At 66.9% G+C, this 54,260-nt stretch carries 57 protein-coding genes and 1 pseudogene (1 of these 58 running past the window's edge); 23 read left to right on the forward strand and 35 right to left on the reverse strand.

Annotation, left to right across the window (positions count from 1 at the left end):
- Together BLW05_RS28370 and BLW05_RS28375 are read right to left on the reverse strand one after the other, a co-directional pair.
- A pseudogene (locus BLW05_RS28370) lies at positions 1–188 on the reverse strand (cytochrome-c peroxidase); the annotation flags it as partial.
- Positions 185–1,117, reverse strand: coding sequence for a DUF6502 family protein (locus BLW05_RS28375; protein ID WP_256330539.1), 933 nt, complete (start codon positions 1,115–1,117; stop codon positions 185–187). The pseudogene BLW05_RS28370 and the gene BLW05_RS28375, both read right to left, overlap by 4 nt.
- 152 nt (positions 1,118–1,269) lie before the next feature.
- Here BLW05_RS28375 and BLW05_RS28380 point away from each other — a divergent pair, with 152 nt between their 5' ends.
- Positions 1,270–1,701, forward strand: coding sequence for a hypothetical protein (locus tag BLW05_RS28380; RefSeq protein ID WP_143044953.1), 432 nt, complete (start codon positions 1,270–1,272; stop codon positions 1,699–1,701).
- 21 nt (positions 1,702–1,722) lie between these two features.
- On the opposite strand, the gene BLW05_RS28385 is transcribed toward BLW05_RS28380, so the two are convergent.
- A complete protein-coding gene (locus BLW05_RS28385) occupies positions 1,723–3,534 on the reverse strand; it encodes a tetratricopeptide repeat protein (protein WP_093166928.1) in 1,812 nt (603 codons plus the stop codon).
- Between the two features lie 326 nt (positions 3,535–3,860).
- Between BLW05_RS28385 and BLW05_RS28390 the strand changes: the two genes are divergently transcribed.
- The 3 genes from BLW05_RS28390 to BLW05_RS28400 are packed head-to-tail and all read left to right on the forward strand — an operon-like array spanning position 3,861 to position 6,129.
- A complete protein-coding gene (locus BLW05_RS28390; RefSeq protein ID WP_093166930.1) occupies positions 3,861–4,247 on the forward strand; it encodes a tripartite tricarboxylate transporter TctB family protein in 387 nt (128 codons plus the stop codon).
- Between the two features lie 2 nt (positions 4,248–4,249).
- Positions 4,250–5,779, forward strand: coding sequence for a tripartite tricarboxylate transporter permease (locus BLW05_RS28395; protein WP_093166932.1), 1,530 nt, complete (start codon positions 4,250–4,252; stop codon positions 5,777–5,779).
- An 11-nt stretch (positions 5,780–5,790) separates the two neighbouring features.
- Positions 5,791–6,129: a hypothetical protein gene (locus BLW05_RS28400; RefSeq protein ID WP_093166934.1), complete on the forward strand. Its 339-nt coding sequence runs from the start codon at positions 5,791–5,793 to the stop codon at positions 6,127–6,129.
- Between the two features lie 4 nt (positions 6,130–6,133).
- Here BLW05_RS28400 and BLW05_RS28405 read toward each other — a convergent pair whose 3' ends face one another.
- From BLW05_RS28405 to BLW05_RS28445, 9 genes are all read right to left on the reverse strand, one after another.
- Positions 6,134–6,835, reverse strand: coding sequence for an ABC transporter ATP-binding protein (locus tag BLW05_RS28405; RefSeq protein ID WP_093166936.1), 702 nt, complete (start codon positions 6,833–6,835; stop codon positions 6,134–6,136).
- 1 nt (position 6,836) lies between these two features.
- A complete protein-coding gene (locus BLW05_RS28410; protein ID WP_093166938.1) occupies positions 6,837–7,583 on the reverse strand; it encodes an ABC transporter ATP-binding protein in 747 nt (248 codons plus the stop codon).
- Positions 7,580–8,530, reverse strand: a complete 951-nt coding sequence (locus BLW05_RS28415) for a branched-chain amino acid ABC transporter permease (protein ID WP_093166940.1) — start codon at positions 8,528–8,530, stop codon at positions 7,580–7,582. Before BLW05_RS28415 ends, BLW05_RS28410 begins: the two co-directional genes overlap by 4 nt.
- A 2-nt stretch (positions 8,531–8,532) precedes the next feature.
- A complete protein-coding gene (locus BLW05_RS28420; RefSeq protein ID WP_093166941.1) occupies positions 8,533–9,405 on the reverse strand; it encodes a branched-chain amino acid ABC transporter permease in 873 nt (290 codons plus the stop codon).
- A gap of 140 nt (positions 9,406–9,545) precedes the next feature.
- Complete coding sequence (locus BLW05_RS28425; RefSeq protein WP_093166943.1) at positions 9,546–10,712, reverse strand: ABC transporter substrate-binding protein; 1,167 nt, start codon at positions 10,710–10,712, stop codon at positions 9,546–9,548.
- Between the two features lie 111 nt (positions 10,713–10,823).
- Positions 10,824–11,642, reverse strand: coding sequence for an alpha/beta fold hydrolase (locus BLW05_RS28430; protein ID WP_093166945.1), 819 nt, complete (start codon positions 11,640–11,642; stop codon positions 10,824–10,826).
- Complete coding sequence (locus BLW05_RS28435) at positions 11,642–13,189, reverse strand: benzoate-CoA ligase family protein (RefSeq protein ID WP_093166946.1); 1,548 nt, start codon at positions 13,187–13,189, stop codon at positions 11,642–11,644. The genes BLW05_RS28430 and BLW05_RS28435 overlap by 1 nt, the downstream gene beginning before the upstream one ends.
- Before the next feature lie 35 nt (positions 13,190–13,224).
- Positions 13,225–14,784, reverse strand: a complete 1,560-nt coding sequence (locus BLW05_RS28440) for a 3,4-dehydroadipyl-CoA semialdehyde dehydrogenase (protein WP_093166948.1) — start codon at positions 14,782–14,784, stop codon at positions 13,225–13,227.
- A complete protein-coding gene (locus tag BLW05_RS28445) occupies positions 14,781–15,245 on the reverse strand; it encodes a 4-hydroxylaminobenzoate lyase (protein ID WP_093166950.1) in 465 nt (154 codons plus the stop codon). Before BLW05_RS28445 ends, BLW05_RS28440 begins: the two co-directional genes overlap by 4 nt.
- Before the next feature lie 178 nt (positions 15,246–15,423).
- On the opposite strand from BLW05_RS28445, the gene BLW05_RS28450 reads away from it, so the two are divergent.
- The 5 genes from BLW05_RS28450 to BLW05_RS28470 all read left to right on the forward strand — a co-directional run bounded on the left by BLW05_RS28450 (position 15,424) and on the right by BLW05_RS28470 (position 21,500).
- The gene (locus tag BLW05_RS28450; RefSeq protein ID WP_093166952.1) at positions 15,424–16,356 is read left to right on the forward strand and encodes a helix-turn-helix transcriptional regulator; all 933 of its coding nucleotides are present in this window, start codon (positions 15,424–15,426) and stop codon (positions 16,354–16,356) included.
- Between the two features lie 142 nt (positions 16,357–16,498).
- Positions 16,499–18,169 (forward strand): 2,3-epoxybenzoyl-CoA dihydrolase, encoded by a 1,671-nt coding sequence (gene boxC / locus BLW05_RS28455; RefSeq protein ID WP_093166954.1) that lies wholly within the window; start codon positions 16,499–16,501, stop codon positions 18,167–18,169.
- A gap of 34 nt (positions 18,170–18,203) precedes the next feature.
- The gene (gene boxB, locus BLW05_RS28460) at positions 18,204–19,631 is read left to right on the forward strand and encodes a benzoyl-CoA 2,3-epoxidase subunit BoxB (RefSeq protein ID WP_093166955.1); all 1,428 of its coding nucleotides are present in this window, start codon (positions 18,204–18,206) and stop codon (positions 19,629–19,631) included.
- A 135-nt stretch (positions 19,632–19,766) separates the two neighbouring features.
- A complete protein-coding gene (gene boxA / locus BLW05_RS28465; RefSeq protein WP_093166957.1) occupies positions 19,767–21,047 on the forward strand; it encodes a benzoyl-CoA 2,3-epoxidase subunit BoxA in 1,281 nt (426 codons plus the stop codon).
- Positions 21,048–21,050: 3 nt separating this feature from the next.
- Positions 21,051–21,500 (forward strand): MaoC family dehydratase, encoded by a 450-nt coding sequence (locus BLW05_RS28470; protein ID WP_093166959.1) that lies wholly within the window; start codon positions 21,051–21,053, stop codon positions 21,498–21,500.
- A 139-nt stretch (positions 21,501–21,639) separates the two neighbouring features.
- Here the strand turns inward: BLW05_RS28470 and BLW05_RS28475 are convergent, their stop codons facing one another.
- Positions 21,640–22,455, reverse strand: a complete 816-nt coding sequence (locus BLW05_RS28475; RefSeq protein ID WP_177142844.1) for a class I SAM-dependent methyltransferase — start codon at positions 22,453–22,455, stop codon at positions 21,640–21,642.
- Between the two features lie 116 nt (positions 22,456–22,571).
- On the opposite strand from BLW05_RS28475, the gene BLW05_RS28480 reads away from it, so the two are divergent.
- The gene (locus BLW05_RS28480) at positions 22,572–22,985 is read left to right on the forward strand and encodes a DUF1801 domain-containing protein (RefSeq protein ID WP_093166964.1); all 414 of its coding nucleotides are present in this window, start codon (positions 22,572–22,574) and stop codon (positions 22,983–22,985) included.
- Positions 22,986–23,002: 17 nt separating this feature from the next.
- On the opposite strand, the gene BLW05_RS28485 is transcribed toward BLW05_RS28480, so the two are convergent.
- Positions 23,003–24,043, reverse strand: a complete 1,041-nt coding sequence (locus tag BLW05_RS28485) for an MBL fold metallo-hydrolase (RefSeq protein ID WP_093166966.1) — start codon at positions 24,041–24,043, stop codon at positions 23,003–23,005.
- Positions 24,044–24,051: 8 nt separating this feature from the next.
- Positions 24,052–24,711, reverse strand: a complete 660-nt coding sequence (locus tag BLW05_RS28490) for a peroxiredoxin (RefSeq protein WP_093166969.1) — start codon at positions 24,709–24,711, stop codon at positions 24,052–24,054.
- Positions 24,712–24,893: 182 nt separating this feature from the next.
- On the opposite strand from BLW05_RS28490, the gene BLW05_RS28495 reads away from it, so the two are divergent.
- The 3 genes from BLW05_RS28495 (at position 24,894) to BLW05_RS28505 (ending at position 28,390) form a co-directional block, all read left to right on the forward strand.
- Positions 24,894–26,921 carry an acetoacetate--CoA ligase gene (locus BLW05_RS28495; protein ID WP_093166971.1) on the forward strand — a complete coding sequence of 676 codons (2,028 nt, stop codon included), beginning with the start codon at positions 24,894–24,896 and terminating at the stop codon, positions 26,919–26,921.
- Positions 26,918–27,349 carry a YbaY family lipoprotein gene (locus BLW05_RS28500; RefSeq protein WP_093166973.1) on the forward strand — a complete coding sequence of 144 codons (432 nt, stop codon included), beginning with the start codon at positions 26,918–26,920 and terminating at the stop codon, positions 27,347–27,349. Before BLW05_RS28495 ends, BLW05_RS28500 begins: the two co-directional genes overlap by 4 nt.
- A 66-nt stretch (positions 27,350–27,415) precedes the next feature.
- Positions 27,416–28,390 carry a Bug family tripartite tricarboxylate transporter substrate binding protein gene (locus tag BLW05_RS28505; RefSeq protein ID WP_093166975.1) on the forward strand — a complete coding sequence of 325 codons (975 nt, stop codon included), beginning with the start codon at positions 27,416–27,418 and terminating at the stop codon, positions 28,388–28,390.
- A gap of 39 nt (positions 28,391–28,429) precedes the next feature.
- Here BLW05_RS28505 and BLW05_RS28510 read toward each other — a convergent pair whose 3' ends face one another.
- Positions 28,430–28,831: a phage holin family protein gene (locus BLW05_RS28510; protein ID WP_093166977.1), complete on the reverse strand. Its 402-nt coding sequence runs from the start codon at positions 28,829–28,831 to the stop codon at positions 28,430–28,432.
- 115 nt (positions 28,832–28,946) lie between these two features.
- Between BLW05_RS28510 and BLW05_RS28515 the strand changes: the two genes are divergently transcribed.
- Positions 28,947–29,453, forward strand: a complete 507-nt coding sequence (locus tag BLW05_RS28515; protein ID WP_093166979.1) for a MerR family transcriptional regulator — start codon at positions 28,947–28,949, stop codon at positions 29,451–29,453.
- Positions 29,450–31,000: an MFS transporter gene (locus BLW05_RS28520; RefSeq protein ID WP_093166981.1), complete on the forward strand. Its 1,551-nt coding sequence runs from the start codon at positions 29,450–29,452 to the stop codon at positions 30,998–31,000. Before BLW05_RS28515 ends, BLW05_RS28520 begins: the two co-directional genes overlap by 4 nt.
- A gap of 8 nt (positions 31,001–31,008) precedes the next feature.
- Here BLW05_RS28520 and BLW05_RS28525 read toward each other — a convergent pair whose 3' ends face one another.
- The gene (locus tag BLW05_RS28525) at positions 31,009–31,290 is read right to left on the reverse strand and encodes a hypothetical protein (protein WP_093166983.1); all 282 of its coding nucleotides are present in this window, start codon (positions 31,288–31,290) and stop codon (positions 31,009–31,011) included.
- A 157-nt stretch (positions 31,291–31,447) separates the two neighbouring features.
- Here BLW05_RS28525 and BLW05_RS28530 point away from each other — a divergent pair, with 157 nt between their 5' ends.
- Positions 31,448–32,086, forward strand: coding sequence for a hypothetical protein (locus BLW05_RS28530; RefSeq protein WP_093166985.1), 639 nt, complete (start codon positions 31,448–31,450; stop codon positions 32,084–32,086).
- A 19-nt stretch (positions 32,087–32,105) separates the two neighbouring features.
- Here the strand turns inward: BLW05_RS28530 and BLW05_RS28535 are convergent, their stop codons facing one another.
- Positions 32,106–32,720 carry a hypothetical protein gene (locus BLW05_RS28535; protein WP_177142845.1) on the reverse strand — a complete coding sequence of 205 codons (615 nt, stop codon included), beginning with the start codon at positions 32,718–32,720 and terminating at the stop codon, positions 32,106–32,108.
- A 181-nt stretch (positions 32,721–32,901) separates the two neighbouring features.
- On the opposite strand from BLW05_RS28535, the gene BLW05_RS28540 reads away from it, so the two are divergent.
- Positions 32,902–34,182: a CynX/NimT family MFS transporter gene (locus tag BLW05_RS28540; RefSeq protein ID WP_093166990.1), complete on the forward strand. Its 1,281-nt coding sequence runs from the start codon at positions 32,902–32,904 to the stop codon at positions 34,180–34,182.
- A 15-nt stretch (positions 34,183–34,197) separates the two neighbouring features.
- On the opposite strand, the gene BLW05_RS28545 is transcribed toward BLW05_RS28540, so the two are convergent.
- Positions 34,198–34,509, reverse strand: coding sequence for a hypothetical protein (locus BLW05_RS28545; protein WP_093166992.1), 312 nt, complete (start codon positions 34,507–34,509; stop codon positions 34,198–34,200).
- A 36-nt stretch (positions 34,510–34,545) separates the two neighbouring features.
- Entirely contained in the window at positions 34,546–35,442 is an 897-nt protein-coding gene (locus tag BLW05_RS28550) for a hypothetical protein (protein WP_093166994.1), read from the reverse strand.
- Between the two features lie 127 nt (positions 35,443–35,569).
- On the opposite strand from BLW05_RS28550, the gene BLW05_RS28555 reads away from it, so the two are divergent.
- The gene (locus BLW05_RS28555) at positions 35,570–35,953 is read left to right on the forward strand and encodes a hypothetical protein (protein ID WP_093166996.1); all 384 of its coding nucleotides are present in this window, start codon (positions 35,570–35,572) and stop codon (positions 35,951–35,953) included.
- 14 nt (positions 35,954–35,967) lie between these two features.
- On the opposite strand, the gene BLW05_RS28560 is transcribed toward BLW05_RS28555, so the two are convergent.
- The 8 genes from BLW05_RS28560 to BLW05_RS28595 form a co-directional block, all read right to left on the reverse strand.
- Positions 35,968–36,564 (reverse strand): hypothetical protein, encoded by a 597-nt coding sequence (locus BLW05_RS28560; protein WP_093166998.1) that lies wholly within the window; start codon positions 36,562–36,564, stop codon positions 35,968–35,970.
- Positions 36,565–36,658: 94 nt separating this feature from the next.
- Positions 36,659–36,958: a hypothetical protein gene (locus BLW05_RS28565; protein WP_093167000.1), complete on the reverse strand. Its 300-nt coding sequence runs from the start codon at positions 36,956–36,958 to the stop codon at positions 36,659–36,661.
- A gap of 174 nt (positions 36,959–37,132) precedes the next feature.
- Positions 37,133–37,531, reverse strand: a complete 399-nt coding sequence (locus BLW05_RS28570) for a nuclear transport factor 2 family protein (RefSeq protein ID WP_093167002.1) — start codon at positions 37,529–37,531, stop codon at positions 37,133–37,135.
- A 56-nt stretch (positions 37,532–37,587) separates the two neighbouring features.
- Positions 37,588–39,126: an efflux transporter outer membrane subunit gene (locus BLW05_RS28575; RefSeq protein ID WP_093167004.1), complete on the reverse strand. Its 1,539-nt coding sequence runs from the start codon at positions 39,124–39,126 to the stop codon at positions 37,588–37,590.
- Positions 39,127–39,149: 23 nt separating this feature from the next.
- A complete protein-coding gene (locus BLW05_RS28580; protein WP_093167006.1) occupies positions 39,150–40,280 on the reverse strand; it encodes an ABC transporter permease in 1,131 nt (376 codons plus the stop codon).
- Positions 40,281–40,289: 9 nt separating this feature from the next.
- Positions 40,290–41,453, reverse strand: coding sequence for an ABC transporter permease (locus tag BLW05_RS28585; RefSeq protein WP_093167009.1), 1,164 nt, complete (start codon positions 41,451–41,453; stop codon positions 40,290–40,292).
- Positions 41,450–43,240, reverse strand: coding sequence for an ATP-binding cassette domain-containing protein (locus tag BLW05_RS28590; RefSeq protein ID WP_093167011.1), 1,791 nt, complete (start codon positions 43,238–43,240; stop codon positions 41,450–41,452). The genes BLW05_RS28585 and BLW05_RS28590 overlap by 4 nt, the downstream gene beginning before the upstream one ends.
- Positions 43,240–44,286, reverse strand: a complete 1,047-nt coding sequence (locus tag BLW05_RS28595; RefSeq protein WP_093167013.1) for an HlyD family secretion protein — start codon at positions 44,284–44,286, stop codon at positions 43,240–43,242. The genes BLW05_RS28590 and BLW05_RS28595 overlap by 1 nt, the downstream gene beginning before the upstream one ends.
- 108 nt (positions 44,287–44,394) lie before the next feature.
- Between BLW05_RS28595 and BLW05_RS28600 the strand changes: the two genes are divergently transcribed.
- The gene (locus BLW05_RS28600; protein ID WP_093167016.1) at positions 44,395–45,120 is read left to right on the forward strand and encodes a TetR/AcrR family transcriptional regulator; all 726 of its coding nucleotides are present in this window, start codon (positions 44,395–44,397) and stop codon (positions 45,118–45,120) included.
- Here the strand turns inward: BLW05_RS28600 and BLW05_RS28605 are convergent.
- On the reverse strand, positions 45,014–45,976 hold the full coding sequence (locus BLW05_RS28605; protein WP_093167018.1) for a LysR substrate-binding domain-containing protein: 963 nt from the start codon (positions 45,974–45,976) through the stop codon (positions 45,014–45,016). The two genes, BLW05_RS28600 and BLW05_RS28605, sit on opposite strands and share 107 nt — an antisense overlap.
- Positions 45,977–46,165: 189 nt before the next feature.
- On the opposite strand from BLW05_RS28605, the gene BLW05_RS28610 reads away from it, so the two are divergent.
- From BLW05_RS28610 to treF, 3 genes are read left to right on the forward strand one after another with little or no spacing between them, the layout of a single operon-like run.
- Positions 46,166–47,368 carry an acyl-CoA dehydrogenase gene (locus tag BLW05_RS28610; protein ID WP_093167020.1) on the forward strand — a complete coding sequence of 401 codons (1,203 nt, stop codon included), beginning with the start codon at positions 46,166–46,168 and terminating at the stop codon, positions 47,366–47,368.
- Positions 47,368–48,615, forward strand: coding sequence for a CaiB/BaiF CoA transferase family protein (locus BLW05_RS36600; RefSeq protein WP_093167022.1), 1,248 nt, complete (start codon positions 47,368–47,370; stop codon positions 48,613–48,615). Before BLW05_RS28610 ends, BLW05_RS36600 begins: the two co-directional genes overlap by 1 nt.
- Complete coding sequence (gene treF / locus BLW05_RS28620; protein ID WP_093167024.1) at positions 48,612–50,282, forward strand: alpha,alpha-trehalase TreF; 1,671 nt, start codon at positions 48,612–48,614, stop codon at positions 50,280–50,282. Before BLW05_RS36600 ends, treF begins: the two co-directional genes overlap by 4 nt.
- Here treF and BLW05_RS28625 read toward each other — a convergent pair.
- Positions 50,200–50,433: a DUF1127 domain-containing protein gene (locus BLW05_RS28625; RefSeq protein WP_093167027.1), complete on the reverse strand. Its 234-nt coding sequence runs from the start codon at positions 50,431–50,433 to the stop codon at positions 50,200–50,202. The genes treF and BLW05_RS28625 overlap by 83 nt on opposite strands.
- Positions 50,434–50,521: 88 nt before the next feature.
- Between BLW05_RS28625 and BLW05_RS28630 the strand changes: the two genes are divergently transcribed.
- A complete protein-coding gene (locus tag BLW05_RS28630; protein ID WP_093167030.1) occupies positions 50,522–51,412 on the forward strand; it encodes a LysR family transcriptional regulator in 891 nt (296 codons plus the stop codon).
- Positions 51,413–51,421: 9 nt separating this feature from the next.
- Here BLW05_RS28630 and BLW05_RS28635 read toward each other — a convergent pair whose 3' ends face one another.
- From BLW05_RS28635 to BLW05_RS28655, 5 genes are all read right to left on the reverse strand, one after another.
- A complete protein-coding gene (locus BLW05_RS28635) occupies positions 51,422–52,015 on the reverse strand; it encodes a putative pterin-binding protein (RefSeq protein ID WP_093167033.1) in 594 nt (197 codons plus the stop codon).
- Between the two features lie 22 nt (positions 52,016–52,037).
- On the reverse strand, positions 52,038–52,502 hold the full coding sequence (locus BLW05_RS28640; RefSeq protein ID WP_093167035.1) for a CopD family protein: 465 nt from the start codon (positions 52,500–52,502) through the stop codon (positions 52,038–52,040).
- 31 nt (positions 52,503–52,533) lie between these two features.
- Positions 52,534–53,514 carry a Bug family tripartite tricarboxylate transporter substrate binding protein gene (locus tag BLW05_RS28645; RefSeq protein ID WP_093167037.1) on the reverse strand — a complete coding sequence of 327 codons (981 nt, stop codon included), beginning with the start codon at positions 53,512–53,514 and terminating at the stop codon, positions 52,534–52,536.
- Positions 53,515–53,579: 65 nt separating this feature from the next.
- A complete protein-coding gene (locus BLW05_RS28650; protein ID WP_093167040.1) occupies positions 53,580–53,936 on the reverse strand; it encodes a cupin domain-containing protein in 357 nt (118 codons plus the stop codon).
- 21 nt (positions 53,937–53,957) lie between these two features.
- A protein-coding gene (locus tag BLW05_RS28655) for a quinone oxidoreductase family protein (protein ID WP_371126980.1) crosses the window boundary here: on the reverse strand, positions 53,958–54,260 show its final stretch. It continues 699 nt past the right edge of the window; 303 of the gene's 1,002 nt are visible here — the last part of the coding sequence; the start codon falls outside the window, past its right edge; its stop codon occupies positions 53,958–53,960.

A 54,260-nucleotide genomic window follows, 5' to 3' on the forward strand; every position in this document is an offset into this window, starting at 1 on the left:
GAGGTCGTCCTGTCCAGCAGCGACTGCTGCGCGGTTGCGCTGCCGGGCGCCATGCCTGTTGCGCCCGTAGCGCCTGTGTTGCTTCCGGCGACGATGGCGATGCCACCGCTGCTACCCCCGCCGCCGCACGAAGCGAGCACCGCCATTGCCACCGCCAGACAGACATCGCGCGCAAAGGTCTTCGTCATGGTCGTCCTTCCTTGGGCGGAGCAGATGCATCCGCGACAGCGTCGGAAGCCGGCGCGGGACCCTCTTCATAGTAGGCGTAGATGCCGATGCGCATCCGCGCCGATGCAGACTTCGGCGCTGCGGTGAAAGCATCGGTCAGCTCATGCGTGAGCTCGTGATGCAGCGCATTCCAGCGCACGCGCGCGATCTGGTGAATTCGTTCGCATTCCTGCGGGGCGATCCCCCTCGCGAACACCGAGCGCTCCAGGAACGCACGCTGCCCGCCCAGCGTGTTCGACACCGCCGCGAGCAGGTGGTCGCGCGTGTTGTCGCCGAGAAAGGCCAGCATGCTGCGCATGTCCCGCGCGGGCACGAAGCCGTCGGCATCGAGTTCGGCGAAGCCGTCGCTGCGCTCGGTCACCATGCCGAGCCGCACCAGCTCGTCGAGCACCGCGCGATGGTGCACGTTCCCGCGGGTTGCCTTGTGCGCGACCGCTTCGAACGAGGGGCCCCGCGCGACCGCGTTGATGGGCAGCGTGCGCCGCGAAGGATCGTCCGTGCACATGCGCAGCCACAGCGTCATGGTCTTCGCGGGCGCGGACATCTCGGAATAGGGGAGGTGCTCGACCGTGTCGCGGACGATCGAGGTCACGACCTTGCGATTGAGACCGGTGGTCAGCGAGATCTGGCTGAGGTTCGGCTCGTTGCCGTTGTCACGCCAGGTGCGTTGCGCTTCCTCGACCAGCAGGCTGCGCAGGAGATGGTCGAGCTGTGCATGCTTGACACCCATGCGCACGGCAAGGCGAACCAGCGGACGCATCACGCGCGCGCAGGCCGCAAGAACCCAGTCGAGCTGACCCTCCGCCAGCTGCGCGAGCTTCGCGGAAGGCAGAGCTCTTGCACGGCCCCTGCGGGAGGCGCCGATCGCTCTCACGGCTTCCTTCGTCATTTAGCCCACCATGTTGCGGCACGTTGTTCGCCCCGCACTGGCGACACGTACACGAAGTTCAGTTCCCGTCCGACAGGATTGCTTCGACGCTCATTGGAGAACACACTCTCGAAATGTGATTTTTTCACATCAAAGAAAGCGAGGAAAGCCCTATGCCTTCAATCCCTGCTGTCATCCCTGGTCGTACGCTTGGGCGCCCGTTCCTCATCGCGCACCACGCTTTCGTTGAATTCGGTCCCGCGGGTGCATCGCAAGCCGCATGGGCCACGGAGTTGCCCGATTCCGGGCCGTCGTGTCCGGTCGCATTTGCCGGACTCATCGATCTCGTTCGATCGACAGCCGCCGAAGACTGCGGCGAAATCTGCCAGGAATGCAAGACGCTCAACCGCGCGGGCGCCTGCTACTGCAAGGGCTGCGAACACAAGCTCCCGGCGTACTACGCCTCTGCCAATGCTCGCGCGCCGTTGGTACTCAGGCAACGGCGCGAGCGAACCGGCAACCGCACCCTGGCCTGGGACCTCGCGGCCGTGTGGGTGGTGCTGAGTTCGCTGGTATTGATAACGGCATTCATTCCCGTGCCATGAGGTGCTTCCGGGCCGGGTCGATCAAAGCGCCGCCAGATCCGGCCCGCCGCGCGGCCCGAACCATGCGCGCTCATACGCTTTGCGCGCCGCCTTCTCGGCATTCGCATCACCCTTCTTGCGCTCCACCTCGACAAGGCCCGCGAGCGCCCAGCCGTTGTTGCGCACCCTGACGAGCGAATCCCTGAACGCCTGCTGCGCCTCGTCGAGCTTGCCTTGCCGCAGCTTCACCGCACCGAGCGACTGCCGTACCGGGTAGTACCAGTAGGGCGGCTCGGTGTAGGGGATGGTGTCCTCGATCGCGATCGCGTCGGAATAGAACTTCGCCGCCGCATCGAGATCGCCATTCGCATCGGCAAGCCGACCGGCGGCGACGAGGCCTGCGGTGCGGATGATCTCGCGCGCGGGCAACTGCCACGCCTCGAAGGCCTTGTAGTCGGCGGTGCTTTCGATTTTCTCGATGGCGTCGATTTCCTTCTGCGCGTTGGCCTTGTCCTTCTTGTGCGCGTAGGCAATGGCGCGCGCGTAGTGGTACATCGTCTGCACGACCGCCGCATCGTCCGACGGCGCCGGCAGCTGGAGGATGGTGTCCGGATCGCTGAATCGCGCATGCGCCGCATAGGGCGCGGACTTGATCGGCTGCAGGATCGGGAACATCTTCACCAGCTCCATCGGCACCGCGGCGTCGAGCTTCGAGGCCGATTCGACGGCAGTCTTGCCGTCGCCGCCCATCTGCGCCGACACCAGCACGAAGTGCACGTTGTGCGGGTAGTAGGCGGTCTTGTAGATCGGATCGGATGCAGAGGTCTTGAAGTAGCCCTCGTCCACCTTCGCCGCCTTCTGGTTGAGCGTCATCGACTCGCGGTACAGGCCCACGCGATAGTAGATGTGCGCCGGCATGTGCACGATGTGGCCCGCCCCGGGCATCAGTGCCGCGAGGCGATTGGCATAGGGGAGCGCCTTATCCGGCTGTGTCGATGCCTCCATCGCATGGATGTAGAGGTGGATGGCGCCGGGATGCGTCGGATCGCGCTTGAGCACGGTCTCGAGCGTCCTGACGATGTCCGCGCCCCGGCCCTTCGGCGTCGCGCCACCGGCGTCCCAGTAGTCCCAGGGTTGCGTGTCCATCGCAGCCTCGGCGTAGAGGGTCTGGATGGTGTCGTCGGCGGGAAAGGATTCCGCCACCGCCTTCATCGCATCGGCATAGGCCGCATCGAGCGGAGCGCGGTTCGGCGGCGGGTTGTCGGCATAGCGTTTCTCGAGCGCCCCGATCAGCGCCTGCTCCTTCGCGCTCGCGTTGCCCTTGAGCGCAACCGCCCTGGTCAGCGCGGCCATCGCTGGTGCATTGGCGTCCGGCATCATCGGCACGTTGATGTTGGTGCCCAGCACGAGCGCCTCGCCCCAGAAGCACATCGCGCATTGCGGATCGAGCTTCTGCGCAGCCTGGAAGGCGCGCTGCGCCTCCGCATGGTTGAAGCCGAAGGCCAGCCGCAGTCCCTGATTGAAATAGGCCTGCGCCCTCGGGTTCTTCGTGCTGATGCGGAACCCGAGCGAGCCGAGGTCCTTGTAGAGCGGCACATCGGCCGATACCGTCGGATTCGGCGGCGCCTTTGCGGTTTGCGTTGCCGCGACGCGCACCAGGGCCTTCAGCAAGGCAGGCTGCCCGGTCGCGCCGGGTCCGCAGACATTGCCCGATGGCGAGAGCAGCGGATCGAAGCCGCCTGCTGCCTTGCCGGCGCCGACTTCGTCAGGTAGCAGCAAGCCGGTCGCTGCGAAGATCCAGGCGCACGCCGCAATGGCGCTGCCGCGCGGGGTCGGAGATCGATGCAACGGCATGACATTCCTCCTCGGATCGAGGGCCGATTCGCCCGCCGTTGCGCCGCTTGCAACGCAATGCGCCGGGGTGATCGGCAATGCTTGCTTCGGATCAGGGTCGCAAATTTTGGCACTCGCCAAGGGTCGCCGCAATCGCCTGATACGTAGTTTCACGAACAGTCGCCGTCAGATTCCGCTCAGTTATGCGGCAAGAACATCGAAGCATCCGGAAATTCCCGCCGGATGGAGACAAGTTCCGCACCGGCCGCCGCCGCAACCGCGGGATTCGATGACCCCAACCTGATCGTGCTTACATGAATAGAAATCTTGTCAGAGGCTTGTTCCTCATGGCGATCGCACTGGCCTTCGGGCTGACCGCGCTTCGCTACCCCATCGGACAACTCAGTCATGCGGGGCCCGGCTTCTTCCCCGCGTTGGTCAGCGGCTTGCTGATGATCATTGCCGTGGCGACGGTGGTGCGTTCGTTCTTCGTCGAGAAGGTGCACCTGCCCCTCTTCTTTCGCAACATCCTGATCGTTCTCGGGAGCCTTTGCGGCTTCGCGTTGGTGTCGATGTTCGTGAACATGATCGTGGGCATCGTCTTCCTGGTGTTCGTGTCGACCTTGGCCGGTACCTCCTACTCCTGGTGGCGCAACGTCAAGATTTCCGCCGGCCTGATCGCGATGGCTCTGGCCCTTCAATACCTGCTCGGCCTGAACCTGCCGCTGTTCTGATCATGGAAGCACTCAACAACCTGGCGTTCGGCTTCTCGCACGCCCTCACTCTTCACAACCTGATGTACTGCGCCATCGGGTGCACCGTCGGCACGCTCGTCGGCCTGCTGCCGGGCCTCGGCCCGCTGGCGACCATCAGCCTGCTGCTGCCGCTGACGTACTCGATCCCGACCACCGGCGCGCTGATCATGCTTGCCGGTATCTACTACGGCGCGCAGTACGGCGACAGCGTCAGCGCGATCACGATGAAGATCCCGCACGCGAGCAGTATCGTGGCCTGCATAGACGGCTACCAGATGACGCTCAAGGGGAAGACCGGGGTGGCGCTGTTCACCGCGGGCTTCTCGAGCTTCATCGGCGGCACGGTGGCGATCATCGTGCTGACCTTCCTGGCGCCGGTGCTCGGTGAAGTGGCCTTCCTCTTCGGCCCGGCCGACTACGTCGCGATGATGCTCGTCGGCTTTGTCTGCGTGAGCTTCGTGACCACCGGCAGCCTGCTCAATGGCCTGGCGATGTGCATGATCGGCGTGCTGCTCGGCTGCATCGGCACCGACGTGAACAGCGGCGCGCAGCGCTTCACCATGGACCTTCCCTTCCTCGTGGACGGCGTGGGCGTCGTGAGCATCGCGCTCGGCTGCTTCGGTATTGCCGAAATCACCAAGAACCTCGACGCGCGTGAGGAGCGTTCGCCCTTCAACGGCAAGATCAATCTCATTCCGACCTGGGATGAGTTCAAGCGGATCTGGCCGAGCGCCCTGCGCGGCAGCGCCATCGGCTCCTTCCTGGGCATCCTGCCCGGCGGCGGCCCGACCATCGCGCAGTTCGCGGCGTATGCGATCGACAAGAAGGTCAGCAAGTACAAGCACGAGATCGGCACCGGCTGCATCGAAGGCGTGGCCGGTCAGGCCGCGGCCGACGAAGCCGCAGCGCGCACCAGCTTCATCCCGCTGATGAGCATCGGCATCCCTGAAAACGCCGTGATGGCGCTGATGCTGGCCGCCTTCATCATCAAGGGCATCCAGCCGGGCCCGAACATGATCGCGACCCACCCCGAACTCTTCTGGGGCCTGGTGGCGAGCATGTGGGTCGGCAACGTCTTCCTGCTGGTGCTGAACGTGCCGCTGGTGCGCTACTGGCTGTCGGTGTTCAAGATCCCGTACAACGTGCTGTTCCCCTGCATCCTGTTCTTCTGCGTCATCGGCACCTACAGCGTGAACAACAACCTGGAAGACGTGTTCATCACCGCCGCCTTCGGCCTGATGGGCTACCTCTTCATGCGGCTCGAGCTCGATGCCGCACCGCTGATGCTGGGCTTCATCCTCGGCCCGATGCTCGAAGAGAACTTCCGCCGCGCCATGCTCCTGAGCCGCGGCAGCTTCAACGTCTTCGTCCAGCGTCCGATCAGCGGCACGCTGATGGCATTGATCGCCGTTTTCGTCGTCTGGCAGGTCACCGTGTTCGTTCTGCAAGCCCGCAAGAAGGGCAAGGGCGTCCTTCCGGAATCGACCCACGCGCTGGAACCGCAGGAATAAGCGAAAGCGCCATGTTTGAAGTCAGCGACGAGGTGCGCCGCGTTGCCAGGGAAGAGCTGATGAAAGGGCCGCCGGCGGCGGCCCTTCGGCGTCTCGCGCAACGCTTCGACCTCCAGCGAACCAACCTGGCGTGGGTTGCCGCAGAAGTCTTCGACAACATGTTCGTCCCTGACCTCCAAGCCATCTGGGAGTGGGACCTGGAAGGCCGGGGCGATGGTCATTCCGATGCCGAGCTGGACGCCATGCTCGCGCACCTGAGGATGGACCTGCCCCGCCCCCGCGTGCTGGACACCCTTCCGGGCGACCGCCAGGGCGCGCCGGACCTGATGAAACCCGGCGCGTCGCGTTGACGCGTCAGACGCCGAGGACTTCCTCGAGCACCTCGGGCGAGGCCAGCAGATCGGCCGAAGCCCCTTGCCGCACGATGCGGCCTTTCTCCATCACCACCGCCTGATCGGTGTGCGCGAGCACCTTGCGCCAGTCGCGGTCGACGATCAGCGTGGCGATGCCGGTGGCGCGGATGTCGCTGATCACGCGCCAGATCTCGGCCACGATCAGCGGCGCGAGGCCTTCGGTGGCTTCGTCGAGGATCATCAGGCGCGGATTGGTCATCAGCGCGCGGCCGATGGAAAGCATCTGCTGCTCGCCGCCCGACAACTGCTGGCCGCCGTGCGAGAGCCGCTCGGTCAGGCGCGGGAAGGTCGCCATCACGCGGTCGAAGGTCCAGTCGCGGCGGCCGTCGATGCCGGCGCGCGCGCTCATCACGAGGTTTTCGCGCACCGACAGGTTCGGGAAGATGCCGCGCCCTTCCGGCACATAGCCGATGCCACGGCGTGCCATCTTCTCGGGCGTCCAGCCGGTGACGTTCTGGCCGTCGAGCAGCACCTGCCCGGACGCGGGACGCACATAGCCCATCACCGAGCGGATCAGCGTGGTCTTGCCCATGCCATTGCGGCCGAGCAGGCCGACCGAGGTGGCCGTAGGAATATCGACATCGGCGCCGCGCAGGATGTGGCTGTCGCCGTAGTAGGTGTTGAGGCCCTGGACTTTCAGCATGTCAATGCTCCTCGCCCAGGTATGCGATCCGCACTTCCGGGTTCTGGCGGATCGAGGCCGGATCGCCGGTGGCGATCACCGTGCCGTTCACCATCACCGTGATGCGGTCGGCGATGCGGAAGACCGCATCCATGTCGTGCTCCACGAGCAGGATCGCGTGCGATTGCTTGAGGCGGTCGAGCAGCGCGAGCATGCGTTCGGTTTCTTCCGCGCCCATGCCGGCGAGCGGCTCGTCGAGCAGCAGCACGCGCGGCTTGGTCGCCAGGCACATCGCGACTTCGAGCTGGCGCTTGGCGCCATGGCTCAGCGTGCCGGCGATGCGATCGGCCACGCCGTCGAGGCCGGCGGCGGCGAGCGCTTCGCGCGCGGCGGCGTTGCTCTCCTCGCAGCGCTTCGATGATTGCCAGATCGCCCACGGCTTCGGCGTCGCGGCCTGCGCGGCGAGGCGGCAGTTCTCGAGCACCGTGAATTCCGGAAAGATCGTGGTGCGCTGGTAGCTGCGTCCCACGCCCGCGAGCGCGCGGCGGAACTGCGCGCGGTGGGTGATGTCCTCGCCGTCCAGCGAGATGCGCCCTTCGGAGGCGCCGATTTCGCCCGAGAGCATGTTGATCAGCGTGGACTTGCCAGCGCCGTTGGTGCCGATCACCGCGTGCACTTCGCCGCGCCGGAGATCGAGCGTGACCGCATTGACGGCGACGAGTCCGCCAAAACGACGGGTGAGCGATTCGACTGCGAGCAAGGTCGTCATGCGGCACCCCGCGGTGAGATACGAGCGGCCATGCCGATGATGCCCTTCGGCAGCAACGCGACGAACGCGATGATGGCCAGGCCCAGCGTGAGCTGCCAGTGGTCCGCGAGCGGCCCGACGATCGCATGTGTCGAGAGCAGCTCCTTCAGCAGCGTGAAGGCCACCGCGCCGATCACTGCGCCGCGCAGATGGCCGAGGCCGCCGAGGATGATCATCAGCAGCACCTCGCCGGAGTTGTGCCAGGCCAGCAACTCGGGGTTGACCACGCCGTCGCGCGAAGCCAGCAGAAAACCTGCGAGACCGGCCAGAGCGCCCGCGATCACGAACGCCGCGAGCTTGTAGCCATACACCGGAAAGCCCGCCGCCCGCATGCGCTGTTCATTCACGCGGATGCCCGCGAGCGCCGCGCCGAAGCGCGAGCGGCGGATCAGGGCCAGCAGCGCATAGGTGAACACGAGAGATGCAAGCACGAAGTAGAACTGCACGCGGGCATTCTCTAGATCGAGCGCGCCGAGGGCAGGGCGGATGTACATGTAGATGCCGTCGCTGCCGCCGCCGAGCGCGGTGTCGTGGAACACGAAGAAGGCCATCTGCGCAAACGCGAGCGTGACCATGATGAAGTACACGCCGCGCGTGCGCAGGCTCAATGCGCCGACGACCAGCGCGTAAGCTGCCGCGCAGCCCATCGCGAGCGGCAGCAAGAGCGCGATCGAGCCGCCTTCCTTGCCCGAGCCGAGCACGGTCGCATACGCGCCGATGCCGTAGAACGCGGCATGGCCAAGGCTCACGAGCCCGGTCATGCCTACCAGCAGTTCGAGGCTCAGCGCGAAGATCGACAGGATCATCACCTTCACCACGAGGTCGCTGAGATAGGGGCTCAGCGTCGGGCCGAGCAGGGCCAGCAGCAATGCGCAGGCCACCGGAATGAAGAACGAAGCGCGTTGCATGCTCAGAGCCTTTTCCCCATGAGTCCTTCGGGGCGCCAGATGAGCACGATCGCCATCAGCACGTACACGCCCATGCCGCTGAGTTCCGCGAAGAACACCTTGCCGAAGGTGTCGACGAAACCCACCAGCAATGAGGCGACCAGCGCACCGGTGATGGAACCGATGCCGCCGATCACCACCACCACGAAGCAGATGATCAGCACGCTCGCGCCCATGCCCGGATAGACCGAAGACATCGGCGCCGCGATCATCCCGGCCAGCGCCGCGAGCGCGACGCCCGCAGCGAACACGATGCGATAGAGCCGGCGGATGTCGATGCCCAGCCCGCGCACCATGTCGCGATTGCTCGCGCCGGCGCGGATCATCATCCCGAGTCGTGTGCGATTCACCACGTAGTAGAGCGCCACCGCCAGCACCACGCACGCCGCCGAGGCGAACAGGCGATACCACGGATAGCTCATGAGATCGCCGAGCGCGAAGCTGCCGTCGAGCCATGCGGGCACCTTCACGCCATGCACGTCGTTGCCCACCAGCAGCGAGCGCAACTCCTCGAAGACGAGGATCAGCCCGTAGGTCATCAGCACCTGCTGCAGATGGTCGCGCTGGTAGAGATAGCTGAAGAAGGCCCACTCCAGCACGTAGCCGAAGATCGCCGCGAGCACCACGCCCGCGACCAGCATCACGATGAACTGGTCACCGAACAGCGGCGACAGCGAGAACGCCATGTAGGCGCCGATCATGTAGAAGCTGCCGTGGGCGAGATTGATCACGCCCATGATCCCGAAGATCAGTGTCAGCCCCGATGCCACCAGGAACAGCAGCAGGCCGTACTGCACGGAGTTCAGGCACTGAACCAGAAAGGTACCGATGTCCACGGTGTGCGCTTCTTATTGGAAGGTTGAAAGAGACGTCCCGTTCGGGAAACGCCGCGGAACCGGCTTGGCCGGGCCGCTGGCGTTGCCCCCTGCAAGGGGGTTGGCGTAGCGACACGAAGTGCGCGAAGCCTGGGGGTGGGTCAGAGCTTGCAGCCGCGGGCCGGATCGGCCAGGTTCTTGACCGCGATGTTCACCAGCTTGTTCTCGTTGCCTTCGACCTTGCGCAGGTAGATGTCCTGCACGGGGTTGTGCGCCTTGTTCATCGTGAACGTACCGCGCGGGCTGTCGATCTTGGCCTTCTCCACCGCCGCCGCGAACTCGGCCTTCTTCGAGATGTCGCCCTTCACGGCCGCGAGGCCGATGCCAAGGATCTGCGCCGCGTCGTAGCCCTGCACGGCGTACACATCAGGCTGCAGCTTGAAGCTCTTGGCGTAGGCGGTGCGGAACGCCGTGTCGCGCGGCGTGTTCAGGCCGTCGGCGTAGTGCAGCGTGGTCTGCATGCCTTGCGCGGAATCGCCTTGGGCCTCGAGCGTGCCGTCAGTCAGGAAGCCGGGGCCGACGAGCGGAATGGTCTTGTTCAGGCCCGCAGCCGCATAGTCCTTGACGAACTTGACCGCGCCGCCGCCCGCGAAGAAGGCGTAGACCACGTCGGGCTTGGCCGCCGCGATCTCGGTCAAGAGCGCCTGGAACTCCACGTTCGGGAACGGCACCGTGAGCTGCTTGTCGACCTTGCCGCCGGCCTTCTCGAAGCCTTCCTTGAAGCCCGCCACCGACTCGTCGCCGGCCGCGTACTTCCAGGTGATCGTCATCGCCTTCTTCTTGCCCTGCTTGCCGGCGACCTCGCCCATCGCGTAGGCGGGCTGCCAGTTCGAGAACGAGCTGCGGAAGATGTTCTGTGCGCACATCGGTCCGGTCACCGCGTCGGCGCCGGCATTGGGAACGATCAGCATGGTGCCGCTTTCCTTGGCAGCCTTGGCCATCGCCATCGCGACGCCGGAGTGCACGGTGCCGATGATCACGTCGACGTTGTCGCGCTTGATCAGCTTGTTGACGTTGTCCGTGGCCTTGGCCGGATCGGATTCATCATCGACCTTGACGTACTCGATCTCGCGGCCGGCGAGCTTGCCGCCCTTTTCCTCGACCTGCAGCTTGAAGCCGTTTTCGATCGCGACGCCGAGCGCTGCGTACGTGCCGCTGAACGGAAGCATCAGGCCCACCTTCAGCTTGCCCGTCTGGGCGTGGCCCAACGTGGCGATGCAGGCCAGCGTCAGGGCCGTCAGCGTGGTGCGTGCGATGCGGGTGCTCATGGAAAACTCCTTCGTTGATAAAAGTTGGCGACCGGGGCCATTTCCGAAATCCAGGGACACCCGCGCAGATTGATGCAGGCGTCAATACTTTACAGGTAAACTATTTAGCTCTCAATTGAGAGTTTTCCCTGAGATCTTTTCCGAATGGCGCCCCACGAATGAAACGGTCGCCACTATCGCCGTTTCGGGCTGATCGCGATGCGGGGAATGCCCGCAGTCAGGAATCTCCAGCAACTGCGTCTGCGGCACGTGCAAGGCAATGTCGCGGATCTGGCGCAAGGTCCCGTATTCGTCATCGATGCCTTGCATAGCAAGAACCGGGCAACGGATCGTGCCGAGCTCGTTCTCGATGTTCCATTGCTTGAAGGGCGGATGCAGCCAGATGCGGTTCCAGCCCCAGAAGGCCGAGTCCACATCGTCGTGATAGCGGCCCAGCTTCTTGGGCATGTCGGTCTCGAGGTAGGCGCGGCGCGCGAGCTCGATGTTCGCGACCGTCACGTCCTCCACGAAGATGTGCGGGGCCAGCACCACGAGGCCCGCCACGCGATCGGGAAAGCGCGATGCGTAGAGCAGCGAGATCGAGCCGCCGTCGCTGTGACCGAAGAGCCAGGGCTTCTCGTCGATGCCGATCGCCTCGAAGAAGGCGGGGAGCACCTCGTGCGCCTGGCGGTGCATGAAGTCGACGTCCCACACTTCATCCGGGCCGCGCGGCGTCGAGCGTCCATACGCGGGCCGCGAGAACACCAGCCCGCGAAAGCCGCCGGCTTCGCACAGCTTCTCGGGGAAGTCCTTCCACATCGCGATCGAGCCGAGCCCTTCGTGCAGGAAGACGACCAGCGGTGCATCGGTCCGTTCCGGTGCGATGTGCACGTATTCGACGCGCACATCCCGGCCCCGCCATTGGATGGCGGCGAATTGGCTTTCGCTCATTACTGGGTTTCTCGTTCGCGCAGGCGGAAACGCTGGATCTTGCCCGTCGCGGTCTTCGGCAGTTCGTCGACGAACTCCATGAAGCGCGGGTACTTGTAGGGCGCGAGGCGTTCCTTGACGAAGGCCTTCAGCTCGTCTTCGCTCACCGATTGGCCTTCCTTGCGCACCACGAAAGCCTTGGTCTTCGTGAGGCCATCGGCGTCCTGCTTGCCGATCACCGCGGCTTCAAGCACCGCCGGATGCTGCATCAGCGTGGCCTCGACCTCGAAGGGCGAGACGTAGATGCCGCTGACCTTCAGCATGTCGTCGCTGCGGCCCGCATAGGTGTAGTAGCCGTCGGCATCGCGCGAGTACTTGTCGCCGCTCTTGGTCCAGCCTTCGCGGAAGGTGTCGGCCGTCTTCTCCGGATTGCCCCAGTACATGACGGCGGTGCTTGGCCCCTTGATATAGAGGTCGCCGACTTCGCCCACGGGAACCGGCTTGCCGTCTTCGCCGCGCAGCTCGATCTCGTAGCCTTCCACGGGCCGGCCTGTGGTGCCGTAGCGGATGTCGCCGGGGCGGTTGGAGATGAAGATGTGCAGCATCTCGGTCGAGCCGATGCCGTCGACGATCTCGCAGCCGAAGTGCTGCTTGAAGCGCTGGGCGATCTCGCCCGGCAACGCTTCGCCGGCCGAGGAGCACATGCGCAATGCCACTGCCTCGCGCGCCGGCAGATGGGGTGATGCGAGCATGCCCGCGAAGCCGGTTGGTGCGCCGAAGAACACCGTGGGCTTGTGCGCGCCGGTCCAGCGCCTGAAGGTGGCGTCGGGCGTGGGCCGCTCGGCCATCAGCAATACCGTCGCACCCACCGACAGCGGGAAGGTCAGCGCATTCCCAAGTCCGTAGGCGAAGTACATCTTGGCCGCGGAGAAGCACACGTCGTTCTCCGTCAGGCCCAGCACCGGCTTGCCGTACAGCTCCGCGGTCCACCATGGATTCGCGTGCGTGTGCACCGTGCCCTTGGGCTTGCCGGTGGAGCCCGACGAATAGAGCCAGAACGCATGGTCCTTCGGCGAAGTGGCCGCGGGCGCGGCGAGCGGCTGCTGCGCGGCGATCGCCGAATCGAGATTGCGCGCGTTCTCCGGCAGTGCCGCTGTCGGCTGGGAGACGAACAGTCTGTGCACCTGGTTCGTGCCCTTGGCCATCGCTTCCTGCAACACCGGAAGCAGCGCACCCGACACCATCGCCGCGGTCGCGCCGCTGTGTTCGAGCATGTAGGCGTAGTCATCCGCCGTGAGCAGCGTGTTCACCGCGACCGGCACGGCGCCCGCATAGAGGCTGCCGAGAAAGCACACCGGCCAGTCGCTGCTGTCGAGCATCAGCAGCAGCACGCGGTCTTCGCGTTGCACGCCGTCGGCGAGCAGGGCGGCGGCGAAGCGGCGGGCGCGGTCTTCGAGCTGGCCGTAGCCGAGTGCGCCGCGGTCGTCGACATAGGCCGTCTTCTGCGCGCGGCCGCGATTGAGCGCGAACAGGTGCTCGGCGAAGTTGAAGGTGTCAGGCAGGCTCATCGTGTGTCTCCTTGATTCGTTCCGCGCGAAGGGCGCTATGTCTGTGGCAGGCCGAGCTGCGCGAGCACCGCGGGGCTGGCCTGCACCGCGCTGCGGCGGTGATAGAAGTCCAGCGCGCGCAAGCCGCCCAGCTCCGCGCCTCCGCCCGCGCGGCCGGGGCCGCCATGCAGCGACATCGGCATCACATTGCCGTGGCCGGTGTGGGCCTGTGCGACATCGGGCGTGATGACGTGCACGCGGCCGTGGCTCGCGGCGACCTGCACGGCGGCTTGGCCGAGCGCCGCTTCATCCGCGCCGTAGAGCGAGGTCACGAGTGAGCCCTGGCCGCGATGCGCGAGCGCGATCGCATGGTCGAAATCGCGATAGGGCAGCAGCGTCGCGACCGGGCCGAACACTTCGATGTCATGCACGCGCTGCGCCGCATCCGCGTCGCGCGCGCCGAGCAGCACGGGTCCGATGCAGGCGGCGACGGCGGGGTCGGCATCGACCAGCGCCTTCGTGCTGCCATCATGCAGAACGCTCGCCTGCGTCTTGAGCGCATCGAGCCCCTCGCGCACCGCATTCAGCTGCGCGCGGCTCACCAGCGAGCCCATGCGCACCGTTTCGTTGCGCGGGTTGCCGACCGTGATGCCGGCGAGCTTCGCGCCGATCGCTTCCGCGGCCGCGTCATACGAGGCGGCGGGCACGAGGATGCGGCGGATCGCGGTGCACTTCTGGCCCGACTTGACTGTCATCTCGCGCACCACTTCGCGCACGAGCAGGTTGAAGGCCTCGGAGCCGGGGGCGGCGTCGGGCAGCAGCAGCGCGGAGTTCAGGCTGTCGGCCTCGATGTTCACGCGCACCGAGCGTTGCGCCACGGCCGGATGCGAGCGGATCACCGCGCCGGTGTCGGCCGAACCGGTGAACGACACCACGTCGAAGCTCTCGAGCTGGTCCATCAGCCCGGCGGAGCTGCCGCAGATCACCGACAGCGCCCCCGGGGGCAGCACGCCGGCCTCGACCACGTCGCGCACCATGCGCTGCGTGAGCCAGGCCGTCGCGGTCGCGGGCTTGACGATCACCGGCACGCCGGAGAGCAGGGCGGGCGCGGCCTTCTCCCACAGCCCCCACGATGGGAAATTGAAGGCATTGATGAGCAAGGCCACCCCGTGCGTCGGCACCTGCAGGTGCTGCGACTGGAAGACCGGCTCCTTGCCGAGCTTCACCGCGTCGCCGTCGCGCAGCGCGCGCACGTCGCCGAGCGCATCGCCCCATTTCGCGTACTGACCGATGGTGAAGATCGCGCCGTCGATGTCGACCGCCGAGTCGTTCTTCACCGTGCCGGAGTTCGCGGTGGCGATCTCGTAATAGCTGTCGCGATTCGCCTGCAGCACTTTCACGATGGCGGCGAGCAGGCCGGCGCGCTGGCGATAAGTCAAAGCGCGCAGGGCTGCGCCGCCGGTCTCACGCGCAAAGCGGAAGGCCCCGGGCAGATCCAGCCCGGTCGCATCGACCCTGACCAGTTCGGTGCCGAGCACCGGATCGAACAGCGGCGTTCCGGCGCCGGTGCCGGCCTGCCAGCGGCCGGCAACGTAGTTGGAAAGAAGTTCGGTCATTTGGTGAACTGGATTTGGCCTTCCGGCAATAGATAGAGAACGAGGGCGCGACCTTGCGCCACCGTCGGGAAATGCGCGCTGCCCGGCGGATAGACGCACCAGCCGGCCGGCCGGCCGTCGAAGGTCGCGTCGCCTTCGAGCGGCATGATCAAATCGATCTCCCCGCCGGGGTGCGTGTGATGTGGCCCGGCGATGTCGCGCATGTCGACTACGTCGACCGAGAAGCGGCCGAGCGCGTCCTCGGCCTTGAAGGCCCGCCCGTAGCGGATCCCGCCGCCTTCGCGCTCGCACAGCCAGCCTTCGGCCACGCCGCCGATGCAGGCCTGTTTCAGCGCTTCATAAGTGGGGCTGCCGGCGCCATGGTGAGTGTTGAGCCAGTGGTCGAGGTCGGCGTCGAGTGGCCGACCGGCAATCCGGGTCGCCACATCGGCGACGAGTTGATGAAAGGCTTGCTTGGACATGGGCGCCTCGTGGTTCGTGGGAACAAACTTGACTGCACTTGCTTGCGGCAATTGCCGGCGTGCAGTATCTTGCCTGTGTGCGAACCATAAGCACCCACCATTCGGGTGTCAAGCAATATAGTGCATGAATGGGTGATAACCCTGAGATTCACCCATCGGAAGACAGTGAAAGAACCTCATGAATGAGCGAGCCGATGACGCGGTGCTGACCGCCGACACCGAGGCATCACAGCCGGCCGAAGAGGCCAAGAACCCGCTGCTGGTGGCGCTGGGCGACCGTGTCCGCAACCTGCGCGCGCGAAGGGGGCTCACCCGCAAGGCGGTCGCGCAGGCGGCCAACGTGTCGGAGCGCCACCTCGCCAATCTCGAGTACGGCATTGGCAATGCCTCGATCCTGGTGCTGCAGCAGGTGTCGGGCGCGCTGCAGTGCTCGCTGGCCGAACTCGTCGGCGACATCACCACCAGCTCGCCCGAGTGGCTGCTGATCCGCGAATTGCTGGAGCACCGCAGCGAAGCCGACTTGCGACGCGCCCGCGTCGCGCTCGGCGAACTGCTCGGCACCGCGGCTGGCGACCCGGCACGTCGACGCCGCATTGCGCTGGTCGGATTGCGCGGCGCGGGCAAGTCCACGCTGGGGCAGATGCTGGCGGACGACCTCGACGTGCCCTTCATCGAGCTCAGCCGCGAGATCGAGAAGTTCGCCGGCTGCAGCGTGCGCGAGATCCACGACCTCTACGGCACCAACGCCTACCGCCGCTACGAGCGCCGCGCGCTCGAGGAGACCATCCAGATCTACAGCGAGGTGGTGATCGCCACGCCGGGCGGCATCGTCTCCGACCCGGCCACCTTCAACCAGTTGCTCGCGCACTGCACCACCGTCTGGCTGCAGGCCGCACCCGAGGAGCACATGGGCCGCGTCGCTGCGCAGGGCGACACCCGGCCCATGGCCGCCAGCAAGGAGGCCATGGACGACCTGCGCCGCATCCTCGCCGGCCGCGCGGCCTTCTATTCGAAGGCCGACCTGGCCGTCGACACCAGCGGGCATGGTCTCGCGGAGAGCTTCCAGCTCCTGCGCAACGCCGTGCGCGAAACCATCCACCACGAAGGCTGACCCGCCTCCGGCTCATCCACTGCCTGTAAAAAATTCATTCCAGGGTTGACGCGCCTCAAAACATGCAGCATGATGCATGTCCATGCGATAGGCAAATGCACTATTGTTCCTTGATGCCCCCCCGAACCCCTAGGAGACCGACATGGCCGAAACCGCTGCTCACCCCGCCCGCGTGGACTACCGCACCGATCCCACGCAGTACCGCCACTGGAACCTGAGCGTCGAAGGCTCGGTCGCCCGCCTGTCGCTCGACATCGCGGAAGACGGCGGCATCCGCCCCGGCTACAAGCTCAAGCTCAACAGCTACGACCTCGGCGTGGACATCGAACTGCACGACGCGCTCAACCGCGTGCGCTTCGAGCACCCTGAAGTGCGTTCGGTCATCGTCACCAGCGCCAAGGACCGCATCTTCTGCTCCGGCGCCAACATCTTCATGCTCGGCGTGTCGAGCCACGCCTGGAAGGTGAACTTCTGCAAGTTCACCAACGAGACCCGCAACGGCATCGAGGATTCGTCGAAGCACTCGGGCCTGAAGTTCGTCGCCGCGGTCAACGGCGCCTGCGCCGGCGGCGGCTACGAACTCGCGCTGGCCTGCGACGAGATCATCCTGGTCGACGACCGCTCTTCGTCCGTCTCGCTGCCGGAAGTCCCGCTGCTTGGCGTGCTGCCCGGCACCGGCGGCCTGACCCGTGTCACCGACAAGCGCCATGTGCGCCATGACCTCGCCGACATCTTCTGCACCAGCGTCGAAGGCGTACGCGGCCAGCGCGCCGTTGAATGGCGCCTGGTCGATGCGATCGCCAAGCCCGCGCAATTCGGCGCGGCCGTGCAGGAACGCGCGGCCAAGCTCGGCGAAGGCAGCCACCGTCCGGCCAACGGCAAGGGCGTGCAACTCACCCGCGTCGAGCGAGAGGACGGGCCCGACAGCCTGCGCTATGAATACGTGACCGTCGAGATCGACCGCGCCCGCCGCACCGCGACCTTCACCGTGAAGGCACCGAAGACCGCGCAGCCGACCGACATCGCCGGCATCGAAGCCGCAGGCACCGCCTGGTGGCCGCTCGCGATGGCCCGCCAGCTCGACGATGCCATCCTGTGCATGCGCACCAACGAACTCGACGTCGGCACCTGGCTGCTGAAGACCGAAGGCGATGCGCAGGCCGTGCTGGCCAGCGACGCGACCGTCCTCGCCAACAAGGACCACTGGCTGGTGCGCGAAACCATCGGCCTGCTGCGCCGCACGCTGGCGCGCCTCGACGTGTCGTCGCGCAGCCTCTTCGCGCTGATCGAATCGGGCTCCTGCTTCGCCGGCACGCTGGCCGAGCTGGCCTTTGCGGCCGACCGCGCCTACATGCTCGCGCTGCCCGACGACGCCGAGAAGGCACCGAAGCTCACGCTCAATGAATTCAACTTCGGCTTCTTCCCGCTGGTGAACGACCAGACGCGCCTGCAACGCCGTTTCTATGAAGAGTCCGCGCCGCTCGAAGCCGCCCGCGGCGCCGCCGGCAAGGCGCTTGACGCGGACGAGGCGCTCAAGCTCGGCCTCGTGACGATGGCCCCGGACGACATCGACTGGGACGACGAGATCCGCATCGCGATCGAAGAGCGCGTCGCGATGTCGCCCGATGCTTTGACCGGCCTCGAAGCCAACCTGCGCTTCGCAAGCAAGGAAAACATGGCCACCCGCATCTTCGGCCGGCTGACCGCCTGGCAGAACTGGATCTTCAACCGCCCGAACGCCGTCGGCGAGAAGGGCGCTCTCAAGGTGTATGGCACCGGCCAGAAGGCCGGCTTCGATATGAACCGCGTCTGATCATTCGTCCCACGAACACTCAAGGAAACAAGTCATGAGCACGATCAACTACAGCGAGAAGATTCCGAACAACGTCAACCTGAGCGAAGACCGCACCCTGCAGCGGGCGCTCGAAAGCTGGCAGCCGAACTTCATCAACTGGTGGGACGACGTCGGGCCCGAGGGCTCGACCAACTTCGACGTGTACCTGCGCACGGCAGTGAGCGTCGATCCGAACGGCTGGGCCCAGTTCGGCCACGTGAAGATGCGCGACTACCGCTGGGGCATCTTCCTGAATCCGGGCGATGCGAGCCGCGAGATCCACTTCGGCGACCACAAGGGCGAGAAGGCCTGGCAGGACGTGCCCGGCGAGCACCGCGCCAACCTGCGGCGCATCATCGTCACGCAGGGCGACACCGAGCCGGCGTCGGTCGAGCAGCAGCGCCACCTGGGCCTGACCTGCCCGAGCCAGTACGACCTGCGCAACCTGTTCCAGGTCAACGTCGAGGAAGGCCGTCACCTCTGGGCGATGGTCTACCTGCTGCACAAGTACTTCGGCCGCGATGGCCGCGAGGAAGCCGAGGCGCTGCTGCAGCGCCAGTCCGGCGATCAGGACAACCCGCGCATCCTCGGCGCCTTCAACGAGAAGACGCCCGACTGGCTCGCGTTCTTCATGTTCACCTACTTCACCGACCGCGACGGCAAGTTCCAGCTCTCCGCGCTGGCCGAAAGCGCGTTCGACCCGCTGTCGCGCACGACCAAGTTCATGCTGACGGAAGAAGCGCACCACATGTTCGTCGGCGAAAGCGGCGTCTCGCGCGTGCTGCAGCGCACCGCGCAGGTGATGAACGAGCTCAAGACCGACGATCCGAAGAAGGTGCGCGAAGCCGGCGCGATCGACCTCGGCACCATCCAGCGCTACCTGAACTTCCACTACAGCGTCACCATCGACCTCTTCGGCGCGGACCAGTCGAGCAACGCCGCCATCTTCTACAGCTCGGGCCTCAAGGGCCGCTACGAAGAAGGCAAGCGCACCGACGACCACGTGCTCAAGGGCCAGACCTACAAGGTGCTCGAAGTGGTGAACGGCCAGCTCCTCGAAAAGGAAGTGCCGATGCTCAACGCGCTCAACGAAGTGCTGCGCGACGACTTCATCAAGGACTCGATGGCCGGCGTTGCGCGTTGGAACAAGGTGCTCGAAAAGGCCGGCATCCCGACCCGACTCACCGTGCCGCACAAGGCCTTCAACCGCCAGATCGGCGCACTCGCCGGCATCAAGATGTCGCCCGATGGCCGCGTGGTGAGTGAGGCCGAATGGGCCGCGAAGAAGAGCGAATGGCTGCCCACGCCCGAAGACTTTGCTTTCGTGGCATCGTTGATGGGCCGCGTGGTCGATCCGGGCAAGTTCGCCGGCTGGATCGCCCCTCCGGTGATGGGCATCAACCGCCAGCCGGTTGATTTCGAATACGTCAGATTTGGCTAACCCCCAGGCTGCGCGCACTGCGTGTCGCTTCGCCAACCCCCTTTCAGGGGGCAACACCAGCGGCCCGGCAAAGCCGGTTCCGCGGTGTTCCTGGAATAGGCTGCGGACGGCAGGGAAGAAATAAGGAGACCTACGATGGACATGGCCGTTGACGTGAAAGTGATCAGGCAGCACCTGATCGATCCTGAAATCTGCATCCGCTGCAACACCTGCGAAGCGACCTGCCCGGTCAATGCCATCACCCACGACGATCGCAACTACGTCGTGCGCGCGGATGTGTGCAACAGCTGCATGGCCTGCATCTCGCCGTGCCCGACCGGCTCGATCGACAACTGGCGCACCATGCCGGCCGCGCGGGCTTACTCGATCGAAGAGCAGTTGACGTGGGACGAGCTGCCCGCCGAACTCTCGCCCGAGCAACTCGAGGCCGAAGGCCTGGGTGCCACGGACGAAGTGCAGCTTCAGGCTGCGGCAACTGCCGTGCCGCAGCCGCAGTCCGCACCAGGCGAAGTCGCCTTCAATTCCGCGCAGTACGGCGCCACCACGCCGCCGTGGTCCGCTGCGCATGCGTACACCAACCTCTATCCGCCCAAGAGCCCGACCACCGCGACGGTCGTCGGCAACTTCAACTGCACCGAAGCCGGCTACGAGAACCAGACGCACCACATCGTGCTCGACTTCGGAGCGATGCCGTTCCCGGTGCTCGAAGGACAGTCGATCGCGATCATCCCGCCGGGCGTCGATGCCAACGGCAAGCCGCACTTCGCGCGGCAGTACTCGATCGCGAGCCCGCGCAACGGCGAGCGGCCCGGCTACAACAACGTCTCGCTGACCGTGAAGCGCGTGCTGGAGGACCACCAGGGCAAGCCGGTGCGCGGCGTGTGCAGCAACTACGTCTGCGACCTCAAGGTCGGCGACAAGGTGCAGGTCATCGGGCCCTTCGGCAACTCCTTCCTGATGCCGAACCATCCGAAGTCGCACATCGTGATGATCTGCACCGGCACCGGCAGCGCACCGATGCGCGCGATGACCGAGTGGCGCCGTCGCCTGCGCAAGAGCGGCAAGTTCGAAGGTGGCAAGCTGATGCTGTTCTTCGGCGCGCGCACGCAGCAGGAACTGCCGTACTTCGGCCCGCTGCAGACGCTGCCCAAGGACTTCATCGACATCAACTTCGCGTTCTCGCGCACGACCGGCCAGCCCAAGCGCTACGTGCAGGACGCGATGCGCGAGCGCAAGGCGGATCTCGTCGAGCTGCTCAAGGACGGCCAGAGCCACTTCTACGTGTGTGGCCTCAAGAGCATGGAGGAGGGCGTGGTGCTCGCACTGCGCGATGTCGCGACCGAAGCCGGCCTCGACTGGGACACCGTCGGCGCCTCGCTCAAGCGCGAAGGCCGCCTGCACCTAGAGACGTACTGACGGATGAAGTTCGCCGAGTTCCACGCGGGGCAGGTCATCGAGGCCGGGCCCTATCTCGTGACCGAGGCGGAGCTTCTTCAGTTCGCGAAGGCCTACGACCCCCAGTGGTTCCACACCGACGCGGCGCTTTCGGCCGAAGGTGCGTTCGGCGGCCTCATTGCGAGCGGCTGGCACACGGCGGCGATCGCGATGCGGCTCGTCGCTGACGCGGCACTCGCGGGCTCCGAGTCCTTTGCGTCGCCGGGGCTGCAATACCTCAAGTGGCCCAACCCGGTGCGGCCCGGCGACAGCCTTCGGCTCGTCGCCGAGGTGATCGAAGCGCGCCGCTCTGAAAAGCGCGCGACCCTGGGCATCCTGCGCTGGCGCTGGCAGCTTTTCAACCAGCGCGAGTTGCCTGTGCTCGACCTGGAAGCGACGAGTCTGTTCAGGCTTCCCGAGTCTTCCGGCCGGTGACAGGCCGCGCCGTGTTTCGAGCGCTCAACCCTCGAAGCCCAGCAGCTTGCGCAGGAGCGCAGTGAGCTGTTCGCGTTCGGCCTCGCTCAACCGTGCGCTGGCCGAATCGACATACGACGCCGCGCCCGCGGCGCTTGTGTCAGGGCTTGCGCGCCACTGCCAGCACCGCGGGCATCGGCACTTCGTAGCCGCCTTCGGTTCTGTAGGGCTCCAGCGCATCCAGGATCGCATCGTCGATCGCATCGAGCACCTCGGTGCGTTGCCGCTGCAACGTGCCGCGCATTCGCACCGTGCCGGTCTTCACCGTCAGCAGGATCTGCTCGCCCGAGGCCGCGCGCCAGCTCTGCGGCAGCCGTGTCACCGCCACATCCGCGAAGCCCGCCTCGGCTAAAGCCTTCTCGCTGGTCGCTGCATCCGCGAACTGGAACATCGGCGGGCCGGCCGGGAGGCCGGTCTCCTGCGAGCCGATCGAAGCGACCGCCCCGAGCACGGCGCCGTAGAGCTTCGCCTGCTGCGGCATGTCCCAGACCGTGAACGCGAGTCGGCCGCCGGGCTTGAGCACGCGGAAGGCTTCGCGGAAGAACTGCCCGGGATCGGGAAAGTGCAGCACGCCGTAGTTCGACACGATCGCATCGAAGTGCCCGGCTTCGAACGGCAGGTTGCCGGCATCGGCTTCGACGAAGCTCGCCGCGGGATAGCGTCGCGCGGCGAGCCGCACCTGCTCGGCCGAGAAATCGATCCCGACGACTTCGGCCCCTCGCGCCAGCGCTGCCCCCGCTGCGTAACCCGCGCCGCATGCCGCGTCGAGCACCACGCTGCCTTTGGTCACGTGTGCGGCATCGAGCAGCGGCGCGATCGATTGCGTCGTCAACCCGGAGAGAAGGTCGTCGTAGCCTGCGCACACCGTCGGGTCCGCCCAGCCGGCGTGCTCGAAATCGCGGAAGGCATCGCTCATGCGCTTCCTCCATGGCGAGTGGGTCGATCGCACGATGGTGCGCGGGCCTGCCGGGAGTGTCAATCGCGCGGCTCCTCCGGATAAAGTAGCCGGCTTTGCATCGACAGGAGTCGCGCATGAAGAAGTCGGAATCGATCCAGGGCCCGCCACCATCCCAGCTGATCGACGAGAAGATCGCTGCACTCGGCGACTGGCGCGGCGAGACCCTGGCCCGCATGCGCAAGCTCATCAGGGAGGCGGACCCGGAGGTCGTGGAAACCTGGAAGTGGATGGGCACGCCCGTCTGGGAACACGACGGGATCCTCTGCACCGGCGAGTCCTACAAGTCGGTCGTGAAGCTGACCTTTGCCAAGGGCGCGTCGCTGGACGATCCGGCGAAGCTCTTCAATTCGAGCCTGGACGGCAACGTCCGCCGCGCGATCGATATCCACGAAGGCGAAAAAGTAGATGCCAGCGCGTTCAAGGCGCTCATCCGTGCGGCGATCGCGCTCAACACCACCGCGAAAGCGAAGCTCAAGCGGGCGAAATAGTGGTCCGCTGGCCCGGCTCAGGCCTCCTTGCCGGACTTCAGCGGGTAGCCCGCCTCGCGCCACGCCTTCATGCCACCGTCGAGCGCCACCGCGCGCACGAAGCCCATGGAGCGCAGTGTCGCGGCAGCGAGGGTGGAGATGTAGCCCAGCTCGCAGCACGCGAGGATGCGGCGGGTCGGGTCCGGCAGGTCCTGGTTCACGCGCAGTTCGAGCTGCCCGCGTGGCAACAGGCGCGCGCCGGGGATGTGGCCCGCTTCATAGGCATCGCGCTCGCGCACGTCGAGCACGATCAGGTCGTCCTCGCCGGCTTCCACGCGCGACTTGAGTTCGGCCAGCGACATGAAGGGCACCGCCGCTGTCGCCTCGGCCAGCAGGCTCGCCACTGTCTTGCCGCCGCTCATGTTCGTGCGCAGCGCCTCGGTGATGTGCGTGGGCATCGTGAGGTTGAGGTTGCGCATCATCTCCACGAACTCGGCGCGGTCGCGCTTCTGCAGCCGCGGGTTGGTCGCGATCTCGTCGCCGATGGTCGAGTGGCTGCGCCCCTTGTAGTCGTGCGCCGGGTAGACCTTGAGCGAGGGGTCGAGCTTCAGCACCTTGTTGAAGAGGCTGTCGTAGAGCTGCTCCGGATCGCCACTCGGCAGGTCAGTGCGGCCGGTCGCGCCGATGAGCAGCGTGTCGCCGGTGAAGATCCTGTCGCCCACCAGCAGGCACATCGAATCGGCCGTGTGGCCCGGCGTGTGGATCGCTTGCAGGCGCAGTTTGCCGAGCACCACCATCTCGCCGTCGCCGATGCGCATGTCGACGAAGGGTGCGGGGCTCGCGCGGTGCATCACCACGGGCAGGTCGAGCCGGCGCGCGAGTTCGCGCGTGGCCGAGAAGTGGTCGGCGTGCGTGTGCGTGTCGATCAGGTAGCGCAGCCGCACGCCCTCGCGCGACGCGAGTGCGAGGTAGTGGTCGATCTGGCTCAGCTCCGGATCGATCAGCGCGGCCACGCAGGCCTGGTCGCACCCGATCAGGTACGACTGGCAGCCGCCGGTGGCGATCTGCTCGAAGACCATGAGCCCGATCAGCCCGGCTGCTTCACCACCCGCAGATAGGGCTTCGGCGCCTTCCAGCCGTCGGGGAAGAGCTTCTTCGCGTCGTCGTCCGAGACCGAGCCCGCGATGATCACGTCCTCGCCCTGTTTCCAGTTGACCGGCGTCGCAACCTTGTGCGCGGCGGTGAGCTGCATCGAGTCGAGCACGCGCAGGATCTCGTCGAAGTTGCGGCCGGTGGTCATCGGGTAGGTGAGCATCAGCTTGATCTTCTTGTCCGGGCCGATGATGAACACCGAGCGCACGGTGGCGTTGGTCGCGGCGGTGCGGCCGTCGGACGAGCCCGGCTCCTCGGCCGGCAGCATGTTGTAGAGCTTGGCGACATTCAAGTCGGTGTCGCCGATCATCGGGTACTTGGGCAGATGGCCCTGCGTTTCCTCGATGTCCTTGGCCCACTTGTCGTGCGCGTCCACCGGATCGATGCTCAGGCCGATGAGCTTCGCGTTGCGCTTGGTGAACTCGGGCTCGATCTTCGCCATGTAGCCCAGTTCGGTGGTGCACACCGGCGTGAAGTCCTTGGGATGCGAGAACAGGATCGCCCACTTGTCGCCGATCCAGTCGTGGAACTTGATGGGGCCCTGGGTGGTGTTGGCCGTGAAATCGGGTGCAACATCGTTGATGCGCAGTGACATGTTCGCTCCTTCAAGTTGGTGATGAATTCCGGACCCGCGACCCCGCGAACGGGGTGAGCAAGGAACCCAAAAGTACACCACGTTCCGATGACGCAGGCAAGGCATCGAACCCCCGTCGTCGCCCATGGGCCATGTGCTTTCCCGCATTGAAGGACCGGCCACTCGCGCGCTAGGCTCGCAAAGTGAACAAGACCGCCCAGACACCCGCCCCCTTCATCCCCCGGATCCGCCTCTATCAGGATTGGCTGCGCGACAAGCGCGGCCTGTCCTTCGATTCGTACGACGCGCTGTGGCGCTGGTCGACCACCGACCTGCCCGCGTTCTGGCAGAGCATCTGGGACTTCTTCGGCATGCAGTCGCCCACGCCGCACAGCGTTGTCGTCGACGACACGCACATGCCGGGGACCCGGTGGTTTCCGGGGGCGCAGGTCAACTACGCGCGCGAGGTCTTCCGTCATGCCGATGCAGCGCACGCAGCCGGCATGCTGGCCGTCGTCGCCGAGAACGAACTCGGCGACGTGCGCGAGATCTCCTGGCCCGAACTGCGCCGCCAGGTGGCCTCCGTCGCGTTGAAGCTGAAGGAACTCGGCGTGCAGCGCGGCGACCGTGTCGCGGCCTACATGCCCAACGTGCCCGAGACCCTCGTCGCGTTTCTCGCCTGCTCGAGCATCGGCGCGGTGTGGAGCGTCTGCGCGCCCGACATGGGCACCGCGGCGGTGGTCGACCGCTTCCGCCAGATCGAACCCAAGGTGCTGATCGCGGTCGATGGCATCCACTACGGCGGCAAGCTGCTCGATCGCGGCGCCGTGGTGCAGGAACTGCGCGCCGCATTGCCGAGCGTGCAAAAGCTGCTGCTGGTGCGCACGCACTTCGCTTCCGCGCGCATCGAAGCCGAAGCCGAGTGGAAGGACGCCGCCTCGCGGGGCGACGCCGCGACCGCCGCCTTCGAGCCCGAATGGCTGCCCTTCGACCATCCGATCTGGATCGTCTATTCGAGCGGCACCACCGGCCTGCCCAAGCCGATCGTCCACGGGCAGGGCGGCATCCTCGTCAACATGTACGCCTGCGGCCTGCACCATGACCTCGGCCCGAGCTACAGCGCCAACAATTTCGGCGAGCGTTATCACTGGTACAGCTCGACGGGCTGGGTCATGTGGAACTCGCAGCTCTCCGGGCTGGCTTTCGGCGCGACCATCTGCATCTACGACGGCAACCCGGCAGGCAGCCGCGAGAAACCCGACTGGGGTGTGCTGTGGCGCTTCGTCGCGCGGCACAAGGTGACTTTCTTCGGCGCAGGTGCGGCGTACTTCGCCAACTGCATGAAGGCGGGACTGGTCGCCAGGGACTGTGGCGATCTCTCGCGCGTGCGCGCGCTCGGCAGCACCGGCTCGCCGCTGTCGGAAGACGTGCAGCGCTGGGGCTCCGCGCAGGTGCTCGGGGCCGGCTCGCCGGAAGTCTGGTGGTACAACATTTCGGGGGGTACCGATTTCTGCGGCGCCTTCGTCGGCGGCAACCGCGAACTGCCCGAAGTGCCGGGGCAGATGCAATGCCGATTCCTTGGCGCGGCTGTCGAGGCGTGGAACGAGAACGGCGAGCCGGTCATCGGCGAAGTCGGCGAGCTCGTCTGCACGAAACCCATCCCTTCGATGCCGCTGTACTTCTGGGGCGACGAAGGCAATGCACGCTTGCTGTCGAGCTACTTCGACACCTACCCCGGCGTCTGGCGCCACGGCGACTGGATCCGGATCGGCGAGGACGGCGGCTGCATCATCTACGGCCGCAGCGACGCGACCATCAATCGCCAGGGCCTGCGCATGGGCACCAGCGAGATCTACAGCGCGGTCGAAGGCTTGCCTGAAGTGCTCGACTCGATGGTGGTCGATCTCGAATACCTCGGCCGCGAAAGCTACATGCCGCTCTTCGTCGTGCTGCGCCAGGGCGTGACACTCGACGACGCGATGCGGGCGAAGATCAACAACGCCATCAAGACCTCGCTTTCGCCGCGCTTCGTGCCCAACGAGATCTTCCAGGTCGCGGAGATCCCGCGCACGCTCTCGGGCAAGAAGCAGGAACTGCCGATCAAGAAGCTGCTGCTCGGCCAGCCGATCGAGAAGGTGGTCAACCGCGAGGCGATGGCGAATCCTGGCTGCCTCGACTGGTACGTCGCCTTCGCGTCGGCGCATGCGCAGGCGCAGAATCGGGGCGCATGAACAAGCGCGCCGCACTCCATACCCTTCTTGCCGCCGCCGCGCTGCCGTTGCTCGCGGCCTGCGGGACCGATCCATCGGTGCCGCCGAAGCCCGAATTCGTGCGCGTGACCGGCACCGTCGCGTACCGCGAGCGCATCGCGCTCGATCCGTCCGCCGAGATCGTGGTGCAGCTTCTCGACGCCTCCCGCATGGACGCGCCGGCCGCCGTGCTCGCCGAACAGCGCATCCGCGCCGACGGCAGGCAGGTGCCCATCGGCTTCGAGCTCAGCGTCGACCCGGCGCGCATCGATCCGCGCATGCGCTACAACGTCTCGGCGCGCATCCTCCAGGACGGGAAACTGCTCTTCATCACCGACCGGGCGTACCCGGTGCTCACCTACCGCGAAGGCAACACCGCGAGCCTGATGCTCACGCGCGTGGACCGCTGAGATCGTCGGGCGCACCGGCTACGATCGGGAGCGCCAGTGCATCCATCCTCGCCGACCCCTGATCCCATGAACAACCTCCGCAAACTCACCCGCCGCTCGATCGTTGCCTTCGCGGTACTCGCCATCGGCGCGGGCGCGCAGGCCCAGCCCTCGTCCAAGCCCATCCGCCTCGTGGTGCCCTTCGGTCCCGGCGGCGTCGCCGACCTCACCGCGCGCACCGTGGCGCAGAAGATGTCGGAGTCCATGGGCCAGCCCATCGTCATCGACAACAAGCCCGGCGCGGGCGGCGTGGTCGCGAGCGACACGGTCGCCAAGGCGCCGGCCGACGGACTCACCATGCTGCTGATGTCGAACGGGAACGCGGTCAGCGTGGGCCTCTTCAACAAGTTGCCGTTCGACACGGTGAAGGACTTCGCGCCGGTCTCGATGCTTGGCTATTTCGACATGGCGGTGGTCACTGCGGCGAACTCGAAGTTCAAGACCATGCAGGACCTGCTCGCCTACGCGAAGGCCAATCCCGGCAAGGTCAACATCGGCACCATCAACACGGGCAGCACGCAGCATCTGGCGGCCGAGCTGCTCAAGCGCAGCACCGGCATCGACGTGCAGGTGATTCCCTTCAACGGCTCGCCCGCGTTGATCACCGCGCTGCGCGGCGGTCAGGTCGATGCGGGGGTCGAGATCCTCGCGCCCATCCTCGGCCAGCTCGATGGCAAGGCGTTGCGCGCGATCGCGACCATGGGCGCCAAGCGCTCCTTCGCGCTGCCTGACACGCCGACCGTCGCTGAAAGCGGCGTGCCGGGGTTCAATGTCGCGTCGTGGAACGCGCTCGCTGTGCCTGCCAAGACGCCGCCGGAAGTAGTCGCGCGGCTCAACAAGGAAGCGAACAAGGCGCTCGGCTCGCCGGACGTCAAGGAGCGCCTGCGCACTCTCGGCGTCGAAGCGGCCGGCAGCACGCCGGAGCAGCAGGCGAAGGTGCTCAAGGACGAGATCAAGCGCTGGTCGGACGTGATCCGGCAGGCGGGCATTCCGAAGCAGTGAGCTTCGCGGACGGTTCGCGCACCGTCCGGCCGCATCGGCCTAGAGCCACTTGCCCTCGGAGGGCATCTGGATGCGCGTCTCCGGCGAGCCGCCGTCGATCGTGGCGCTGATGAAAAAGCTCAGGATCGAGATGAAGATGCTCGCGAACAGGGCGGTCCAGAAGCCCGACACCTTGAAGCCCCGCACCAGCGCCGAGACCAGCAGGATCATCAGCGCGTTGATCACCAGCAGGAAGAGCCCGAAGGTCAGCAGCGTGAGCGGCAGCGTGAGGATGATCAGGAGCGGCCGCACGATCGCGTTCGCGAAACCCAGCAGCAGCGCCGCGATGATGATCGAGCCCGCGCCCTCGAACTTGATTCCCTTGAACAGATAGCTCGCCACCCACAGCGACAGGGCGGTGATCGCCCAGGTGATGAGGAACGAGGGGAGGTAGTCGGACATGTCGGTCTTTCTCTTCGTTGGGAATGACCGGCCGATCATATCGGCGCATCCGCCCGACGCCGGGCACTTCGTCCAAACATGTACGTGAACGTACACGTTTTGGTAGAATGGCGGCATGACCGACACCAAGGGTTCCATCACCGTCCGCGAAGCCGCCGAGCGGCTCGGCGTGACGCCGCGCACCCTCAAGTACTACGAGGAGCTCGGCCTGGTTGTTCCCGCGCGCAGCGAGGGTCGCTATCGCCTCTATGAGCCCGGCGACATCGACAAGCTCGCGCGCGTGCTCCGTTTGCGCTCCCTCGGCTTTTCGCTCACGGCCATCACCACCATGCTCCAGCAGCCCTTCGAGGCGCCTGCGGATGGCGGTCGTCCGCGCCTGTCGAACGCCTCGCTCAAGACGCTGAAGGCCACGCTCGCCGCCCAGCTCGAAACGCTGGACAACCGCGTCGAGCAGGTGCGCCGCGAGCTCAAGGAGGCTGCCGCGATGCAGGCGCAACTGCGCCGCGACATCGACTACGTCGAGCGCCGGCTCAACGGCGAATCGCTCGAAGCGATCCTCGATGAGCGCAGGCGTGAAGCACCCGAGCGCAAGGCGGCGCTGCGGAAATCGATGCCGTCATGAGCAGTTCACTGTCAGCCCTGCCGCAGCGCGGACTCGCCGCCGTCGCACTCGCGCCGTGGGTCATCGGCGTCATCACGGGCATCGACTACTTCGACAACGCGCTGTTCGCCTTCTTCGCGAGCTACATCGCGGGCGGCGTGAGCGCGTCCGCCGACGAGCTGGTCTGGGCCTCCAGCGCCTATGCACTTGGCGCGGTGCTCGGCATCCTGCAGCAGCATGCGTGGGTGGAACGGATCGGCTATCGCCGCTATCTCGCGATCTCGATGTTCGCCTTCGCCGCCGGCGGCGTCTTCGCGGCGCTCAGCGACAACTCGGTGCAGCTCATGCTTGCGCGCGGCTTCCAGGGCTACTTCGTCGGGCCGATGCTCGGCGCGTGTCGCATCCTGATCCAGATCGGCATCCCGCTGCAGCGGCGAGCGAAGTCGCTGCGCGTGTTCATGGCCATGATCATCTTCAGCGGTGCGCTCGCGCCCATCATCGGCGCGTGGCTGGTCACGCATTTCGAATGGCGCTCGCTTTTCTTCTGCACTGCGCCGATCGCGGTGCTCACCGGCGCGCTGGCGCTGTGGACGCTGCCCGACATCGGCGACGTCGCGCCGCATCAGCGCACCGAGCCGCACTACGTCGCCTACGTCGTCTTCGCGCTCGCCCAGGCCGCGCTGCAGCTCGTGCTGACCCGCGCCCATTTCGAGCTCTTCTCCGGCTCGCCCACGCTCATCGGCCTCGCGCTGGCCGGCATCGGAGGCCTCGGCTGGTTCGGGTATCACCAGTGGAAGCATCCCGCGCCGCTGGTGCGGCTGCAGGGGCTCCGGGAGGCGAGCTTCCAGGTGGGGCTCGCGCTCTACGTCGTCTACTACTACCTGTCCACCGGCTTCAGCTACCTGCTGCCGCGCATGATGGAAGGCGGCCTCGGCTTCACGGTCGGTGACACCGGCACCTTCACCGGCGCGATGTCGCTCGTGGGCGGGCTGATGATGTTCGTCTACATGAAGTTCTCGTCCCGCGTCACCCGCAAGCGCTGGCTGGTGGTGCCGGGCTTCGTCATTGCGGCCATCGCGGGCTTCTGGCTTGCCCGCATGTCGCCGCAGGCCGGGCGTGCGCAGCTCGTGGTGCCGCTGCTGCTGCGGGGGCTGATGATGCTCTTCGTCATGCTGCCGGTGGCCGGCGTCACCTTCCGCTCCTTCAAGGGCGAGGACTTCGCGCACAGCTACCGGCTCAAGAACCTGCTGCGACAGCTCGCGATCTCATTCGCGACCGCGAGCGTCATTGCGCTCCAGCAGCACCGCGTCGCGCTGCACGAGACGCGGCTCAGCGAATCGGCCAACCTCGGCAATGCCACCTTCGTCCAGTCGCTCGACATGCTCACGCGCGGCTTCCAGGCGGCCGGTCACGCGGCGAGCGAGGCGCACACGATGGCGCTGGCCTCGCTTTCGCGCATGCTCGAGCAACAAGCCACCTTCATGGCCTCGCTCGACGGCTTCCAGGTAATGGCGGTGATCGCGATCGTCGCGGCGATCTATGCCGCGTCGCAGAAGGTGCTGGACTAGAACCCCGTTCAGGCCGGAACGCGCAGGTTCGCCAGCTTCAACTGCAGCTCCTCCGCCACATCATGCGCGCGGTGGGCCATGACGGCGACCGGGTAGCTGCCGAGCCGGATTCGTTCGTAGCTCACGATGGCGAAGCGGAACTCGGTGCCCAGTGCCGCCGCGGCATCGCGCAGGCAATGTGCGATCGACTGCAGCCCCTCGCGCGCATAGCGCCGCGTTCCGTCGCCGATCCCGACGTAGGCGGTGAAGTTCTTTTCTCCGCATTTGGTGATCTCGACTTCAGGCTGCATGTCACTTTCCAGTAGCTTCTTCTTTGGGGACCGTCAGGGCAACCCGCGAAGATACAAACACTGGCCGTGTCGCGCCATCACCGAAAACCGTGATCGGCCTGCGAAAAACGCCGCGCAGCCCCCTGTTTTCCGGCTTCATTCCTGCCGATAGAGCGGAGTGACCACGACTGCCGCCAGCGATGCCAGCTACCGGATCCTCATGCGCGAAGGGTGCAGGATCGTGTACGGCCACATGCCGCTGCCGGAGTTTCTCGCGCTGGTGCGGCAGGCGAGCGATCACGAGGTGCTCCACGCCGGCACCGCCCGCATGCTGGATGCGACCGCCGTCATCGGCCTGCCGGCCGCGCTCGCACGCCTGCGCCGGCGCGAAACCCCGGCGGCGATCGAGCGGGTGCGGGCCCGGCTCGGCCGCGCAGCCCTGCGGCTCGACCCCGACGCGCTGCGCTGGCTGGCTACGGGGGAGCACGGCCCGGCCTGTCTCGCGCTCTTCCTGCTGCTGACCGGTGTGCGTCCCATGCACTACCGCGGCACGCTGCGCGACTTTCCTCGCGATGCCGGCGCCTTCCGGCGCTGCCGTCTGCTGATCGAACAGGTGCCGTCGCTGCGGCAGGCGCTCGCAGTACTGGCCGAGCGTGTTCACGAACCCGGCGTGGCCGAATGGGCAGCGCTCGCCCAGTCATGGGACGACATCTGCGCCCACATGGACTACGAGGCGTCCGACTGGCGCTACAGCGCCGCCGAGGCATCGGGCACCACTGCCGTGCTCGCATGCTTCCGGGAACTGGAGGCGGCCTGAGCCGGCGGCCGCCCGCCGCTCATTCGGCCCTGCGCCCGCCGCCCATCCGTCCGCGCCGCTGCAGGAAGCGCCGCAGCCACGCATTGGCGCGCGGCGTGCGACCGCTGGTGGCGTCGGCATGCGCCATGCGGTCGCTGAAGATCTTCCATTCCGCCGCCAGTGCGGCATTGAGCGAGGCCAGGTTCTGCTGGTTGTACTGCCACGTCGCGGCCACCACGAACTGACCCGAATGCTCGGGCTCCGGTCGCGGCGTGATCACGATGTTTTCCGCGCCGATGCTCTGCAGCAGCGCCGAGCGCGAACCCGCCAGCCGCACGCCGCCGCCATAGCCGTCGATTTCGCGGTTCAGCAGGAAGCTGATCGTGGTCACGTTCGAGAAGTGCTCGGCGATATGCACCGTCACCCCGAGCAGCGACACGCGGCCGAAGTTCAGCCTGTGAAGCCGTCGCGAGGCCTCGTCCGTCGACGGGTTGTAGTGCGCGAGGAGAATGCGCGTGCCGCCGAGGCTCAGCGGCACCGGGTCCACCACGCCCGCAAGGATCTCGCCGAAATGGACGCAGATCGGCTCCCCCGGCACGCATGGCGCGCCGTCCCGTCCCGAGAAACACAGCGCATCGAAGTTCATCGTTGGCACGGCCTCATAGTTATTGTTGCCATGAGCGGCCATTCTGCGGCGAGTGCACACATATCAATCAGCTGAACAGAGCGGTGTTTTCCCGGCTGTGCGCGCGGCTACTGAAGCCCGCAGGCGCGGCGCGGGGACCGTCCGGCTACAGTCCCCTGCGCTTCGCATCCATCCAACAACAATCCAGACAATGCCATCCACAGCCCGGACGTCCGGTCCTCGCGCGGACGTCCGCCCCGGCACCGCCGCTTCTGCTTCCGTCCCTGCATCTCCCGTCCAGGCCGCTCACGCGCAGACGCGCGCCCGCCAGGTGCTGCTGGGCCTGAGCCTGATCCTCATCGCCTTCAACCTGCGCCCGGTGTTCGGCAGCCTCTCGGTGCTGCTGCCCGAAGTCATGAAGGACACCGGCCTCGGCGCCTCCGGTGCGAGCCTGCTCACCACGCTGCCGCTGCTGTGCCTCGGCATCTTCGCGGCGCCTGCACCGGCGCTGGCGCGGCGATTCGGTCCCGAACGCACGTTGCTGGGTGCGCTGGTCCTGATCTGCATCGGCACGCTGCTGCGCGGCACGGGCGACCTCGCGATGCTGTTCATCTCGTCGGCGCTGGCCGGCGCGGGCATTGCGGTCGGCAACGTGCTGCTGCCCGGACTCGTCAAGCGCGACTTCGCCAGCCACGCGGCGATGATGACCGGCTTCTATACCCTTGCCGTGTGCGCCGGCGCGTCGAGCGCCGCCGCCTTCACCGTGCCGCTCGAGCACCTTTTCGGCGGCTCCTGGACCGCGGCGCTCGCCTTCTGGGCGCTGCCCGCCGGCCTGGTCGTGCTGCTCTGGGCGCCCCAGGCGCTCGCCGCGCGCCCGCGGCCGACGGGGCCGGGCGCCCATGTCGGCAGCCTGTGGCGCGACCCGCTCGCGTGGCAGGTCACCGGCTTCATGGGCCTGCAGTCCTCGCTCGCCTACATCGTCATGGGATGGCTCTCGCCGATCCTGCGCGAGCGCGGCCTCGACAGCCAGACCGCCGGCTACGTGCTGGCCGTCTCCATCCTCGTGCAGCTCGGCACCTGCCTCGTCACGCCCTCCCTGGCCGCACGCTGCCGCGACCAGCGCGGGCTGGCGCTCGGACTCACGACGATCATCCTCGTCTCGCTGCTGGCATTCCTCTTCGCGCCGCTCGACAGCGTCTGGCTGTGGACCGTGTTGCTCGGGCTGGGGCAGGGCGGATCCTTCGCGCTCGCGCTCGCCCTGATCGTCATGCGTTCGCCCGATGCCAACGTCACTGCGCAACTGTCGGCCATGGCGCAGGGCTGCGGCTACGTGCTGGCCTCTGCCGGCCCGCTGATCGCCGGACTGCTGCGCGGCTGGACCGGCGGCTTCGAGAGCTCCGCCGCGCTGATGGTCGTCATCGGCATCGGGATGGCCTGGAGCGGCTGGGGCGCGGGGCGGCGGATGACGGTGCTGCGGCCACGCCGCGCCTGAAGGCGCGAAGCCGCCTCAGCCGGGCAGCTCGAACGCTTCCCTGAACGCCGCGCAGAACGCCTCGGTACCGCTGACCGACAACGTCACCGTGTGCCGCGGATCGCCGGGCGCGTCTTCCTGCAGTTCCTGCAGGTCGTAGTCCCAGTCCCCGCCGTCTTCCACCGGGCCGCGCCGCCCGGCGAAGACGCCGTTGGCCCAGCCGAGCACCTTTTCGACCTCCGCGTGCACCGCGGCGATCTGCTCCGGGCGAACGGTGGCCATGGCGTCAAACACGCCGACGCCTTCGGTGTCTTCGCTGTAGTCGAAATCCAGATAGTCCAGGGTCATGCGGCGAAGCTACCCCAAGTCGGAGCCCGCGCGGGGTCACCGCGCCTGCACCGCCGCCAGCCAGAGTTGCGCGCCCTGCTGCGGCGTCGACGTCCATGTCACGTTGTAGCTGCCGGCCGACGAAACCTGCTTGACCGCCACCGCGCACTGCACCAGCGCGCCAGCCGCCAGCACTGAATCGATCACCGCGAATCCGCCGTCGGGCGTGGCCGTCTTGATGCCATCGACGCCCGCATCACCCCACCACCATGCCACCAGCAGCGCCGGGCCGGTCGTCGTGACGCTGGCGCTGGTCAGCGGCTGGCCCGACAGCACCTCGCGCCACTTCACGTCGCGCACCAGGCCGCCGCCGGTGATCTCGACCACCGACAGCGTCACTTCGTCGATCGGGTTCGGCTTGGCGACGGAGACCGTGTGACCGGTCATCCCGCGCGCCTTCTCGCAGGCGAACAGCACCGTGCCCGAGCCGGGATAGAGCGTGTAGGCGTGCGTCGTGTCGAGCTGGACGAACGCATTCCCCGCGTTGTCCGTCGGCGTTGCGCTGGCCGCCTGATCGCCCCGCCCGACGCTGACCAGCAGGGTGCTTCCGCTCGCGCGCGTGGACATCCCCGAAACCGACAGCGCCGGGGCCGACGTATTCAGCCCGTGGAAGTTCAGGCCATGGGCGCCCAGCGCGGGCGCCGCCAGTGCGGACGACGACGTCGGGGGTGGAGGCGGAGAAGCCGATGGAGAGGGCGAAGGCGGCGGTGACGTCGTCGCAGTCCCCGAGGTCGCGACAAATGCAACCCCGCCACCGCTGCTGCCGCCGCCGCAGCCTGCGATCGTGCTGCCGCCGGACGCCGCCCCGACCGCCGCCAGCGCGCACATGCGCTGCAGCAGATCGCGACGCTCGTTTTGCGGCGCATCGGCCGCACTGCCGGGAGATTCGTTCATGGAGGCTCTCCGTTCGCTTCGACCGCCATTCTGGAAGCAAACCCACGGCTCAGTTGTCCGCAAAAACCACCAGTCGCCGAGCGGCGCAGGACCGCGATGCCTGCGCCAGAATGTCCGGACGCCCGCCATGAACCTCGACCCCTTCATCCGCGTCAACGAGCTGCCGTTCAACGCCTCGAAGGAAGACGTGCAGCGCCTGCATGGCGCGCCCCTGAAGACCGGCCGCAACAGCGTCGGCCTGAACGAGCTCGACTACGGATCGGTCATCTACCGCTTCCAGGACTGCGGCCGGCTCGAAGAGGTCACCCTGCAGGCGGCCGTCGTCATCATCGGCGCTCGCTCGGTCGGCTTCGACGCGCTCTCGTTCTTCATCCACGCCGAGGACGAAGGCTGCTTCGAAAAAGCCGGCTTTCTCGTCTCGCCCCGCTTCGGCATCGCCTTCGACCCGAAAGAGCCGTTCTGGGTGACGGCGCTGGCCGCGCACTGCCTCGACGAGTGGCGCCGCCTGTAGCGCACAGTTGCTGACTATCTCGGCCCAGCGAGCACCAACGGAATGAGCGTCTGCTCGTTGCCGTAGCTGATCTCCAGCTTCGCGCTCGCCGTGCCGCGCGGAAGCGCGAACAGCACCGCGCCGTCCTTGGCGGAACGCGCCGGCACCAGCTCGTTGAGATTGCTCTCCGGCGCCGTCGGCACCCCGTCGAGCATCAGGCGAAACGACCGGTCCCAGAAATTCGCGTCGTAGCTGTTGTTGTTCATCATGCGGATCTGGATCCGCAGCGCATCCTTCTCGGCGGTCTGCGGCGACAGCGTTGCCGACAGCAGCGTGAACGTCGCGGTGTCGAGCTTGTATTCGCGCAGCTCGGGCAACGATACCGGATGGCTCGCCGCCGCCAGCGTCGAAGCCGGCGCGGCCGAAGCCGGCGGAGGCCCAGAACTCCCCGCGCCCTGAGACGACTGTTGCTGCTGAGGCGCCGGCGCCGCGGGCGGCTGCGGCGACCCGATCCAGCCCACCTGCTTGAGCGCGACCAGCAGCCCTGCGAAGGCCGTCGTGGCCGCCGTCACGCTGGCGATGATCCCCGGCAGGGTCTGCCACCAGGACTTGACCTTCTCTTCGTCCGCCATGAGGGACCCTTCCTCGTGATGCTGATACACGACGAAGGATTCTCATGCGGCGAATGGCGGCTGTCACTCTGCCGCATGGCGGGTGCGGTCGAGCTCAGAGCGTGCGCCAGATCTCGTCGTGGACCGTTCCGGGCATGAAGCAGTCGACGTACTTGTTGACGATCTCCCAGTACTTCTGGTCGCCGATGAACTTGAGGTTGATCTCGTCATACGCCGCGAGATCCTTGTGCCGGGTCGTCCAGCCGATGCGCTGGGGATTGCCGCCCACCGGCAGCAGCACCTCCACGTCGAGCTTGTAGGCCTCCTTGATGTAGCCCACGATCTCTTTCGAAAACGCCAGCATGCTGGCGTTCTTGCCCGGCGCGATACCGGCGGTGCGGATGAAGGCAATCATCTGGGAACTCCTCCCGCCGAAGAGGAGCGGCGGACTTCGGCACGGGATGTGCCGGGAGACACTCTGCGCCTTGCGCGCGGACCGAGGCTAGGGGTAAGCCTGATTGGAAGTTGGCGAGCCGGTCAGCGACCGGCTCGTGGGTGTGACGGCCGGGGTGGCTTGGCGACGCAACGCCTACTTGGCAGCAGCCTGGCGGGCCGCCGTATCCGCAGTGCCGATCCAGCGGTTGATCTTGCCGCCCTTGAGCGTGAACACATGAACCCACTCGCTGTCGAACGGCGTTCCGTTCGGCAGCGGCTTCACCCGCTCCCAGCCGAGCACCGTCACATGGTCCGGCCCCGCCAGGAATTCACGCGGCTCGAATTGCTGGATGTCGTCGTTCTGCGCCAGCGTGACGAACCAGGCCTCCACCTCCTTCTTGCCGGTGAACTTGCCTCCATACGGAATGCCGGTGCCCGGGCTGGCGTGGAACCGCCAGTCCACGTCATCGGTGAGCAAGGCAAGAATTCCCGGGATGTCGCGGCGTCCGAAAGCGGCGTAGGCCTGCTGGACGATTTCCGATGGGGTGCTCATTGGGCGTCCTCCATGCTGACGGGGAATCTTTCAGTCTAGTCAGGGGATTCTTCAATTCAACCCGTCTTCCCAGCCAGTCGCGACGACCCGCCCATGTCCCCGGCCCCACCCAACGCCTTCGAAACCGCCACCAACCCCAACGCCAACCGACTCGAACTCTCCGTGTAGTCCCTCTGGGCCTGCAGCCAGGTCCGCTCCGCATCGAGCTGCACCAGAAAGTCCGTCAGCCCGTGCTCATACCGCACGCGCGCGAGCTGCAGCGCGTCGCGGCTGCTGCGTTCCTTCACGGCGAGTTGCGCGTTGCGGCTGCGTTCGGCTGTGTAGGCACTCAGCGCGTCGTCGATTTCGTGCCATGCCTTCAGCACGGTCTGCTGGTAGGCCACTGCAGCTTCCTGTTGCTGCAGTTCGCGCAGTTCCACGGTGGCGCGGCGGCGGCCGTTGTCGAAGATGGGCAGTTGCAAGCTCGGCCCGATGGACCACGTGCGGCTGCCCCAGTCGGTAAAGCTGTCGCCGTCGACGGATTCGAAGCCGAACTTCGCGCCGATGGTGACGCGCGGGTACAGGTCGGCCACGGCGACGCCGATGTTGGCGGTGGCGGCATGCAGTTGGGCCTGCGCCATCTGGATGTCGGGCCGGCGCAGCGCCATGTCCGACGGTACGCCGAGCGAAAGGTCGGGCAGAGCCGCTGTCGCCGCGCTGTCGCGCAGCGGCGCCAGTTGCGATTGCAGTGCGCCGGGCCGTTCGCCGAGCAGCAGGGTGATCTGGTTGGTGGCCTGCGCTTCCTGCGTGAGCAACTGGGGCAGGCGCGCGCGCAGGTCGGCGGCTTGCGCGTTCTGGCGCGCGACGTCGAGGTCGGTGGTGAGTCCGCCGTCGGCGCGGGCCTTGACCAGCTGCAGCGTTTCCTCGGACGCCGCGATGTCCTCGCGCGCGAGCCGGATCTGGCGTTGCACCGCGCGCAGCTCGAAGTAGTGGCGCGCGACTTCCGCCTGCACGCTGAGCTGCGCCTGCGCGAGCATGGCTTGCGACGCGGCCATGCCGGCATCGGCGGATTCGATGGAGCGCCTCACGCGGCCCCACAGGTCGAGTTCCCACGAGGCGTCGAAACCGGCCTGGTAGAAGTTGTGCGGCTCGCTCAGGATCTGGAGCAACTGGGCGCTGTTGGCAGGATTGATGGCGCCGATCAGTCGCGAGGTCTCGCCACTCTCGCTCAGCCGCAGCCGCGAAACGCCCGCACTGGCGTTGACCTGGATGCCTTTCTGCGATTCGACGATGCTGCGTTGCGCGCGGCTTTGCGCGAAGCGCAGCGCGGCGGTCTGCAGGTCGGGGTTGGCTTCGAGCGCGCGTGCTTGCAGCGCGTCGAGCACCGGGTCGTTGAACATGCCCCAGTCTTGCGGCGCGGCACTCGCGGTGGGCGCGGTGCGCTCGGCATTGGCGAGTTCGGACGATCCGCCGTGCCAGGCGGCGAAGTCGGCCGGGGCTTCGGTCGTCTGAGGCTTGAAGTCGGGGCCGACGGCGCAGCCGGCGAGCACCGCGACCGCGATCAGCGCGGCAACACCGGCGATGGCGGTGGTGTGGGAACGTGCGGAGGTCTTCATGTCATTCCCTTCGGTGTGCGGGTTCAGACGAGCCGATGTCTAAAGAGCCACGCGGCGAGCGGCAGCGTGATGGCCGCGATGATGAAAAGCGGGATGAGGTTGTGCCAGACGGCGAGCAGGCCCACGCCTTCGAGGTACACGCGCTGCACGAGGTCGATCGCAAAGCGCAGCGGATTGGCGAGCGTGGCGATTTGCAGCGCTTGGGGCATGTTGCTCACCGGCGTGGTGAGGCCCGACAGCAGCATCATCGGCATGATGAGAACGAAGGTGTAGAGCATCGCCTGCTGCATGTTGGTCGACACCGCCGAGATCGACAGGCCGACACCCACGCTCGCGATGGTGAAGGCCGACAGCCCGATGTAGAGCGTGATGAGCGACCCGGCCATCGGCACCCTGAACCACAGCAGCGTGATCAGCAGCACGATGGTGGACTGCACCAGCCCGATGAAGACCGGCGGCAGCGCCTTGCCGATCATGATTTCCGTCGGGGAAAGGGGCGTGACCAGCAACTGGTCGAAGGTGCCTTGCTCGCGCTCCCTGGCCACCGAGAGTGCGGTGAGCAGCAGGGTCTGGATCATGCTGAGCGCGGCGATCATGCCGGGCATGAAGTTCCAGCGCGTCTCCAGGTTGGGGTTGAACCAGGCGCGCGATTCGATGCGCACCGGCGCCTGGATGCCGCCGTGCCGCTGCCGCCATTCGTCGTTGAAGGCGTTGACCACCGAGGCGACAAAGCCCGAGGCCGAGCCGGCGGTGTTGGAGTTGCGCGCATCGATGATCACCTGGATGGGCGCGTCTTCGCCCGCGTTGAGCTGGCGCTCGAAGTCGGGCCCGATCTGGATGACGACGAGCGCATCCTGCCGATTGACCATCGGTGCGATCTGATCTGGCGACGTGAGCGTGGCGGCGCGCTTGAACACACCGGTGCCGTCGAGCTTGGCGATGAATTCGGTGGAGGCGCCGCTGCGGCTCTGGTCGAGCAGCGCATAGTCGACGTGCGTCAGGTCATAGGTGGCCGCGTAGCCGAAGAGCAGGCTCTGCATCAGCGCCGGCACGATGAGGATCACGCGGCTCGACGGATCCTTGAGGATCGCGAGCAGTTCCTTGCGGCACAGGTGGGCCACGCGCCGCAGGAAGTCGAGGAATGAGCCGTTCATGCTTGTCCTTCAGTCCAGCTTCTTGCGGGTCACGAAGCGCGCGATGCCGAGCAGCACCACGGCATACACCAGCAGGATCAGGCAGTTGCGCACGATGAGCGACCACACGTTGCCCGCCAGGAACAGCGTGCGGATCAGCTCCATGAAGTAGGTGGCCGGCAGCGCCTGCCCGACGATGCGGATCACGGTCGGCACGTTGCGCAGGTCGAAGAGAAAGCCCGACAGCATGAGCGAGGGCAGGAAGCTCGAAATGAGCGCCACCTGGCTCGCAAGGAACTGGTTGCGTGTGACCGACGAGATGACCAGGCCCACGCCGACCGCGACCAGCAGGTAGAGCATCGCGCTCACCACGATCGCGGCGAGCGATCCGTACATCGGCACATCGAACAGAAAGCGCGCCGCGACGAGACACAGCATCAGGCCGACCATGCCGATGCCGAAATAGGGAATGATCTTCGCCAGCAGGATTTCCACCGGGCGCACCGGCGTCACGAAGAGCGATTCGAGCGTGCCGCGCTCCCATTCGCGCGCCATCACGAGCGCGGTGAGAAAGGCGCCGACCAGCGTCATGATGAGCACGATCAACCCCGGCACCAGATACCAGGTGCTGGTGTTGGCGGTGTTGAACCACAGCCGCTGCTCGATGGTGATCGCACCGATGCCAGCGCCCTGCGGTGCGCCGCCCGCTCGGTCGACGATGCGCTGCGCGTTCTGCATCAGAGCGCCGGTCGCATAGCGCAGCACGATGTTGGCCTTGTTCGCGTCCGCGCCGTGCACGATCACCTGAATGCTTGCATCACCCGCCGCCAGTCGGCGCGAGAAGTCGCTGGGTACGCGGACGATGCCATCGACCTTGCGCTGGTGCATCAGCGCTTCGGCATCGCGCATCGAGGTCAGCATCACCGGCGAGATGTACGGCGTGAGCTGCAGGCCCGAGACCGCCTGCACCGCGGTGGGCGACGTGTCTTCGAGCACCACCGCCATCGGCGCATTCTTCACGTCGAGCGACAGGCCGTAGCCGAAGATCAGGATCAGGATGATCGGCAGGAGGATGCCGATCGCGATGCTGCTCGGGTCGCGGATGAGCTGGCGTGTTTCCTTGCGCGTGAGCGCGATCAGGCGGCGGGCGAAGCGGCTCTGCGTGCCGCTGTCCGAAGGTGCGGGCGCGCTCATGCCGGTGCTCCCTGCGCCGGTGCGCGCTTGGCCTCTCGCGCCTGCTTCACGATGTCGATGAAGGCCTCTTCCATGCTCAGGCGACTGTCCTCGGCGCTGCCCGCCTGCACGCGCACTTGTTGCGGCGTGCCGATGGCGAGGAGCTTGCCTGCATCCTGGATCACGATGCGGTCGCAGTACTCCGCCTCTTCCATGAAGTGCGTGGTGATGATGATCGTCACGCCCGCTTCGGCCAGCGCGGTGATGCGCCGCCAGAACTCGCGCCGCGCGAGCGGGTCGGTGCCGCTGGTGGGTTCGTCGAGGAAGAGGATCTCCGGCTCGTGCAGCAGGCCGGTCGCCATCGCGAGCCGCTGCTTGAAGCCGCCCGGGAGCTGGCCGCTGGTGGCCTGTTCCTGTCCGACGAGGTCGAACTGCTGCAGCACGGTCTGCATGCGGTCGTGCAGCCGCTTGCGGCGCAGGCCGTAGGCGCCGCCGAAGAACTGCAGGTTCTCGGTCACGGTGAGGTTGCCGTACAGCGCGAACTTCTGCGAGACGTAGCCGATCTTGCTGCGCGCGTGGGCGCGCGCGGTGCGCAGGTTCACGCCGGCCACCTGCAGGAAGCCGCTGCTCGCGGGCAGCAGTCCGCAGAGCATGCGGAAGGTGGTGGTCTTGCCCGCTCCATTGGGGCCGAGCAGGCCGAAGATTTCTCCGCGCCGCACGTCGAAGCTGGTGCTGGCCACGGCGGTGAAGTCGCCGAACTTGCGCACGAGGTCCTTCACCTGGATGACCACGTCATCCTTCGATTCGCCGTTGGGCGAAGTCGTTGCAGGGTGCGCCGGTGCGGCTCTTGCCTTTGCCTTTGCCTGCTGCGCGCGCAGCAGCACCATGAAGCCGTCTTCGAGCCGCGCGGGCACCGGCTCGACGGGAGCGCCATCGAGCAGCGTATCGACCGAAGCGGCATCCGCATCGGGACGGCGGATGAACCGCACCTCGCCGCCCTGCGGCACCGCATCGATGATCGATGCCGGCGCGTCGAGCAGCTTCGCCTGCAAGGTGCGCGGCGCCGTGCCCTTCGGCGGCGTCGCGATGAAGCACAGGTCCTTCGCGTTGTTGCGGATCTCGCCCGGCGCACCCTGCGCAATGAGTTTGCCGCCGTGCAGCACGAACACCTGCGCGCAGCGCTCGGCCTCGTCGAGGTAGGCGGTGCTGACGATGACGGAAAGCTGCTCGTCATCGACGAGCTGCTGCACGATCTCCCACAGCTCGCGGCGCGAGAGCGGGTCGACGCCCACCGTGGGCTCGTCGAGCAGCAGCAGCGCCGGCGAACGCACCAGCGTGCACGCCAGGCCGAGCTTCTGCTTCATGCCGCCGGAGAGCTTGCCCGCCGGGCGATCGGTGAAGCGGCCGAGGTCGGTCATCTCCATCAGCCGCGCGTAGCGGTCGCGGCGCACCGACTTGCTCACGCCGTGCAGGTCGGCATAGAGGTCGAGGTTCTCCTGCACGCTCAGGTCTTCATAGAGGCCGAAGCGTTGCGGCATGTAGCTGATGCGGTCCTGCACCGATTGCGGGTCTTTCGCGACGTCGATGCCGAGCACGCTGAGCGAGCCTTCATCCGCGCTCATCAGGCCGGCGGCGAGGCGCAGCAGCGTGGTCTTGCCGGCGCCGTCGGGTCCGACCAGCGCGGTGAGCTTGCCGGCGGGCACGTCGAGCGTCACATCGTCGAGCGCACGGGTGGGCTCGGCGACGCCCTTGATCCGGAAGCGCTTGTGCAGGCCGCGGCCTGCGAGCGCTGGCGCGGCGGTGGCCATCAGGGCTTGCTCCCGGCGTTCGCCGCGTTGCTGTTCGCGTTGGCGTTGCCGGCGTCGAGCGCAAGGCGCACCGTCACCGGCATCCCGAGCCGAAGGCGGTCTTCGGGGTCGTCGGCGAGCACGCGGATTTCGTAGACGAGGCTGCTGCGCAGTTCCTCCGTCTGCACCGTCTTCGGCGTGAATTCCGCGACGGACGAGATGTAGCCCACCTTGCCCGTGAGCGGCTGCCCCGGGTGACTGTCGGTGTGCAGCGTGGCCGCCATGCCGGGCTTCACGCGGCCGAGGTCGGCTTCGGTCACATAGGCGCGCACCCACTTCGGATCGGTGATCGCGAGCGTGAACACCGGCCGCTGCGGCGAGGCCATGTCGCCGGGCTCCATGAGCCGTGCGCGCACCACCGCGTTGATGGGTGCCCGGAGTTGCGCCTGATCCAGCTGGTGCTTGAGCACGGCGAGCGATGCGACCGCCACGTCGAGCTGCGCCTGTGCCTGCGCGATGTCTTCCTTGCGCGGGCCGGTGACGACGAGCTGCTGCGCCTTGCGTACGTTCTCGAGCTGGGCGAGCGCGGTCTTCTGGCGGGCCTGCGCGGCATCGAGGTCCTGCTGGCTCACCGCGCGGCCGGAGGTCGTCTGCCGGATCGACTGAAGCCGTTCGAGCTGCTGATGTGCGAGCTCGGCATCGGCCTGGGCCGCCGAGACCTGTGCGCGAGCCTGCGCGATTTCTTCGGGGCGGCTGCCGGTCTTGAGCTTCTGCAGGACTTGCTGCTGCACCGCGATCTGCGCCTCGGACTGCGCGATCTGCAATTCCAGCGTGCGCGTGTCGAGCTCGCCGAGCACCTGCCCGGCGGTGACGCGGTCGCCTTCCTGCACGTTGAGCCTGCCGATGCGCTCCGCGCCGTTGAAGGCGAGCGAGACCTGTCGCAGATCGACATTGCCGTAGAGCACCAGTTCGTGCGCGTTGACAGGCTGGCGGTTGAAGTACCACGCCGCCAGAGCGGCTGCGGCTGCGAGAACGACGGCCCCGAGGATGATCGGCTTCTTGTTCATGGTCTCTCTCTGCGCAAGGATGACGCTGCGTTGTCGATGAAGTAGACTGGATAATATCGAATTTGAATTCAAATTCAAACTACGACTTTGTTTCCAGGGATTGCCGCGATGGCCCTCACAGCAAGAAAGAAATCTCCCACGCCCGGCCGGCGTGCGCAACGGCCGGACGGCGATGCGACGCGCCTGCATCTCATCGAGACCGCCGGCAAGGTGTTCGCGGAGCGCGGCCTTGCCGAGGCCACGAGCAAGGAAATCTGCGAGCGGGCGGGTGTGCCGCTCGCATCGGTCAACTATCACTTCGGCAGCCGCGACGGTCTCTACGAAGCGGTGCTGATCGCAGCGCACCAGCAGCTGATCGGGCTCGAGGAGCTGATCGGCCTGGTCCAGGACATCGACGATCCGGAAACCAGGTTGCGCACCGTGCTCACGCACTTCGTGCGCTTCGCCACCAACGCGAATGCGCCGTGGGGCTTTCGCGTGGTGCTGCGCGAAATCATGGCGCCTTCGGCCGCGATGCCCGCGTTGATCGAGAAGGCGGTGCGGCCCAAGGCGCAGTTCATGCGCGGGCTGGTGAGCGCCGTGATGGGCCTGCCGCCGGAGCACCCGACCGCTCAGCGCGGCGTGGTCTTCGCGCTGCTGCCGTGCCTCGCGATCATGGTCATCCCGAAGGAAATTCCGGCGAAGCTGCTGCCGGCACTCAAGGAGACCGACGCCCTCGCCGAGGAACTCATGTGCTACGTGATGGCGGGGCTGGCCGCGATGGCGAGCGCGCAGAAGCCGGCTGCGAATCCGTCGCGCGCGCCTGCGCGACCAGCCAGGCGCGAAAGAGCGTGAGCGCCGGGCGTTCGTCGTCGACGGCGGGCGTCACCAGGTAGTAGCTGCGCTCGCCGCGCAGGGGGCGGTCGCAGGCGATGACGAGTTCGCCGCGTGCGAGCTCCTTCTGGATCGCCAGCGTCGGCATCAGCGCCACGCCGAGCCCGTGCGCCGCGGCGATGGCGATCATCGAGAACAGCTCGTAGCGCGGACCGCTGTGCGCACGCGGCGCATCCACGTTCTGTGCGTCGAACCATTGCCGCCAGCCGTCGGGCCGCGTGCTTTGCTGCAGCAGCGGCATGCGCGCGATCGCGGCGGGCGAGAGCGGCTTGCGGCCCGCGAGCAGTGCGGGACTGCACACCGGAATCACGTCTTCCTCGATCAGCACGGTGGATTTCGTGCCGGCCCAGTTGGCGGTCTGCGCCGCGGTGCCCGCGTAGATCGCCGCATCGAACGGCGTGTCGTTGAAGAGAAAGGGCCGCGTGCGCGTTTCGATGTGCACCGTGATGTCCGGATGCTTCTCCGCGAAGTCCGGCAGGCGCGGAATGAGCCAGCGCGTCGCGAAGGTCGGTACTGCGGCGAGCTGCAGCGAGCCGCCCTGGCCCTGCCGCGCCATTGCGTCGAGCGTGTCGCGCTCCATGGTGTCGAGCTGGCGCGCGATCTGGCGCGCGTAGTCGGCGCCGGCCGGCGTCAGCGCGACGCCGTGCCGGGTTCGGCGGAAGAGGGCGATGCCGAGGAAGTCCTCCAGCGCGGTGATCTGGCGCGACACCGCGCTCTGCGTGAGGGCGAGTTCCTGTGCGGCACGGGTGTAGCTCTCATGCCGCGCGGCGGCCTCGAAGCAGATGAGCGACTGGGTGGAAGGGATCTTGCGGCGCATGGTATGCGAAGCCTACATAGTTGAATGCCGCGTTCTTGCAATGAAGCGGCGTAGGCGCATTGTCCTATGACGTGCGAAAAGCGCATAACTGGGTGCCCAATCATCGTTTGCGCTCCCCCTGCGGCGCGCTTACGATGACGGCCGACCCAAGCACTTTCGCTTCCCGCACCTTTCCCCCGGAGACCTCACATGGCCATCAAGAACGCCCGCTTCCAATGGGACGACGCCCTCCTGCTCGATCAACAGCTCACCGATGACGAACGCATGGTGCGCGATGCGGCCAACGCCTACTGCCAGGAACGCCTCGCACCCCGCGTCCTCGAAGGTTTCCGCAAGGGTGAAACCGACCCGGCGGTCTTCCGCGAGATGGGCGCCCTCGGCCTGCTGGGCCCGACGATCCCCGAACAATACGGCGGCCCCGGCCTCAACTACGTCTGCTACGGCCTGATCGCTCGCGAAGTCGAGCGCGTCGACTCGGGCTTCCGCTCGATGGCCAGCGTGCAGAGCTCGCTCGTGATGGTGCCGATCAACGAATTCGGCACCGAAGCGCAGAAGCAGAAGTACCTGCCCAAGCTCGCCACGGGCGAATTCATCGGCTGCTTCGGCCTGACCGAGCCCGACCACGGTTCCGACCCCGGCAGCATGGTCACCCGCGCCAAGAAGGTGCCGGGCGGCTACGCGCTCACCGGCAACAAGATGTGGATCAGCAACAGCCCGATCGCCGACGTGTTCGTGGTCTGGGCCAAGGAAGTCTCCGAGTCCGGCACCGTCGGCCCGATCCGCGGCTTCGTGCTGGAGAAGGGCATGAAGGGCCTGAGCGCTCCGGCGATCCACGGCAAGGTCGGCCTGCGCGCCTCGATCACCGGCGAAATCGTGATGGACAACGTGTTCTGCCCCGAAGAGAACGCCTTCCCCGAAGTGCAGGGCCTGAAGGGTCCGTTCACCTGCCTCAACAGCGCGCGCTATGGCATCTCGTGGGGCGCGCTCGGCGCAGCGGAAGACTGCTGGCACCGTGCCCGCACCTACGTGCTGGAGCGCAAGCAGTTCGGCCGTCCCCTCGCGGCCAACCAGCTCATCCAGAAGAAGCTGGCCGACATGCAGACCGAGATCACGCTGGGCCTGCAAGGGTGCCTCCGCCTCGGTCGCATGAAGGACGAAGGCACTGCCTCCGTCGAAGTCACTTCGCTGCTCAAGCGCAACTCCTGCGGCAAGGCGCTCGACATCGCGCGCCTGGCCCGCGACATGATGGGCGGCAACGGCATCAGCGATGAATTCGGCGTCGCGCGTCACCTCGTCAACCTCGAAGTGGTGAACACCTACGAAGGCACCCACGACATTCACGCGCTCATCCTCGGCCGCGCACAAACGGGCATCGCCGCCTTCTCGAACTGATGACCTCGCCGACCGCAACGCAGGGCGCCCTCGCGGGCATCAAGGTTCTCGACCTGTCCCGCGTGCTCGCGGGGCCGTGGTGCACCCAGATCCTCGCGGACCTGGGTGCCGATGTGATCAAGATCGAGCGGCCCGGCGTGGGCGACGACACGCGCACCTGGGGCCCGCCGTTCCTCAAGGATGCGCAGGGCAACGACACCAACCAGGCGACCTACTTCACCGCCTGCAACCGCAACAAGCGCTCGGTCACCATCGACATGGCCACGCCGGACGGCCAGGCGCTGCTCAGGCAGATGGCGGCGCAGAGCGACATCGTGGTCGAGAACTTCAAGACCGGCGGCCTCAAGCAGTACGGGCTGGACCACGAGAGCCTGCGCGCGCTCAACCCGCGCCTCATCTATTGCAGCGTGACCGGCTTCGGCCATGACGGCCCGCACGCGAACCGTGCCGGCTATGACCTGATGATCCAGGCCACCAGCGGCATGATGAGCATCACCGGCCGCCCCGACGACGTGCCCGGCGGCGGGCCTCTGCGCGTGGGCGTGGCGCTGACCGATCTCTTCACCGGCGTGTACGCGAGCACCGCGATCCTCGCCGCACTCGAAGTGCGTCACCGCACGGGCGAAGGCCAGCACATCGACATGGCGCTGCTCGACGTCGGCATGGCGATCCTCGCGAACCAGGCGAGCGCCTTCCTCAACACCGGCATCGCGCCGCAGCGGCAGGGCAACACGCACCCGAGCCTGGCGCCGTACCAGGACTTCCACACCAAGGACGGCTCGATGCTGCTGGCCATCGGCAACAACGGCCAGTTCGCGCGCTTCTGCGAGGCGGCAGGCCATGCCGAGTGGGCGGCCGATCCGCGCTTTGCGACCAACACGCTGCGCGTGCGGCACCGCGAAGTGCTGATCCCGCAGATGGAAGAGGTCACGCGCACCCGCACCACCGCCGAGTGGATCGCGCTGCTCGAGGACAAGGCGGTGCCCTGCGGCCCGATCAACGACATCGGGCAGGCTTTCCAGGACGAGCAGGTCAAGGCGCGCGGGCTCGCCGTGACCCTGCCGCGCAATGCGGGCGACGGCATCGAGAGCATCTCCGGCGTCGCGAGCCCGCTGCGGCTCCAGTCCACGCCGCCAGTGCTGCGCAATGCGCCGCCGGCGCTGGGGCAGCACACCGACGAGGTGCTGGCCGAGCTCGGCATCGACGAACAACGGCGCGCCGCGCTGCGCGACGCGGGCGTGGTGTGAACCACGCAGGTCAGGCCAGCTCGCAGCGCTCCGCGCGCGCGGCAGCCTGTCCCGCGCCCGACTCGCTCACGCCTGCCGACCGCTACGAGGAACTCTTCGCCGCGGTGCAGTCGGGCCGCGTGTTCGCCGACAGCAAGACCTTCGTCGACTGCGTGCCGCGCATCGAGCCCGCGGACATCCTCGCGGCCTACCGCGCTCAGTCGGCGCTGCCGGGCTTCGATCTCGCGGCCTTCGTGAACACGCATTTCGATGTGATCGAACAGCCGCATTCCGACTATGTGTCGGTGCCCGGCCAGCCGATCGCGGCGCACATCGACGATCTCTGGGACGTGCTCACGCGGCATCCGGCCACGCACCCGCCGCGCTCGTCGCTGCTGCAACTGCCGCACGCCTACCTCGTGCCGGGTGGGCGCTTTCGCGAGGTCTACTACTGGGATTCGTACTTCACCATGCTCGGTCTCGGCGCTGAGCATCAGGCGCCGCTCATCCGCGACATGGTGGAAAACTTCGCCTACCTCATCGACACCTACGGCCATGTGCCGAACGGCAATCGCAGCTACTACCTGAGCCGCTCGCAGCCGCCGGTCTTCGCGCTCATGGTCGAGCTGGCGCAGCGGCGCGGCGTGCTCGACGAGATCGACTGGCTGCCCCAGCTGCGCAAGGAGCACGCGTTCTGGATGGCCGGCGCCGAAGGTCTTGCCGACGGGCAGGCGAGCCGCCGCGTGGTGCGGCTGCCGGGCGGGGTGCTGCTCAACCGCTACTGGGACGAGCGCGACACGCCGCGCGAGGAATCGTGGATCGAGGACGTCACGACCGTGCAGTCGTGCGGGCGCGATCCCGCCGAGGTCTACCGCGACATCCGCGCCGCTTGCGAATCGGGCTGGGATTTCAGCACCCGGTGGCTGCGCGCGCCACAGGCGCACACCGAGCGGCGCAGCCGGGAGCACGTGCGGGCCGGCACCGCACCATCGCTGGCGAGCATCTGCACCACGGACATCCTGCCGGTGGACCTCAACGCCTTTGTCTACAAGCTCGAAACGAAGATCGCTACGCTGGCGAAGCAGTCGGGCGACACGGCAGCCGCCGCTGCCTTCGCCCAAAAGGCCGAGGCGCGCAAGGCCGCCATGACGGCGCTCTTCTGGGATGAGGCGCACGACGCCTATTTCGACTACGACTGGCGCTTCGGCCATCGGCGCGATTGCCTCACGGCGGCCTGTGTGACGCCGCTGTTCGTCGGCGCGGCGGAGCCGGCACATGCGCAGGCGCTCGCGTCAACTGTCGCGAACCGGCTGCTTGCGCCCGGCGGACTCTCGACCACCGAGTGCGGGAGCGACCAGCAATGGGACCGGCCCAACGGTTGGGCCGCGCTGCAATGGATGGCGGTGCGCGGATTCGCCGACCATGGGTGCCACGACCTTGCGCGGACGATCTCGCATCGCTGGCTTGCGACAGTGGCTGCGCTCTATGAGCGCGAAGGCAAGCTGGTCGAAAAGTACGCCCTGCGCTGCATCGAGTCCGACGGCACGCGGGGCGGCCACGGCGGCGAATATCCGCTGCAGGACGGCTTCGGCTGGACCAACGGCGTCACCGCGGCATTGCTCGCCGAGCATCCGCAGCACACCGCGCACGGCTGTACGGCGCATTCGACGGCGCCGCAGCATCGCTGAGCAGCGCCGGGATCTCGCTGCGGCCCACGCCGAGGTCGCGCAGCTCGCGCTCGCTCATCGCACGCAGCTGGCGATGGTCCTGCCGCGCGCGCCGCGCCTTGCGGATCAGGTCCAGCACGGCGGCGACGAGTGCGGGCTTTGGCGTTTGCATGTGAGGCTCCTTGGATGGAGCACGATCTTGCAAGCCGGCGTGCTATTGTGGAAGTTGAGAATTCTGTGAAGACCGATCAGCTTTCCTGATGCGCCATCTCAACCTCGACCAGCTTCGTTCGCTGGTGTCCATCGTCGATCTCGGCACTTTTTCCGCAGCCGCCAAGGCGCTGCATCTCGCGCAGCCCACGGTGAGCCTGCACATCAGCGAACTTGAATCGCGCCTCGACGCGCAACTGCTGGTGCGCGGTGCTCGCCGCATCATGCCGACCGCTGCCGGCGCGGCGCTGGTCGAACGCGCACGCAGGCTCCTGCGCGACGCCGACGACGCGATCGACGTGGTGCGCCGCCAGGCCGAAGGGCGCGTGGGACGTGTTCGGCTGGGCACCTCGACCGGCGTGGTGGTCGAGTTGCTGCCGCAGGTGCTCGAAGCGCTGGAGCAGGACCATCCGGGCATCGACGTCGAAGTGAGCATCCTCGGTTCGTCCGAGACCATGTCGCGCCTCGCCATGGGTACGCTGGACGTGGGCCTCGTCGCGATCCCGCAGCCGCCGATGCGTGACCTCGTCGTCACGCGTTGGCGCAGCCAGCCGATGATGGCCTTCGTCCCGAAGAAGTGGGATGCGCCGAAGCGCATCACGCCGCGCTGGCTGGCCGAGCGGCCGCTGATCTTCAACGATGCGACCACGCACATGTACCGGCTGACCATGGAATGGTTCGCGGCGGCCGGCGAATCGCCGCGACCTCGCATCGAACTCAATTTCGATGCGGCGATGCGCAGCCTGGTCGCGGCGGGCTACGGCGCGGCGGTGCTGCCGGTGCACCAGCCGGTGGGCGCGGAGATCAACGAGCGGCTGCAGGTGCTGCCACTGAGCCCGAAGCTCACGCGCCATCTCGGCATCGCACACCGGCCGAAGCCGGCGCTCGACGGCGCGACCGCGACGGTGCTGAAAGTCCTTTCTGCCTTCGCGCAGCGCTGATGCGCGAACCTAACTCTTGCGCACGTCGATGCTGTACAGCCCCCAGGGGCAGAGCGCGAAGCGCTCCTTGAGCGGCTTGTCCTTGAACGCCGCGAGCGTGTCGGCTTCGTACACGGCCCATTGCGGGCCGAGTCCACCGATCGAGAGCGGCGCGCCGTCGATCTCGGTGGCGACGATCATGCGCCAGCTGCGCGCATCGGCGAGGTTCAGCGGCACCACGTAGCCATCGACTGCGCGCAGGAAGAGCTGAACCTCCTTGCCACCCGTCACGCCGGCTTCCTCGAGCACCGTGGTCATCAGCGGGCCGGCGAGCACGTGCTTCTTCGCGTCGTATTCGAGCGTCGGCCGGATCTGAACCGTCGGCAGGCGGCGCAGCGCCTCGGCGTCGAACACATAGGCCTTGTCGAACTGGATGCCGTGCTTGACGAACATCTGGTCGAGCGCAGGATCGACCGCGCCGCGATTGGACTTGCCGACCGCACCGCTGAGGGTGAGCAGGCCGGGGCCTTTCAACGCCGAGGGCGCAGCGAGTGCGGAAGCGGAGGTGACGGCGGGGAGCAGGCCGGCCAGTGCTGTCTTGCCAAGGAAGTCGCGTTTGTTCATCGCGGCATTGTCGCGCCGCGCATCAGATCGCGCGACCGAGCACCGCGAGCGCGAACACGATCACACCGAGCATCAGGTTCAGGCCGACGAGCTTGCGGATGGTGTCGAGGTTGGCCGCCGCGACGGGCCAGGCGCGTGCGGCGACCGCGTTCCTCAAGCGCGGAAAGGGCGCGAAGCGGATGTGCAGGTAGATCGCCATCATCACGAGCCCGATCGCCAGCATCGCGTGCACGTTCCAACGCACGTTCGCGAAGCCGCCGGCCAGCCAGACCATGCCGAAGCCGGTGGCGAGCAGCAGCACGATCGCGCTCGATACGCCGGCGAAGAAGCGCTCCAGCGTCGCCGCGAGAAACGGCAGCCGCTGCGGCGGCTCGAGCGTCGCCACCGCCGCCGGCCGCACCGCGAAGTGCATGAGCGCCATGCCACCGACCCAGAAGGCGGCGGCGACGATATGGAGAAAGAGGAGGACGGCGTATGGTGCGGGCATGGCCGAGCGTAGACCGCCGCTCCGCGCGCGGTCAATCGACCTTGATGCCTGCCGCCTTGACCACCTGCTGCGCCTTGGCCGTCTCTTCGGCGAGGAACTTGTCGAACTGCGCCGAAGGCATCGTGAACGCCTCGGCGCCGAGCTTGTCGAGACGTTCCTTCAGATCCGGCGATTCCATGATCTTGCTCACTTCCGCCTGCACGCGGTCGACGATGGGCCGCGGCGTCTTCGCGGGCGCGAAAAGACCGACCCAGAACAGGTATTCGGAACCCGGCACGCCGGCCTCGACCGTGGTCGGGGTCTGCGGCATCACCGCGGAACGCTTGCCGGTGCCGACCGCAAGCGCCTTGAGCCGTCCGTCCTTGATCAACGGCAGCGCAGAGACCATCGGCGCGAAGAACCAGTCCACGCGCCCGCCCATCACCTCGGTCATCGCCTCGGGCGTGCCGCGGAAGGGCACATGCTGCGCCTGCAGGCCGGCGGCGAGCCGGAACACCTCCGCATTCATGTGCGTGGCCGACCCGTTGCCGGCCGAGGCGTAGTTGAAGCCGCCGGGCTTGGCCTTGACCTGCGCGACCAGGTCCTTCACGTCGGTGAAGCGGTTGGGCGGTGTCACCAGCACGTTGGGCAGGCTCGCGAGCGGCGTGATGCCGGCGAAGTCCTTCAGGGTGTCATAGGACAGGTTCGGATAGATCGCCGGGTTGACCAGATGCCCGGCGGAGTGGATCAGCAGCGTGTAGCCGTCCGCCGGCGCCTTTGCGACTTGCGTCGCGCCGAGCGTGCCGCCTGCGCCGGGCTTGTTGTCGACGATCACGCTGGTGCCGAGCGCGGGTCCGAGCTTCTCGGCCACGAGCCGGGCCACGATGTCGGTGCCGCTGCCCGCGGTGAAGGGCACGATCAGCCTGACCGTCTGCCCGCGCGGCCAGTCGCCCTGTGCGTGCACACCGCCGAGCGCGAAGAGTGCGAGCGAGGCCGCGATCAGGCTGCGCCGGCGGGGGATGAAGGTCGTCATGTCTTTGTCTCCGTTGGAATCGTTGTGGTTTCGAAATGCGACGAATCGGAAAGCGGGGGGCTGGCTCAGGCCGGTGGCGCGTTGGCCATCACCAGCACGACCAGCGCGGGCCGGTTCGTGCGGTTGACGAGCTGGCGCTTCTCGCCGGGCGCGAAGCGGCAGCTGTCGTACGGGCCGAGTTCGTGCTCGTCGCGCTGCCCGTCGAGCTCGCCGACCACGGTCAGCCGGCCTTCGAGCACGAGGTAGAGCTTTTCGATCGGCGAACCGTCGAGCGTGGTGTGGCCGCCGGGCAGGAGCTGGCTCATGCCCATCCACATCTGCGTGCTCGGGCCGGCCTCCTTGCCCTGCAGGCGCAGGCAGCGCATGTCGAAGTGGTTGGGCGCCTCGTAAGTGGGCGCTTCATCGATGCGGGTCACATGCATGGCGTGTCTCCTCCGTGCGGCTCAGGGGCGCAGCACGACGCGGTCGGTGCTGCCCGAGAGCACCAGTCGATAGGCATCGATCGCTTGATCGAGCGTGTAGGCCCGCGCCACCGGGAAGGGCTTGAGCGTGCCGCGCTCGAAGCCCTCGCGCATCGCGTCGAGCTGCGCGGTGGAGGCGATGCAGTCCATCGCCAGCGAGTCGATGCCCACGTAGGTGTGCATGCCGCGGTAGAACGCGAAGATGTCGAAGGGCACTGCGCGGTCGTGCGTCGCGATGAAGATCTGCGTCGCGCCCTTGGCCATCGACTTGTTCGCGGCGTCGAA

It is taken from the genome of Variovorax sp. YR216, from assembly GCF_900107745.1.
Lineage (GTDB): Bacteria > Pseudomonadota > Gammaproteobacteria > Burkholderiales > Burkholderiaceae_C > Variovorax.

Excerpts from the sequence above, each read along its gene's own strand:
- BLW05_RS28375 (WP_256330539.1), bottom strand. The coding sequence starts at position 1,117 with ATGACGAAGGAAGCCGTGAGAGCGATCGGCGCCTCCCGCAGGGGCCGT.
- BLW05_RS28380 (WP_143044953.1), top strand. The coding sequence starts at position 1,270 with ATGCCTTCAATCCCTGCTGTCATCCCTGGTCGTACGCTTGGGCGCCCG.
- BLW05_RS28385 (WP_093166928.1), bottom strand. The coding sequence starts at position 3,534 with ATGCCGTTGCATCGATCTCCGACCCCGCGCGGCAGCGCCATTGCGGCG.
- BLW05_RS28390 (WP_093166930.1), top strand. The coding sequence starts at position 3,861 with ATGGCGATCGCACTGGCCTTCGGGCTGACCGCGCTTCGCTACCCCATC.
- BLW05_RS28395 (WP_093166932.1), top strand. The coding sequence starts at position 4,250 with ATGGAAGCACTCAACAACCTGGCGTTCGGCTTCTCGCACGCCCTCACT.
- BLW05_RS28400 (WP_093166934.1), top strand. The coding sequence starts at position 5,791 with ATGTTTGAAGTCAGCGACGAGGTGCGCCGCGTTGCCAGGGAAGAGCTG.
- BLW05_RS28405 (WP_093166936.1), bottom strand. The coding sequence starts at position 6,835 with ATGCTGAAAGTCCAGGGCCTCAACACCTACTACGGCGACAGCCACATC.
- BLW05_RS28410 (WP_093166938.1), bottom strand. The coding sequence starts at position 7,583 with ATGACGACCTTGCTCGCAGTCGAATCGCTCACCCGTCGTTTTGGCGGA.
- BLW05_RS28415 (WP_093166940.1), bottom strand. The coding sequence starts at position 8,530 with ATGCAACGCGCTTCGTTCTTCATTCCGGTGGCCTGCGCATTGCTGCTG.
- BLW05_RS28425 (WP_093166943.1), bottom strand. The coding sequence starts at position 10,712 with ATGAGCACCCGCATCGCACGCACCACGCTGACGGCCCTGACGCTGGCC.
- BLW05_RS28430 (WP_093166945.1), bottom strand. The coding sequence starts at position 11,642 with ATGAGCGAAAGCCAATTCGCCGCCATCCAATGGCGGGGCCGGGATGTG.
- BLW05_RS28435 (WP_093166946.1), bottom strand. The coding sequence starts at position 13,189 with ATGAGCCTGCCTGACACCTTCAACTTCGCCGAGCACCTGTTCGCGCTC.
- BLW05_RS28440 (WP_093166948.1), bottom strand. The coding sequence starts at position 14,784 with ATGACCGAACTTCTTTCCAACTACGTTGCCGGCCGCTGGCAGGCCGGC.
- BLW05_RS28445 (WP_093166950.1), bottom strand. The coding sequence starts at position 15,245 with ATGTCCAAGCAAGCCTTTCATCAACTCGTCGCCGATGTGGCGACCCGG.
- BLW05_RS28450 (WP_093166952.1), top strand. The coding sequence starts at position 15,424 with ATGAATGAGCGAGCCGATGACGCGGTGCTGACCGCCGACACCGAGGCA.
- boxC (WP_093166954.1), top strand. The coding sequence starts at position 16,499 with ATGGCCGAAACCGCTGCTCACCCCGCCCGCGTGGACTACCGCACCGAT.
- boxB (WP_093166955.1), top strand. The coding sequence starts at position 18,204 with ATGAGCACGATCAACTACAGCGAGAAGATTCCGAACAACGTCAACCTG.
- boxA (WP_093166957.1), top strand. The coding sequence starts at position 19,767 with ATGGACATGGCCGTTGACGTGAAAGTGATCAGGCAGCACCTGATCGAT.
- BLW05_RS28470 (WP_093166959.1), top strand. The coding sequence starts at position 21,051 with ATGAAGTTCGCCGAGTTCCACGCGGGGCAGGTCATCGAGGCCGGGCCC.
- BLW05_RS28475 (WP_177142844.1), bottom strand. The coding sequence starts at position 22,455 with ATGAGCGATGCCTTCCGCGATTTCGAGCACGCCGGCTGGGCGGACCCG.
- BLW05_RS28480 (WP_093166964.1), top strand. The coding sequence starts at position 22,572 with ATGAAGAAGTCGGAATCGATCCAGGGCCCGCCACCATCCCAGCTGATC.
- BLW05_RS28485 (WP_093166966.1), bottom strand. The coding sequence starts at position 24,043 with ATGGTCTTCGAGCAGATCGCCACCGGCGGCTGCCAGTCGTACCTGATC.
- BLW05_RS28490 (WP_093166969.1), bottom strand. The coding sequence starts at position 24,711 with ATGTCACTGCGCATCAACGATGTTGCACCCGATTTCACGGCCAACACC.
- BLW05_RS28500 (WP_093166973.1), top strand. The coding sequence starts at position 26,918 with ATGAACAAGCGCGCCGCACTCCATACCCTTCTTGCCGCCGCCGCGCTG.
- BLW05_RS28505 (WP_093166975.1), top strand. The coding sequence starts at position 27,416 with ATGAACAACCTCCGCAAACTCACCCGCCGCTCGATCGTTGCCTTCGCG.
- BLW05_RS28510 (WP_093166977.1), bottom strand. The coding sequence starts at position 28,831 with ATGTCCGACTACCTCCCCTCGTTCCTCATCACCTGGGCGATCACCGCC.
- BLW05_RS28515 (WP_093166979.1), top strand. The coding sequence starts at position 28,947 with ATGACCGACACCAAGGGTTCCATCACCGTCCGCGAAGCCGCCGAGCGG.
- BLW05_RS28520 (WP_093166981.1), top strand. The coding sequence starts at position 29,450 with ATGAGCAGTTCACTGTCAGCCCTGCCGCAGCGCGGACTCGCCGCCGTC.
- BLW05_RS28525 (WP_093166983.1), bottom strand. The coding sequence starts at position 31,290 with ATGCAGCCTGAAGTCGAGATCACCAAATGCGGAGAAAAGAACTTCACC.
- BLW05_RS28540 (WP_093166990.1), top strand. The coding sequence starts at position 32,902 with ATGCCATCCACAGCCCGGACGTCCGGTCCTCGCGCGGACGTCCGCCCC.
- BLW05_RS28545 (WP_093166992.1), bottom strand. The coding sequence starts at position 34,509 with ATGACCCTGGACTATCTGGATTTCGACTACAGCGAAGACACCGAAGGC.
- BLW05_RS28550 (WP_093166994.1), bottom strand. The coding sequence starts at position 35,442 with ATGAACGAATCTCCCGGCAGTGCGGCCGATGCGCCGCAAAACGAGCGT.
- BLW05_RS28555 (WP_093166996.1), top strand. The coding sequence starts at position 35,570 with ATGAACCTCGACCCCTTCATCCGCGTCAACGAGCTGCCGTTCAACGCC.
- BLW05_RS28560 (WP_093166998.1), bottom strand. The coding sequence starts at position 36,564 with ATGGCGGACGAAGAGAAGGTCAAGTCCTGGTGGCAGACCCTGCCGGGG.
- BLW05_RS28565 (WP_093167000.1), bottom strand. The coding sequence starts at position 36,958 with ATGATTGCCTTCATCCGCACCGCCGGTATCGCGCCGGGCAAGAACGCC.
- BLW05_RS28570 (WP_093167002.1), bottom strand. The coding sequence starts at position 37,531 with ATGAGCACCCCATCGGAAATCGTCCAGCAGGCCTACGCCGCTTTCGGA.
- BLW05_RS28575 (WP_093167004.1), bottom strand. The coding sequence starts at position 39,126 with ATGAAGACCTCCGCACGTTCCCACACCACCGCCATCGCCGGTGTTGCC.
- BLW05_RS28580 (WP_093167006.1), bottom strand. The coding sequence starts at position 40,280 with ATGAACGGCTCATTCCTCGACTTCCTGCGGCGCGTGGCCCACCTGTGC.
- BLW05_RS28585 (WP_093167009.1), bottom strand. The coding sequence starts at position 41,453 with ATGAGCGCGCCCGCACCTTCGGACAGCGGCACGCAGAGCCGCTTCGCC.
- BLW05_RS28590 (WP_093167011.1), bottom strand. The coding sequence starts at position 43,240 with ATGGCCACCGCCGCGCCAGCGCTCGCAGGCCGCGGCCTGCACAAGCGC.
- BLW05_RS28595 (WP_093167013.1), bottom strand. The coding sequence starts at position 44,286 with ATGAACAAGAAGCCGATCATCCTCGGGGCCGTCGTTCTCGCAGCCGCA.
- BLW05_RS28600 (WP_093167016.1), top strand. The coding sequence starts at position 44,395 with ATGGCCCTCACAGCAAGAAAGAAATCTCCCACGCCCGGCCGGCGTGCG.
- BLW05_RS28605 (WP_093167018.1), bottom strand. The coding sequence starts at position 45,976 with ATGCGCCGCAAGATCCCTTCCACCCAGTCGCTCATCTGCTTCGAGGCC.
- BLW05_RS28610 (WP_093167020.1), top strand. The coding sequence starts at position 46,166 with ATGGCCATCAAGAACGCCCGCTTCCAATGGGACGACGCCCTCCTGCTC.
- BLW05_RS36600 (WP_093167022.1), top strand. The coding sequence starts at position 47,368 with ATGACCTCGCCGACCGCAACGCAGGGCGCCCTCGCGGGCATCAAGGTT.
- BLW05_RS28625 (WP_093167027.1), bottom strand. The coding sequence starts at position 50,433 with ATGCAAACGCCAAAGCCCGCACTCGTCGCCGCCGTGCTGGACCTGATC.
- BLW05_RS28630 (WP_093167030.1), top strand. The coding sequence starts at position 50,522 with ATGCGCCATCTCAACCTCGACCAGCTTCGTTCGCTGGTGTCCATCGTC.
- BLW05_RS28635 (WP_093167033.1), bottom strand. The coding sequence starts at position 52,015 with ATGAACAAACGCGACTTCCTTGGCAAGACAGCACTGGCCGGCCTGCTC.
- BLW05_RS28640 (WP_093167035.1), bottom strand. The coding sequence starts at position 52,502 with ATGCCCGCACCATACGCCGTCCTCCTCTTTCTCCATATCGTCGCCGCC.
- BLW05_RS28645 (WP_093167037.1), bottom strand. The coding sequence starts at position 53,514 with ATGACGACCTTCATCCCCCGCCGGCGCAGCCTGATCGCGGCCTCGCTC.
- BLW05_RS28650 (WP_093167040.1), bottom strand. The coding sequence starts at position 53,936 with ATGCATGTGACCCGCATCGATGAAGCGCCCACTTACGAGGCGCCCAAC.